Below are 57,671 nucleotides of genomic sequence, written 5' to 3'. Positions count from 1 at the left end.
TTACCATCCCCTTTTCCATGGCAGGTGAATTTGCAGAGGGATTAAAGCAAACCCACAAAGGCGGTGTTCGCTACCCGGTCCCAACCTACCTGCAGTATGAGGCAAAATATCCTGACTCATATGAGAAGCTGAATGAGATGTTTAACAGCATACCCTGAATAAGAGCCGGCTCCTCCAATGCTTGTTTTACTTTGGGAATAGAGTAAAATAAAAAGACAGCTATTAAGAGAGCAGTGATATACTTGAGTAAATTATTCCCATCTCTATATGATCTGACCATGCAGCCTCTTGAGAAAAGAAAGTTTCAGAAAATCAGAAGCGGGATGCTTACAATGGCTTCCGGCCGTGTTCTCGAGATTGGAGCCGGTACAGGCATCAACTTCCCCTTATACAAAAATGCCGACCGGGTAGATGCAGTTGAACCCAATCAGGCTATGATTGAAAAATCACTTTCACGAAAAAATGAGGCTGCCGTTCCTATTCAAATTCACCAGCAGTCTGCTGAAAGTCTCAAATTTATGGAAAATACATTTGATTCTGCCGTTGCCACCCTGGTGTTCTGCACAATCCCAAATCCTGAAAAAGCACTCGCAGAGATCAGACGGGTCTGCAAGCCGCAGGCAAAAATACTATTCTTTGAACATGTAAAGATGGAGCAGCCCGCGCTCGCTTTTGCCCAGGAAGCCCTTAATCCTATATGGAAACGGATATGCGATGGCTGCCACCTGAACCGTAATACACTACAGGCTATTCAGGATTCTGGCATAAAAATAACGAACGTGACTGCCTATTATAAAGGATTGTTTCTGGTGACGGAGTGCGAAAATCCTGATAGCAGCGCGCTATTTTGTTAAATGAGACAGGCAGTTTTCTTAGGAGATTGCAGCCTAAGATAATACCCATGGGCATGAAAAAAATCTATTAAATTTGTAAGGAGATAAGAACGTTGATCAAAAACAAACTAAAAATGGTTACCGCAATAGCTGGAAGTGTCACTATTCTAGCGATAGGCGGTTTAGGGTTTAACCAAATTTATAAAAACCATCAAGCAAATACACTTATTATAGAGAAATGCTTTGAAAACTTTGATAAAGTCGAAGAGGTTGTGATAAAGAAGGATGGCTTTTGGTCTCCTGTTAGTTGCGAGAAAAAATAGCATTTTAAGACCTTGGAATCAGGGTCTTTTTTTATGTTTCGGCTGAATAACTGCCACTTTCCTCTCCTCTGCTTGGTTTTCGGCATTAATCCTTCTGATTATCTACCATTTTTCTCTCCTCCCCCTCGTTTTCGGCGTTAATCCTCCTGATTATCTACCCTTTCCCTCTCCTCTACCTCGCTTTCGGCATTAATCAAAAATAACAAGCAAATACCCAAAAAAAGAAGGCCGATTCATATCAGCCTCCCTAAACTACACCCTCTTTAATTCATAATTCCGCTTATCCACCAACCTCTTATCATCCTTGTTAAATGAACCTGGCTCTGTTAATTCAACAAATGGCTTGACCCTGATTACATTCTGGATTTTTGAAGCAAGCTCAGAGTTTAATCCTTCTTCTGATTCTATGAAAATCTTAATCTGGTCCTGCCCCTGCTCATTAGATACAACAGCCTGGAATACAGGATATCCGGCTTCATCCAGGACCTGAGCGAGCTGTTTTTCTCTTACAAACATCCCTTTTACTTTAACACCATCACTGACACGCCCCAGCACTCCTGCAATTCTTTTCCCCTCATACCCTTTAACCCAGCGGGAAAGATCACCTGTGCCAAACCGGATAAGCGGGTAGCTTTTATCAAAAAGAGTGACTACCACTTCTCCTTCTCCATCTGTAACTTCCAATCCAGTCTGCGGGTCACAGATTTGAACAATCGCAGAATCCGTGATTCTTAATCCAGGCCCTAATTTGTCCTCATAAGCCAGACAGCCGCAATCTGCAGTCCCATATCCTTCATATACGGAAATTCCATTGTCTTCACACCTTTTACGCGTTTGTTCTGTCAGCATTTCAGCAGTAAAAAACGCTTTATTCACCACAATATCCTTTCCTGTCTCCCACCCTTTTTCTGTAATGGCATCAAGCAAAAGGATAAAGAAGCTCGGTGTTCCAACATAGCCGGTCACTCCAACATCCTTCATAAACTGGATTTGCAGCTCCCGATTCCCGGTTCCGGCAGGAATGACAGTTGCTCCTATTTCACGAAGGGCGGAATCAAACATAAAGCCTGCCGGAGAAAGATGATAGGAAAATGTATTATGTACTATATCCCCATCCCCAAAGCCTGCTGTCTTCAGAGCTTCTGAAAATCGCCAAAAATCTTTCCCTGCTGTCTGCGGATCGTAAATCGGGCCTGGCGACATAAAAATCCGCTTCATCTCATTTGGCTTTACAGCTGCAAAACCCCCAAAAGGCTTGTCTGCTGTTTGCAATTCCGGTAAGCGGTCTTTTTTTAGGACAGGGACTCTCTCCAGGTCTTTTAAGGTATGCATGTCACTTGGAGAAAGACCGGCTTCCTCAAACCGCCTTCTAAATCCGATTGCATTTTCATATGCATAGTGAATAACTTCCTTCAGCTTTTCCACTACAGCCACCTCTTTCTTCTTTTATATGATTTAATATCTTTATAGCTTTTCCGGCCCTTATCCCCCATCCCTAAGTAAAATTCACGTACATCCTGATTAGAAAGAAGCCGGTCCACCGTTCCATCCATCACAATCCGTCCGTTTTCCATGATGTATCCATAATCTGCAATCGATAAGGCAACATTGGCATTCTGCTCCACTACAAGGATCGTGGTTCCTTCTTCTTCATTGATTTTCTTTATGATGCCGAAGATTTCTTTCACTAAAAGCGGGGCCAGGCCTAATGAAGGTTCATCTAACAGCAGTACTTTTGGCTTTGCCATAATACCTCTTCCTATGGCCAGCATTTGCTGTTCGCCTCCTGACAGATAACCGGCCTGTCTGTGCTTCAGCATTTCAAGCTTAGGAAAATAATGATAGACTTTTTGGATATCACTTTTAATATTCTTCCGGTCTTTCCTGGTATGTGCCCCTGCAATCAGGTTATCTTCCACAGAAAGATGCTTGAACACGCGTCTTCCTTCCATGCATTGAAAAATACCTTTCTTTACGATCGTTTCTGCATCGTTTACATCAATGCGCTCGCCATAAAGCTCGATAAATCCATCCGTGACTTCTCCGTTTTCGCTTTTCAGGAGACCTGAAATCGCCTTGAGAGTGGTCGTTTTCCCCGCACCATTGCTTCCGAGCAAAGCAACAATTTTCCCTTTTGGCACCACCATCGACATCCCTTTTAATACAAGGATGACCTTATCGTACATCACTTCGACATTATTTATTGTCAGCATGCATCTGCCCTCCCGGTTATCTCTATATTTTCGTTCCCAGGTCAAATACTGGATTGCTCTAGGTTTGCGAAACTTCATATTTATATCCCAAATTTCGAGTTCGTTTTGCAAAGTTCGCAATTTCCAAGCCTTTAAAAGTGAATAGGAGGCGGGTATAAAACCTCGCCCCCCCACATGTTAGTAGCCGATATAATCAGTGAACACTTCAAACTGGCCGTTCTTCACTTCTGCCAATCGAACTTGGTTTGTACCAGCATGATTGTCAGGTGAAAAAGTAACTGGAGCAGCTAAACCGCCAAGATCCAGATTCGAAATCTTCTCCAGGCCGGCACGGATGCCTTCGCCTGAAGTCGGATCTTCAGCAAGCTTTAGGCCTTCAACCATGATTTTGGCGGACACCCACCCCTGGATAAACTTCTGGTTCTTGTCCTGCAGCTTTTCCCCCTTGCTTTCTACGTACTTCTTGATTTCTTCCATTCCAGGCAGATCCTCGTATGGGAAGGCATGTGTAACGACTCCGATAAATCCTTCAGCCGCATCACCGGCAATTGGAAGCAAGCCTTCACCTGTTGCCCAGTTTAAACCGATGAATTGTGTATCCAATCCAAGCTTCTTAGCATCTTTTAGAATCGTTGCTGTTGCGCCCCATGTTTGGTTGATAATCGCATAATCCGGGTTTTTCTTTTCCATGTTCAGCAATTGGGATGTTGCATCAAGTGTTTTCAGGTCAACAATTTGTTCATCCACAATTTCAATGCCATTTTCCTTGGCAAAGTTTTTGGCATCTTCAATTGGTGATTTTCCAAAAGCCGTATCATTGTAAATTAATGCTACAGTCGGTGTTCCGCCAGTGTGATTGTCTTTAATCCATTTCAGGACGGATCTTGCCTGGTCGGAGTATGAAGCCGCAGCCAGGAAGTTATATGGGCTTTCGTCCATATTCTTCAGATTCTCTGAGTATGAAGCCGAGATGAATGGAAGCTTATCGGCCGCCACCTGCTGGCGAAGAGCTTCAGTGTCCCCTGTTCCCCATCCTAAAATCGCCGCTACTTTATCTTTTGATTTTAGTTTCTGATATAGCTTTTGGGCTTCAGGGATTTTATAAGCATAGTCATCACCAATTAATTGGAGCTTATATCCGTTAATCTCCTCGTCTGCAATGGATTCAAAAAATGCTTTTTCACCCTCTGCATATGGTGTTCCAACATCACCGGTACCTCCTGTAAGGTCAAAGATACCGCCGATTTTAACAGTGCCGCCTTTCTTGTCAGCTGATGCTTCCTCGCTTCCTCCAGAACAGCCAGCCAGCATTCCAGCCATTAATGTTGCTGCCAATAAACCTTTCCAAACCTTCTTCATAATGTTCCCCCTCATTTTTTCTTTTTTATAAAAAATTGAAAGAGTTACTTTCAAAATTTTCAGATATTATTCCCCGGGAATTAATAAGAAAACGGCCAGAGCTTAAAATAGTCTTTTATGTTTTTCCATATTTTAGCAAGACCCTGAGGTTCATAGATTAGGAATAAAATAATCACAAGGCCGAATACTACCTCTTTCATTCCGATTAATACAGCTGATAAGTCGGGAAAAACCCCGCTCATCAATTCCACCCCTGATCTTAGTACAACTGGAAGCAGTGTGATAAATACAGCTCCGTAAATAGACCCGAATACGCTTCCCAGACCACCGACAAGTATAATTGCCAAATATTCGATAGATACTGTAATGCTGTAAAGCTCCGGACTGACAACCATTGTATAATGGCCCAGTAAAGCACCGGCAATGCCAACAAAGAAGGAGCTAACAATGAATGCCAATACTTTATATTTAAACAAATCAATACCCATAACCTCTGCTGCCACATCACGGTCACGGACTGCTATGAATGCCCTGCCGACCCGCGACCTGAAGAGATTAAGGGTGAAGATGGCCGTAATAACCAGCACCACAAACATTAGGTAGTAATAGCTCCGTTCACTGTAAAAGACAAAACTGCCAAGTTCAGGCCGTGATAGGACCATTCCGGCTGTTCCGCCTGTTAGTGCATCCCAGCGGGAAATAACAAACAAAATGATTACCTGTGCTGCAAGGGTGGCAATCGCCAAATATAATCCTTTTAACCTTAAGGATGGCAGTCCGAATAATCCGCCGACAATGGCTGTCACGATACCGGCTGTCGGCATGGCAATCCAGAAGCTTAATCCCAGCTTTGCTGTCAGAATAGCCGAGGTATACCCGCCTACTCCGAGAAAGGCGCCTACCCCTATGGAAATCTGACCTGTAAAGCCCGTCAGGATGTTAAGGCCAATCGCACCAATGGCAGCAATTCCGCAAAGAGTAGCCAGTCCAATGATATAATCAGATGCAAACATCGGGAAGACTGCAAATACAGCCAGAAGAATGAACACGCGCATCCTTACCCTGGTAATCTTCCAGATCGCCAAATCTTGTTTATAATTCACATGGAATTCTCCACAATCCATTACAAAAGGATTTCTCATCGGTTACACCCTCTCGATTTCTTTTTTTCCGAACAAACCATATGGCTTGAACATCAGGATAAATACGAGGATGACAAACGGCATAACCTCTTTCAGACCACCGCCAACCAATGGATCCAGATATCCGCCGGTCAGGCTCTCAAGAATGCCGATGATCAGTCCGCCGATGATGGCACCGGGAATACTGTCAAGTCCTCCAAGAATGGCAACTGGAAGCACCTTTAAGCCGATCGCTGAAAGGGATGCATTCACACCGTTGATGTTTCCGAGAAGGATTCCCCCAACTGCCGAAACAATGGCTGCAATCGCCCAGGCCACAGCGAAAATCATTTTTACGCTGATTCCCATTGACATTGCTGCCTGCTGATCATCTGCGGTTGCTCGCATCGCAATACCAAGCTTGGAATATTTGAAAAAGAGAGTGAAAATGACAAGCATCACCACAACGATTAAAAGTGACCATAAATAAACCGGCGCAATGACGATCTCACCAAGGTTGACAGGCTGTTCAGAGAAAATCTTAGGAAATACACGTGTTTCATGGCCCCAAATAATATGGACGATCCCGGCAAGAACACTCGATAAACCGATCGTCGCCATAATCATCGATATGACGGGCTCTCCAATAAACGGCCTCAGAACGATCCTTTCGATGACAAATCCTAAAACAGCACTGAAGATCAGAGCAATTAACAGGGCTGCTATAAACGGAATGTTGTAGGCTGTGATAAGCGTTAAACAGACATACGTTCCGATTAAAAGGAACTCACCCTGTGCAAAGTTGATGGCATCACTGGATTTATAGATAAGCACAAAGCCTAGTGCGACAAGCGCATAAACGCAGCCTACCACGATGCCAGTTACGAGCATTTGCAAGAAAAATGTCATTAAGCTGCCCCCTCTCCTTCATCCATAAAAATAACCTGAAGCGTTGTCTGGATGGTTTGTTCCAAGCCATCACGATACTTGATCGTGCCATTGACACGGATTTTTTTGTCCTCTGTATAAAGACCATCGATTAAAGCCTGATATTTTTTAGCAACAAACTGCCTCCGGACTTTCTTTGTTCTTGTTAGCTCTTCATCATCTGCATCCAGCTCTTTATAAAGAAGAACGAATTTTTTTACCCGGGCTTTTTCAGGCAGAGACTGGTTGATTTCCTGCACCTGTTTTTCGATCAGCTCCAGAACTTGCGGCTTGGAGGATAAATCGGTATAAGTGGTATAGCTGATTTGGTTTTTCTCCGCCCAGCGCCCTACATTTTTCATATCAATATTGATCATGGCAACCACATATGGGCGATCCTTCCCGATTGCTACCGCTTCCTGTATGAACGAGCTGAATTTCAGCTTGTTTTCAATAAACTGCGGAGAGAACATTTCACCCGTATCAAGGCGGATGACATCTTTAATCCGGTCAATGATATACAAATGACCTTCCTCATCCAGCCTCCCTGCATCGCCGGTATGAAGCCACCCATCCTGAATGGTTTCCAGTGTGCTTGTATCATTTTTGTAATACCCTTTGCAGACACTTGAGCTTTTGATCAGAATTTCCCCTTCTTCAGAAATTTTCACTTCTGTACCAGGTATGGGAATTCCAACACTGTCAAGCTTAATATCGCCGTCCCTATGTACAATTGAAATTCCTGCTACCTCTGTCTGTCCGTAAATGCTTTTTACATTTACGCCTATACTATGGAAAAATTCAAATACATCAGGTCCCAGAGGGGCACCGCCTGTATAGGCACGCTTGATCTTCAAAAGTCCAAAGTGATCGCGGATCGCACTGAACATCAGATAATCGGCCAGTTTATAAAGAACCTTCGTACCCATACTGATTGGTTCATTTTCAAAATGGGCCTGTGCTACCTTCTCGCCTATCGGTTTGCACGAGTTATAAATCTTTCGTTTCAGCCAGCCGCTGTCCTGAATTCTGACCTGAAAGCGCGATACCATATCTTCATAGATTCTCGGCGGCGAAAACATTACCTGGGGTCCAATTTCGCGGAGGTCCTCCAAAACGGTTGCCGGCTCTTCCGGGAAATTAATCGTCAACCCATTGTATAAGCCCATGGCAAGAGTCATCATTTGCTCCCCGATCCAGGCAAGAGGAAGAAATGAAACATATTCATCTTTATCTGTCAGCGGATCAATGTCTGACAGATTTTTAGCCATATCGATCAGATTTCGGTAAGTAAGCATCGTCCCTTTTGGATCGCCTGTCGTTCCTGAAGTATAGGATAATATCGCCACGTCATCTGCAGTCCCCATATTGACTTCCTCTGAAAATAAGCCTGGCTGCGCTGTGTGAAATCTCCGTCCCATTTCCAGAACTTCGTTAAATTCCAGCAGAAAATCCTCCCGGTAACTCCTCATGCCGCGTGAATCATAATATATAATCGTTCTGACTTTCGGAATAGATTCTTTAATCTCCAGCAATTTATCCACTTGCTCCTGGTCCTCCGCAACAATAATGGTTGCGTCACAATTATCGATAATGTAACTTAATTCAGCAGACAGGGATTCCTGATAAATTCCTACTGAAATGCCGCCTAAGCTTTGCGCAGCAAGCTCACTGATGACCCATTCGGGCCTGTTATCGCCGATAATGGCAAGCTTATCTTCCCTTTTCATCCCTAACGATGCCAAACCCAAGCTGAAATTCTTTACTTTGTCCAAGAACGTTTCATACGTAATTTCATTCCAGATTCCAAATTCCTTTTCTCTTAAAGCAACTTGTGCCCCATTCTTGTAAGCCCTTTCAATCAACAGCTGCGGAAACGTCTTGCTCATAGAATCGATCCCCCCTCCTAAATATCTAAAAATTACTTTAGCCGGTTTATCTTTTAAACGGCATTCTCTTCTCCCAGGTAGGCTTCTATGACTTTAGAGTTATTCTGAATTTCTTCCGGTGTCCCATAGCCAATTAGTTTCCCAAAATCAAGAACCGCTATGTGATCTGATAAGTCCATCACAACCCCCATATCGTGTTCAATTAAAATGATGGTTGTGTTCATTTCTTCATGGATGTCAATAATGTATCTGGCCATGTCCTCTTTTTCCTCACTGTTCATGCCTGCCATCGGCTCATCCAAAAGGAGTATTTCAGGTTCCAGTGCCAGAGCCCTCCCGGTTTCAACCCTCTTCTGCAGTCCATAAGAAAGAGTTCCCACTGGAGTATTGCGGATATCCTCAATTTCAAGAAAATCGATCACCTGCTCAACTTTTTTCCGATGTTCAATTTCCTCTCTTTGCGTCTTCCCCCAATAAATTCCACCTGCCAGAAGCCCGGTTTTCATTCTCACATGCCTGCCAAGCATAAGATTATCCAAAACAGATAATTGCGGAAAAAGCTCAATATTCTGGAATGCACGGGCAATGCCCCTACTGGCTCTTTTGTGAGGTTTATAACGGGTTATATCTTCCCCCTTAAAATAAATCGATCCGGATGATGGTTTGTACAACCCGCTAATGCAATTCAGCATACTAGTCTTACCTGCACCATTTGGACCAATCAGAGAAAAAATCTCCCCCTCCTGCACCCCATACGAGACATGGTCCAGAGCAGTAACGCCGCCAAACTTTAAGGTTGCATCTTTAATCTCCAAAATCCCCAATCTTTCGACCCCCTATATTTCGATTGGCAAAATATTTATCCCAAAATTATGAATAGTTTAAATATTCTTTATATATTTATTTTCTCCTTTAAGTATTTAAAATATTTTTCACTGCTGTGCTATTTTTCATTTTTATGTGAATGGAAATATTGATATGACAAATTACTTATGCGTAAGTATTTTTCACTATGATATTAGGGATAAATATAGTTCAAACTATTCATGTAAATAGAAAGCTGTTTTCGCAAAGTTTGTTGCTATTTGTATATTATTTACTGAGTTGATAGTAGCGAAAGGTGCGAGGTCCTTGAAAATGCATTCGCATTTTCTTCGTGCAGTATTTACTCAAGCGCGAGCAGCGGGACAGGTGAGACCCCGCAGACTCGCATCGTCGAGGAGCTCATCGCCTGCCTCTAGGTGAAAAAACTTCAGCCTGCAAGAAGGCTGCTGACGGCTCCGCGTATAGATTACTGGTTAAATCCACACCTAAACCCCTTTCCAGCTCAACATACTCCTTATATGTATTCTTCTCCTTCGTTTTACCATTTGGACTGCCGCATGGCAGGTTTGCAATCAAATTCATTATTATCTTTATTTTCTTAATGGATTGTGATGAAAAAATTGCCACTTTCATAATAATGCTAGTAAAACACTAAATAAAAGGGGAATCTGACTTGATCTGTTTGTGTGAAGAGCTTTTCTTATCCCGATACGGCCTAGAAGGAAGAATTGCCATTTTAGAAGATAAACATACAGTTTTAAAAAACTTTGGTCTAAACGATGTAAACTGGCTAAGCTTTTGGAATATTGATTGCAGACTCCTGACTATGCTTTATCAATCCCTGGATTCGAAATACGACTGGTTTATTATCGTCTATGACTATGAAAAGTTCTGTTCAGATTTAAAAATAAAAGAAGCCATAATTTGGCATGAAATTGGACATATTACCTTTCCGGTTGGAAAGAATATAATCTGTACAGATACTGAAGTTCAATGTGATCGGATAGCTATTGATTACGGCCACGAAGAAGGAATAAAAAAAATTCTGGAACTCACTCTTAAAATGGCACACTCGCTCAACAATAAATTACTGCTGAATATGACAATAGAAAGACAAAAACAATTACACTTCATATTGGGAGCAGATGGCCAGGCAGGATCCATTAATACTTTTAATGTGGATTACATATGAAATTTATGGTACCCTTTAATCTTAGAATAGGAAGTGATGATATTGATAAAAATTGAAATACCAGAACCTAGTCTCGTCATTACAAGAAACAGACAAGCGGGACAGGCAGGAGAAAGTGACCTTAGCAGTGTCTATGGATTCACAGATTATCATAAGATACCAAGAGACAAGGGCGGCATGATTCTATTTTTTGATGCGAAAGACGATCTGCTCTTTGTAGGAAAGGCCCGCAAATTAAGACAGCGGGTTAAAAAGCATTTTGAAGACAATGTTTCCCCTATAAAAAATCATCGTGATGATGTCCATAAAATTGCAGTCATTTACGTGGAAGACAGCATGGAGCGCGAGATTTATGAGACTTATATCATCAATGCCCTTCAGGCAAAATATAATATCGACAAAGTATTTTACAAATAAAAAAGGCCATCTCGGCCTTTTTTTTGTTTAATCAATTTCTTTTTTGTTTTTGCCTTTTATGAATCGGTATGTCAAATACGCAATGTAAAGCGGTATCGCAATATAAATCAAATCGGGAAACGGCCCGTAAGAGCCCTTGTAAATAACGTATAGAACACTTCCCAGAAAAACGGTAACAATTGTTCCGTATTTCGGAAGGGGAACTTCTTTAAAGCTGGGAATCCTGATTCTGCTTACCATAAGAAAGCAGAGTGCGGTGAATACAACCGTTGTAATGATATTGGGTATATGCTCACCAAAAAGGGTAAGTATGGCCATGATTCCGCCTGCTGCAGTTATCGGAACTCCAATAAAATAGTTTAAAGAGGATTTAGGCGGACTGACATTGAATCGGGCAAGCCGATATGCTCCAAATAAAGGAAAAAGACCTGACACAGCTAATCCAAGTATTCCAAATTGAAAAAAGTATGTATAAAAGACCAAAAATGAAGGAGCAACGCCAAATGTAACAATATCTGCCAGAGAATCAAGCTCTTTTCCAAGTGTACTATCCGCTTTCAGCATTCTGGCCAGCCTGCCGTCCATGCTGTCAAGCATCATACCGATTAAGATTAATATGGCTGCATTTTTAAATTCTCCATTGGCAGCCATGCCGATTGAAAGAAAGCCGCAATATAAATTACCCAACGTGACCATATTGGGGATTGTTTTAATAAAACGCACTAGTGACCATCACACTCCAAAAATTGAAAAAGATTATTTTAATATATATTCCCTTTCATTATACCATTTAATCCTAGCTGCATCTCCCCCTTTCGTAGATCAAAGACAAAAATCCATTTATTTAGTTACTTGTCCTATACCAATTTTGAAATTAATCATTAAATATAGTAAGGAGGTGATTTATTTGTTATCTTTTTATTCTGATGAACACTATTGCTCGGGTAAAGAAGGATTTTCAAAAGGACAAGGTAAAATTTATGTAACCAATGATTTTATTCCCCAATTTTTTGACCAGAACACATCCATGCCATCCACAGTCAGCCTCAACAGCGCTAAAGGAAAATCCCATTTTCACTTTGACCCGGTGAACAATACCATTACAGTTAAGGAAAGCGGTTTTTATTTTCTTCAATTCAGCGTACAAGTATTTGCTGCAGCAGGACAGGCGAATCTGCCGCTGAAATTTGAGCTTCAGCGGAATGGCGGAACTCTCATCAACTCCCAAACATCTTTTAATAACAATAACTTTGACGTAGATTATGTAACATCCACTTTATTGCTGGAAAAACTGGAGAAGGGAGATAAGATCCGTCTTGTACTATCCGGCCCTTCGCCTTTCCCTCAAGAAAGATTGACTCGCCTGGATTTCGCCAGTATCACCATTTTTGAGGCATAAAAAATCAAGAGTCCTGATGATAATAAGGGACTCTTGATTCATATCGGTTATATTTTTATATTTCTCTTTGCAATTCTGCTTAGAACTTCCTCATTATGTTCTCCTAATTTTGGAGGCCCCCCCATTGCTGATTCTATTCCGCTATGCATTTTTACCAAAGGGTGATTTTGAGCAGTTTCTACAATTCGGTTAAATAGCGGAAAGTCTTGCAATTCTCCGGCCTCCAATACAGGAGTCAGACAGCAATCTGCTCTTTGGCCAAATTCAGTCCACTCTTTTAATGTCCTGCTTTTAAATAATTTTGTTATCTCCAAAAAGACAGGATTATCGCCAGAGGCACTGGAACGATGATAATCAATCCAATCCTCCCTTCCTGCACTCTTACAGAAGTTTATCCAGAACTTCGGCTCCAGAGCGGCAAGCGCAGCAAACCGGCTATCCTTTGTTTCATAAATAGAATAGGAAATGACTTCACCGTTTAATATCGAAAGCCCCTTAGGATACCCAGTCTTATTCTGAATCAGCAAATGGTTTCCCATGGTGGACGCCATCACTTCCGCAATCGAAATGCAATGATACCCTCCTTTACCGGACATTTTACTGGAAAGCATGGCAGCCATTATTCTTTCACTTGCTGCCATTCCTCCCATCAAATCTGCAAGGGTATGGGACGGGTGAACAGGACGGCCTCTGTGATCCTTCAGTTGGGCAAGGACCCCGCTTACGGACATATAATTTAAATCATGGCTTCCTAAATATTGATAGTCTTCATTCTCACCGTATCCTGTAAGAGAGCAATAAACGATATTTGGTTTATGCTTTTTCACACTCTCATAATCCAGACCCAGCTTTTTCATTACACCTGGCCGAAAACTTTCTAGTACCGCATCACTTTCTGAAATCAGCATAAGGGCTGCATTTCTTCCTTCTTCGCTCTTCAGGTTAAGTGTAATGCTTTTTTTGCCGCGATTATTGGCGGCAAACACTGCACCTGTTCCCTCTATTTTGATATCCAGATGCCTTCCGGGGTCACCGGCTTCCGGTTCCACTTTTATCACTTCTGCTCCAAACTCTGCAAGCCTCTGGGAAGCAAACGGTCCAGGAAGATAGTTGGAAAAGTCGATCACTCTTATGCCTTTTAACATCTTGCATTCCTTCTTCCGGCTAGATTTTACCTTCAGCGAACAGATCCTCCAGTTGCTTTCGGAGCATGAATTTTTGAATCTTGCCGCTCGCATTTCTTGGCAGTGCTTCACAGAAAACATATTTTCTCGGACGCTTATAATTGGCAAGTTCATCACTATTCCTGCACAATTCATCCAGTTCCTCTTCAGATAGTGCCGGATCTTTTTTGACAACGAAAGCGGTGACGGTTTCACCCCAGCGGTCATCCGGCTGGCCGATCACTGCAACATCCAGTACGCCATTATGTGTATATAAAAGATCCTCCACTTCACGTGGATAAATATTTTCTCCGCCGCTAATGATCATATCGTCGACCCTGTCTTTGACGAACAAAAAGCCTTCGTCATCCAGATATCCGATGTCACCAGAATGGTACCAGCCTCCATGCATGGCATGATCGGTTGCCTCGTCCCGATTGAAGTAACCAGTCATCATGCATGGCCCTTTTACGATGATTTCACCCGTTTCTCCCGGAGGCATCACATCCTCAGGATCTGATGGATCATTATCATTCGGCCTTACAATTCTAATTTCATGGTTTAAACAAGCCTGTCCTGCAGACCCAGCTTTCCTGATTTGGTCCTCTTCCGATAAAAACGTAATCGCCGGACCCATCTCGGTCATTCCATATGCCTGTACCAGTGAGATTCCTAATTTTTCACGGCATGCATATACAAGAGCAGGAGCCATCGGTGCCGCTCCATACAATCCCAGCTTCAGGCTATCCAAATTATAATGGTCCAAGTTTTCCTGAAGCAGCATATTCCACATGGTCGGTGCCGCAAAAAACTTGGTGATTTTTTCTTCAGAAATTAACCGTAATACTTCCTTTGCATCAAAGTGATGGAGGATGGTATTAGCAGCACCCACATGGACCCTTGGCAGAAAGGCACAGTGAAGCTCTGCGCAATGGAACATAGGTGCAGTCACAAGTCCGTTGTCATTGCTTTCAAGCTTTGTCGCTCCAATAACAATCATACTCTGTTCAGCCATATCCCTGTGTCTGTGGACTACACCCTTCGGCCTTCCCGTGGTGCCGCTTGTGTACATGATGGCGTATAAATCATTTTCATGTATATCAATGTCTATTTCATCATGCGATGCTGCATCCACCTTTTCACGGTAGGATAAGGCGTATGCTGGCGCTTTTTCATCAATGTACCAGAATTCTGTATGAGGAAAACGATTTGCAATGGGGGTAATGCCGGATTCCAGCATTTGTTCGAATAACACTACTTTTGGCTCTGCATCCTGGAGGATATAAGCAATTTCTTCTGACATCAGCCTAAAGTTGATCGGATTAAACACGGCGCCGATTTTGGCACAGGCAAAGAATGCGGTAGCAAGCTCCTCGGTGTTAAAAAGGCAGGTTGAAACCCTGTCACCCTTCCTGACACCTGCATTTATTAAAGCATTGGCCAATTTATTGATCTCAATACTCCATTCCTTATAGGTAAAACGCAGATTTTTTCTGACATCATACAGAGCTTCTTTATCCGGAAACTTCCCGGCAGTAAGGTCAAAAACTCTTCCTATAGTAGTTGTCATTTTCATTCCTCCCCATTTTTTCAATCTAAACGTTCAATAATAGTCGCATTCGCCATCCCAAGACCTTCACACATCGTCTGCAGTCCATAACGCCCTCCTGTTCTTTCGAGTTCATGCATCATGGTGACCATCAGCCGTGCACCGCTTCCGCCTAAAGGGTGGCCGAGTGCAATGGCACCCCCATTTGGATTAAGCTTTGCGGGATCTGCACCAGTTTCTTTCAGCCAGGCTAGTGGTACAGGAGCGAATGCTTCGTTCACTTCGAACACATCGATGTCCTCAATAGCCAGTCCTGCTTTTTTTAATACGTTTTCTGTTGCGGGTATTGGTCCAGTCAGCATTAATGTAGGATCTGAGCCTACTGCCGTACGTGCAAGAATTTTGAACCTCGGTTTCATTCCAAGCTCCTCTGCCTTTTCACGCGACATAATTAATAGGGCTGCAGCTCCATCGCTGATTTGGCTGGAATTTCCTGCATGAATCACACCATTCTCTTTAAAAACAGTTTTTAAGCTTGCTAATGCATCCAGAGAGGTTTCCTTTCTAGGCCCGGCGTCTTCTGTTACAGTCAAAAGCTGTCCATCAGACATTGTTACATCTAACGGTGCAATTTCTCTCTCAAACCGACCTTCAGCCTGGGCTTTTAAAGCCTTCTGATGACTCTCCAATGAATAGCGGTCCAGCTCATCTCGTGTAAATCCATATTTTTCGGCAATGCGTTCAGCTGATAAGCCCTGGTGGATGATTTCATGTCTGTCTTTCAGCTTTTCACTGAAACCAACCCCCTGATAACTGGAGCCTATAGGAACACGTGACATGCTTTCGACCCCTCCTGCGATCACAATATCCATATCCCCTGCTAAAATAGCCTGTGCTGCAAAATGAACAGCCTGTTGGCTGGATCCACATTGGCGGTCTATGGTTGTACCCGGCACTTCAATCGGAAACCCTGCAATTAATGCTGCAACTCTTGCAATATCGCCTGTTTGCTCACCTATTTGTGAGACACAGCCAAGAATGACATCATCTATTAGTTCTGGATTCAGCCCTGCCCGTGTGACAAGGGACTTTAATGCTTCAGCGGCTAGATCGTCTGCCCGTATATCCTTTAACAAACCGTTTTTTCTTCCTACAGGTGATCTGACTCCTTCAACAATGACAGCTTCGCGCATACATACTCCTCCCTATAGTCCCATGTTTTTCGCAATAATCGTTTTCATGATTTCATTTGTGCCTGCATAGATGCTGGCGACTGGTATATCTCTGAATCTCCTTGCAATCTCGTATTCTTCCATATAGCCATAGCCGCCATGTAACTGCATGCATTCAGCTGCAATCTTGCGGGCATTTTCTGTCAGCTTCCATTTCGCCATGGAAACCTTTGTAACTACATCTTTTCCTGTCATATGCTCTGTAATTAATTGGTCCAGAAATGCCCTTCCCATCTCAATATCTGTTGCCATTTCAGCTATTTTAAATTGAGTGTTCTGGAACTTGCTGACCGGTTTACCAAATGCCTCGCGATTCTTTACATAATTTATTGTTAAACTAAGCATTTCTTCGGCAGCAACCTGAGCAGCAATTGCCACTACAAGCCTTTCCTGCTGCAGCTTTTCCATTAAATATAGAAAACCTTTTCCCTCATCACCGATCAGGTTTTCTTTCGGAACCCTGCAATCTTCGAAAATTAACTCTGCTGTATCCTGACAATGAAGACCGACCTTGTTTAATTTCCTCCCTCTTGAAAACCCTTCTGTTCCCCTCTCGACTGCAAGCAGGCTGACGCCCTTATGCCGGGGGACAGCATGGGGGTCTGTTTTACAGGCAATGATAATTAAATCGGAATGAATTCCGTTGGTAATAAAGGTCTTTTCGCCATTCACTATGTAATGGTCTCCTTCAAGCCTTGCAGTCGTTCTGATGCCTGCTAAATCAGAGCCGGCACCAGGTTCGGTCATGGCGATTGCTGTGATGATTTCTCCCGCAGCACACTTCGGCAGCCACCTTTCCTTTTGTTCATTAGTTCCATAAGCATTAATGTATGGGACGACGATATCATTGTGGAGCCCAATTCCCACCATCCCTGAGCCAACCCGTTCAAGTTCTTCATTGATAATGACTGAGAAGCCCCAGTCAACATTACTTCCGCCATACTTTTCTTCAATATCAGGGCATAAAAAACCCTGCTCTCCCATCTTGCGCCAAAACTCACGGGGAATGATTCTATCCGCTTCCCATTTATCATAGTTCGGATACGCTTCCTTCTCTAAGAACTTTCGCAGAGATTCTCTAAAAATTTCATGCTCTTCTTGCAGGTATGTCGCAGCCATACTATGAACCTCCGAAACTAAAATTTTTTTGGCATAACACAAAGTATTAAATTTCGCCTTTGTAAAGGCTTACAATTATATTGTACAATAATTAACTGTATTTTTAGAACATTTAAAATACACTCTCCGGAAAATCCTTTCTTTCAAGTTCAATGAGTTACTTCGGCTGCATTCGGATACCCCCATCCAGCCTGATCGTCTCTCCATTCAGCATCGGATTCACTAATATACTTTCAGCCAGCCTGGCATACTCCTCAGGATATCCGAGTCTTGAAGGAAAAGGCACCATTTTCCCCAATGAATCCCTCGCCTCCTGGGGCAGTGATTCAAACATTGGTGTGTTAAACAATCCAGGGGCAATCGTCATTACACGAATCCCATAACTTGAAAGCTCCCTGGCAATCGGCAGGGTCATACCAACCACTCCGCCTTTGGATGCACTATAGGCAGCCTGGCCAATTTGTCCTTCAAACGCTGCGACTGAAGCCGTATTAATAATCACACCTCTTTCTCCTTGATTATTCGGATCGTTCTTTGCCATTTGTTCAGCAGCCAGACGAATGACATTAAAAGTCCCGATCAGATTAATCATAATGACCTTTTGGAACATATCCAGAGAATGGACACCCTTTCGGCCCAGAAGCTTTGCGGCAATTCCGATGCCGGCGCAGTTAACTGCAGTATTAATGCTGCCAAATTGTTCAGAAGCAAATGCCACTGCCCTCTGTACGTCTTCTTCTTTTGTAACATCCGTTTTCATAAAAAGAACATTTTCACCCAGTTCCCTGATAAGATGTGCCGCCCGATCTTCCGCCAAATCTGCAATAAGGATCTTCCCGCCAAAGCCGGCTATTTTTCTCACTGTCGCCTCTCCAAGCCCCGAAGCACCACCCGTAATTATAGCTCTGCATTCTTTCAATTCCATAATGAACCTCCTTTTATTAATCAGGTTTCTATGAAGTCATTTCCATTTACAAAGGTGATTTTCCTGCTGAACGGCTGATTAATTATCAATTCTTGTCATGGCACAGAAAAACAGCTCCTTTTCAGAAGCTGTTTTTCTATGCCAAATTCCGATCCGCAAGTATTTCTCTCAGATGCTGTCTGACCCGATAGAGTTTTGTTTTAACAGTGTTTGGGTTGAGATGGAGAAGATCCGCTATTTCTCTTTCCTTCAGTCCATGCTTTGTTTTAAGCAGGAAAACCCTTTTTTGCTCATAGGAGAGGGAATCCACATAAGCGTATATCTGCTCCTGAAGCATATTGACCTCTGCCTCCTGCCCGGTATCGCTGTACCTGCTTTGCATGCAGTTTTCAAAATCAACGGAATCCTGTATCCTCTCATTAGTCCTTCTTTCTTTACGTACAAAATCTATTGCGGTTCTGGTCGCTATTGATGATAACCACGATCCCAGCTTATCCGGATCATCTATGGTGTCCATGTTTTTATAAGCCTTGATCAATGTTTCCTGTACCACATCCTGCGCCAGATAATGATCCCTGGTTATGCTATAAGCAATATGATAAAGCCGCTTATTGTAGAGTCTGTAGATTTCCCTCATATCCATTGAAGGTTTTTTCACTGTAATCCCCCTCTCCTGTAAACTTCTCCCGTTTTATTGAAGCCGTTCTTTTATAAAATCCGGCACTGTTTTTTCAGTAAAGCTCTTAATATCAATTGATCTTTGTTCATCAAAATAGAAGGCAATAATGTAGTCTCCTTCAATGTATCCGTTTGAATTCCTCAAACCGCTTTCTATTTGTTTCTTATCCGTAATTTTGATGGAGGTTTTACTGTCATTCATCACATCAAATACTTCCTCATAAGAGTACCCTTCCGCAAAGTTAATATCGATATCCTTTTCTCTAACAGCCAGTGCATAAGAAATATCATTGCTATTCACTTTTGCATCATTCAGCAAAGACTTTTCTTCCAGCCATTTCTCAAATCTTGTATAAGAACGATTCCAGGTCATATAAGCTTTTTTGCTGCCATTATAATAAATTTCAATATGCGCATAGGGTTCGTCAATTCCATCAAGCTCCTCATAAGAAGCAGCATCCACTTCCTCAGTCAATAGCTCAACAGCTTCTTTTAGTTCTTCTTTATCTGTAATGACAGCCCGCTTTGAAACCGGACCGGATGGGGTAATCGTGATTTTCGTAGTATCATCAGCTGATACCTGATAGATTTCATTTGTTGCATTTTATATTCATCCGATTCATAAATCAGCTTAAGAAATGGCTTATATTCCCTTTTGTTAATGCTGTAATTGCGGACCACTTTTTCACCATTTTTAAGTTCATACACAATAAAGACGGAACCGCGGCCAGTGGTATGCGCCTGTCTGCTTTCATCCTTTACAAGCTTTTCATGAAACCTTCTGACCAGATCAATATTCTCGTATTCTTTTAGATATAGCGGTTGCTCATTCTCATTATAAAAGTGAAAACTCTCGCTGAAATGAACCCGCTCAATTTCATTTCCCTTCGGTATGCTTTTTTCATACTGGGTCAAGTCAAATTGGAATAAGAGGAATAAAGCCGCCATTATGGCTGTATAGACCATCAATCCTTTTACATGAATAATCACTCTCCATGATTTCTGAAGAACCATTTCGGCCGCTGTATATCCAATCAATGCTCCGAACACATATCCAGCTATTATCCAACTCGTTCCGCCCCGCATTTCACCGAAATAACCGCCCCCAAGAAGCATCGTGCAAAACGTTACACCAAATTTAAAAATAGGCTTTGTTATCGGAAAAACAAGCGCGTGGGAAACTGCCTCCATTTTTCTCCTTTTATAGATCTGCAAGCCAAAAAAATACAGAGACACAATAATTATGAAGTAAACGGCAGTCTCCACAATTGACGGTGTGCGCATGTTCATTTGCGTAATTGCAATCAAGGGAGAGAACTGTTCTAATTTGCTTTCCATGTAATATTGACCAGGAAAGCCGAATAAATAGAATGGCAAATTAATAGAAACTAAAATGATCAGGCCAACAGGGAGCAGCAGAAAGATATAAGTTAAGGCACCCTGTACCGCAGATAATCCTGTCAGCATTCCCACAGAAACACCTGCAAGGTAAATCACAATATTAAATAATATCGTGATGCCCACCCAATTGAGGATCTCCCCCATTGAATAAAAATCCTGTAAATTCATGGGCTGGTAGAGAACCAGGACAATCAAAGCAATGAGTAAAACCGGCAAAATTAAGAACAGGATTCCTGTTAAAGCATATTGATGGTAAATGGATTCTCTTTTAACTGGGAGACTGTGCATTAAATCGCTATATTGTTTTACCTGTGTATACCTGAATAAAAACACAGACAAGGCCACCGGTACTGATATACTAAATATAACTTGCAGCTGGAAGCTGTATTGAAACAGATTGTCGATGTCCAGGAATTTCCGCTGTTCCTCTGAAGAATTCATTATGATATCAAGAGGAATGGCAAAGAACAGACCGAAAAAATATAAAATGGAAATCCAGCCAATACTTCTGAAGATCGTTTTTATAATTTCCTTTTTAATCAAGGATTTTTTGGACTGCATATCCAATGTCCCCCATTTCATAAATGAAAATCTCCTCTAATGTCAGGGGAAGCATATCGAATATCACTGGTTTAAACTGTTCTACATATGACGATATTTCCTTCGCATCTCCCTTGACAATGCAGATCATGATGCTGCCTCTTTTTTCTTTATAAAGGATTTTCAGCTGGTCGAAAATGGCTGGTAAAGATCCTTTAAAGGCAACCTGAATTTTATGTGTATCTGTTTTAAGGTCATCAAGATCTTTTTCCAGAATCATCCGCCCATTATGCATAATGCCAACAAAATCACATAAATCTTCCACTTCGCGAAGATTATGAGAAGAAATAAGAATGGTCATTTCTCTTTCAGCAACCTCATCGATCAGCAGCCTTTTCACTTTCTTCCTCATTACCGGATCAAGCCCGTCCATAGGCTCATCCAAAATTAACACTTCCGGCCTCGCAGACAAAGCAAGGATAAAAGCAGCCTGCCTCTGAATGCCTTTGGAGAATCTATGAATCTTTTTGTGGATATCCATTTCAAAAATAGCAGCCAGTTCTTCAAATCGTCCTTCATCCCACCTGCTGTAAATATTTTTATAGAATTGCGCCATCTGTTTAACTGTGTATTGAGGCAGAAAATAGGGATGATCCTGAATAAAAAAGATCTTATCTTTCATTTGCGGGTTTTCGAATACCGGCTGGCCGTCAATGGCTATGCTTCCTTCATCCTCTGCATAGATGCCTGCCAACAGCTTTAAAAGTGTTGTTTTTCCGGCTCCATTGGAACCAAGCAAGCCGTATATGGACCCTTTATTCACTTGGATGCAGACATTTTCGACAGCATCCATCTCCTCAAAAGATTTTCGTACATTACGGATTTTGATCATCTTCTATCCCTCCCCCTATAGCTGCTTCTATTTCCTGTATGAGCTTGTATAGTTCATTTTTTGTGATTCCAAGGTATAAAGCTTCTGATAAAAGCTTTGAAAGTTCATTTCTCACTTTATCTATTTTTTCGCTGTTCCGACTGGGTGTCGCTTCACTGACAAAACTGCCCTTCCCTTTTATGGAATAAATATAGCCCTGGGACTCAAGTTCCCTATATGCCTTCTGAATGGTATTAGGATTAATCGTCAGCTGCTGGGCCAGCGTGCGAACGGAAGGCAGCTGTTCATCTGCTGTTAAGACCTCTGTGATGATCAGCTCTTTAAGCCGCTCAACCAGCTGTTCATATATAGGTTTCCGGCTCCTTACATCCAATTCAAACATGCTTGCCCTCCCATCTGTATGAATTGTACTATGATTACTAGTACAGTTAACACAGTTAGATTATATTACAAGTAATTGGAAAAGAGAAGAGGAAAATTAAACTTTTTGTAAAAAGTAAAAACTGGTTCAGCCAAAGGGCTAAACCAGTTAAAGAATTCCTTATTTATTTAGCAGATTTCACATTCACCGACGGCGGAGGCAAAATCATGTTAGAACGTCTGTTATTTGTTGCAATTATATAAACAGCTGCAACTGCTATGGCAACTGCTATGAAGGAACCGATATTGAATATCCCTTTTTGTTGATACCAGACAATCGAGTAACCTACAGATCCTGCCAGCAAAGCATAGTAGAAGAATGGGAACAAAGTTTTACGGATGACAGCACCTTCTTTTCCGACAAGTCCCACAACAGCTGATGCAGCAACGACGTTATGCACACAAATCATGTTCCCAGCTGCGCCTCCGACTGCCTGAAGGGCTACAATCCAAGTTGCATCCACCCCGATTTGTGAGCCGACGTCATATTGGAATAATGCAAACATCATATTACTAACCGTATTACTTCCGGCAATAAAGGCTCCAAGGCCCCCTATGAAGGTGGCAAAGAACGGCCAGAATTCACCCGCAAGAGCTGCGGCACCATTCGCAAGCTCGATCGGCATCTGATCATAGCCTGCTCCTCCTCCGCCAGTGTTGATAAATACCTGTACCATCGGAACCGTGAAAATTAAGGCAGTTGAAGCAGCTATGGTTGTTTTTCCAGAATCCGCCCAGGCTTTTTTGTAGGAACTGGAATTCATTCCATGGATAAAGTAAGTGATAACTGAAACCAGTATAAAAATCGTACCTGGCAAATACAGCGGCTGGAAGCTTGAAGTGATGCCCGAATCAAAAATATTTTCAAATTTGACCGTCCATGCCTGGAGCCACTCTAAAAATGGAAGCGATTTCAGTCTGGACAATACTAAAAACAAGCCGACTAAAACATAAGGAGTCCAAGCACGCATCATGCTCATGCTACCGCTCTTGTGAGCAACAGCTTTGATTTCAAGCTTGCCTGTCCATTCAGGATCCCACTTGGATTTCTCTTCAAAATCCCAAACCTGATCTTTAGTAGGCATAAGAAAGCCTTTTTTAGCAGCAAGCACAACAATGGTTAAACCAACTAATCCCCCAATCATGGATGGGAATTCAGGTCCAAGGACATTTGCTACAATTACATAAGGAATCGTCATAGCAAAAGCCGCAAAAAGTGCGAACTTCCAGATCTTTATCCCCTCTGTAAATGATTTGTTTTTGCCGAAAAATCTTGTCATTAGTGCTACAACAAATAAAGGAATTAATGTTCCCGCAATCATGTGGAGGATAGCTACTTGTCCGGCGATTTGAGTTACTAATCCAAGCAGGTTATCTGTCAGACTGGCATTGCCCGATAACCCGGTCTGAACGCCCACAAGCATCGGCGTTCCAACAGCACCAAATGACACCGGTGTACTTTGAATAACCATTCCGGCAAGAACTGCGGCCATCGCGGGAAAGCCAAGGCCGACTAACAGCGGAACTGCTACAGCGGCTGGAGTACCAAACCCTGATGCACCTTCAATGAAAGAACCAAACAGCCAGGCTATGATAATTACTTGTATTCGGCGGTCAGGCGATATATCCGTAAATCCCTGACGGATAGTTTTTAATCCCCCGCTTTCCTGAAGGGTATTCAGAAGCAGAATAGCGCCGAAAATAATATAAAGAAGTGTTCCGGCAACAACCAGGCCATTGATGGATGCAGCGGCAACTTTGGCCCCTGAAACTTTCCATACCAATAGAGCAAGAATTACTGCTACAAGGTACGAAATTGGCATCGCCTTACTTGCCGGCCATCTCAACCCGACAAGAAATACTGCAACTGCAATAATTGGCAATAAAGATAATAAAGCTAACATTCCAGTACTCAAATTACTTCCCCCTTGTTTTGTAATAACGAACAATGATTACATTATGTTGCGGACAGCGAAACATGTTATATAACTATAATGGTTTTGTTATACAACATGTTGATAGGCTTATTTACATTATACAAACATTATTCGTAATTTCAATAATATTTTGAAAATTAAATCTATGTATTTACACAAAAAAATTTGTATGTATATACAAAAAAATTAGCCCAATATATCTTTTTATCAAGATATATCGAGCTATTTACTAATTGATTCAGCTAAAATGGCCCAGGCGTGTGGAAATATCTTTTCCTGTCTTTACCATTATGGATTTTAATGCATCAAGCCTTTCATCTGTCATCCTCATGGTTGGTCCTGAAATACTGACTGCTGCAATAACCTTGCCAAGGTGGTCAAAAATAGGAACGGCAACACACGTAATCCCGTATTCATTTTCTTCCAGATCCAGGGCATATCCTTTTTGTCTAACCTGCCCCAATTCTTTCATGAATTCGTCTTTATCCGTTATGGTTTTATCTGTATGGACCGGCATCCCTTTCCTTTCAAGAATATCAAAAACAATGCTTGAGGGCAGATGAGCAAGAATGGCTTTGCCTACTGATGTGCAATGCATGGGAGCGCGTTTCCCGACTTTCGAATGCATCCTTAATGTCTCATTGCCCTCAAGCTTCTCGATGTACACAACCTCTCCCTGATCATAAACGACTAAATGAATGACTTCATTTGTTTCATTTTCAAGCTCCTGCAGAAAAGGCCTTGCTTCTGCACGTAAATCAATTGATTCAAGCAGCTTTGAACTGATCTCAAGGAACTTATACCCTAATTTGTACTTGCCGGTTTCGTTGTCCTGCTCTATATATCCGTACTGAACAAGGGTAGATAGAATACGATAAACAGAGCTTTTGTTGATGTCTATCTGATTGGCAATTTCCGTAACGCCCAGACCGTTTTTTTTCAGGCTGATCAATGTAATTATATCCAGCGCCCTGCTGACGGACTTGACCATATTTTCTCTTTCCAAAACACTCACCTCAGGTGCAAATAACATAATTCAATCTACTTGAATTATACCGTTTTTGCGCTTTCACGTGCCACTGCAAATGTATTGCGCAGTGTTCCAATCTCTTTGATCTCACATTCGATAACATCACCAGACCTGACCATCTCAGCTCCAACAGGACTTCCTGTAAGGATTACGTCACCCGGCTTCAATGTCATGACATTAGAAAGGTATGAAATCATTTTACGCAGTGGAATAATCATGAGTTCTGTGCTGCTGTTTTGCTTTTCTGTGCCGTTTAATTTTGCTTCAACCTTTACCTCAAATGGATCCAGTTCAGTTTCGATTACGGGACCCAGCGGGGTAAAACTGTCAAAGGATTTGCCAATTGTCCAATGTCCATCATTATGAAAAAATTGCGGAGCAGTTACATCATTCCCTACTGTGTAGCCGAAAACATAATCAAGTACATCTGACTCTGCTACATTTTTGGCTTCTTTGCCAATGACTACAGCCAGTTCTGATTCAAATTTGACCTCTTCAATGCCTTCAGGGATGATAATATTTTCCTCAGGCCCGATAACAGAAGATACAGGCTTGAAGAAGAATACAGGAATATCGGGAAGTGTCTCAGGCAGATCCGATTTCACGGACACATAGTTGGCCCCAATTCCGATGATTTGATTAGGGACCAGGGGTGCAAGCAGTTTAGCTTCATTCTGTGAAAAGCTCTGGCCTGTATACTCCCAATCTCCGAAAATAGTACCTTTAATTTCTTTTAAAATACCCTCTTCCAATACTCCTTCATGCACTGCCCCATTTACTTCAAACCTTGTAAATTTCATTTGCTCTTCCTCTCCCCTCAATTACTTTAAGTGTGTAGATTTTAGAAAAACAGGGCACCTTCATGCCCTGTTCTGAAAATATTACTGTTTAACAGCATATTTGGACTTCGCCTCGAGACGGCGGCGGTGCAGGATTGGTTCTGTATAGCCGTTTGGCTGATCATAGCCTTCAAAAACAAGGTCACAGGCTGCCTGGAATGCAACCGATTGATCGAAATCAGCGGCCATTGGGCGGTATGCGATATCTCCACTATTTTGTTCATCTACTACCTTAGCCATTTTCTTAAGTGTCTCAAGCACCTGCTCCTTCGTACAGATGCCATGGTGTAGCCAATTGGCAACATGCTGGCTGGAAATCCTTAATGTAGCACGGTCCTCCATCAAACCAATATTATTGATATCTGGAACTTTGGAACAGCCAATTCCCTGCTCAACCCAGCGGACCACATATCCGAGAATACCCTGTGCATTATTTTCCAGTTCTTCCTGAATTTCTTCTTGAGTCCATTGCGGGTTTTCTGCAACAGGAATTTGCAGGATATCATCACGAAGATCCGAAATTTCTTCCAGCAGCTGATTTTGCACCTTTTGCACTTCAACCTGATGGTAGTGCAGTGCATGCAGGGTGGCAGCAGTTGGAGAAGGAACCCAGGCAGTATTGGCACCCGCGTTCAGATGGCCGATCTTCTGCTCCATCATATCTGCCATCATATCAGGCATTGCCCACATACCTTTTCCAATTTGTGCACGGCCCTGGAAGCCAGTTTCAAGGCCTGTATTGACATTGGATTTTTCATAGCCTTTTAGCCAGGCTGTTGCTTTCATATCATTCTTCCGGATCATCGGGCCAGCTTCCATAGAAGTGTGCATCTCATCCCCGGTCCGGTCAAGGAATCCGGTATTTATGAAAACAATGCGCTCCTTTACTTCACGGATGCAGGTTGCAAGATTCAAGGATGTACGGCGCTCCTCATCCATTACACCAATTTTCAGTGTGTTCCGCTTTAGTCCAAGGAGATCTTCCGTCCGGTCAAATAACTCGTTTGCAAAAGCAACCTCTTTGGAACCGTGCATTTTTGGCTTAACGATATAGATGGATCCTTCAGATGAGTTTTGGTACGGGCCGTTTTTCAGTAATGTATGCTTGCCGATCAGGGAGGTAATTACTGTATCAAGAATTCCTTCCTGCACTTCATTTCCTTCAGCATCCAAAATGGCGTTAATTGACATTAAGTGACCGACATTCCTGACAAACATCAGCGAGCGTCCCGGTAAAGAGAAATCCTTGCCTTCAGGAGACACATATGAGCGGTCAGGATTTAATGTCCGTGTCACTGGTTTGGCACCTTTTTTGAAGGTTGCGGAAAGATCACCTTTCATTAAACCGAGCCAGTTGCGGTATACAAGGACCTTGTCTTCAGCATCAACTGCTGTTACTGAATCCTCACAGTCCATAATTGTGGTAATAGCAGCTTCAAGTAAAATATCCTTAACCCCGGCAGCATCCGTTTTTCCAATTGGGTGGTTTCTATCAAACTGAATTTCAAAATAAAGGCCATTATTCTTTAAGAGTACCGCAGAAGGCTGATTCGGATCTCCTTGGTATCCGGCAAATTTTGCTTCTTCTTTAAGATTTGCAGTTTCACCATTGCTCAGAACAACTGCAAGCTGACCCTTCTCCACTTTGTACTGCACAGCTTCTTTATGAGAACCGATTGAAAGAGGAACGGTTTGATCAAGAAACTCCCTTGCAAATGCTATAACCTTTTCTCCCCTTACAGGATTATATCCGCCTTCCCTATTTGCCCCATTTTCTTCACTGATTGCATCGGTTCCATATAATGCATCATACAAGCTTCCCCATCGGGCATTTGCTGCATTGATCGCATATCTACCGTTATTAACTGGAACGACCAATTGCGGTCCGGCCTTCACTGCTACTTCTGCATCCACGTTTTCTGTAGTAATTTTAAAATCCTCGGTCTTTGGTTCAAGATAGCCAATTTCTTCTAGAAACGACTTATAGCTATTAAAATCAAACTTCTGGTTTTCCCTGTGCCATGTATTCAGCTGATGTTGAATTTCGTCACGCTTGGCAAGCAATGCTTTATTTTTTGGGGTCAGATCATTTATAAGCGCTTCCAAACCTGACCAAAATTGTTCCTGATCCACTCCGCTTCCCGGCAGAGCCTCCGAATTAATAAATTCATACAGCTCACTTGCAACCTGCAGGCTTCCTGTCTTCACATAGTTTTCCATTTATTCATTTTCCTCCTTTGATTGCTTCTTTTGATTTCAAGTGTTTCTTATTACAAAACACCGTTTCATACTTTCTCTTAAAAAAATAATAGCATGTTTTCAAAAGTAATTTCAATAATTTTCACACAATTTTAGGCTTATCTTGTTTCAAGAGCCAGCCTTTCACCAGAAAAGGCTGGCTCTTTTTTATGAAATTGCCTGGGCTTTCATCTCTTTTTTAACTTCCGCACATCTGCCCGGCGATGGGAACAGCTTGCCTGCATTCAAAAGATTATGTGGATTAAAGACTTCCCGAACATCAGTCTGGGCAGCAATTTCCTCTTCCGTGAAAACAAATCGCATTTCTTCCCGCTTTTCAATACCGACACCATGTTCTCCAGTAATGGTCCCTCCAACATCCGCGCATACCTTCAGACATTGGCTTCCTGCTTCAAGCGCTTTCTCTGATTCTCCTGGTATCCGTGCATCGAAAAGTACAAGGGGATGAAGATTTCCATCTCCTGCATGAAAAATATTCGCAATCCTCAATCCCGATTCACTGCTGATCTGGTTGATTCTGCTTAAAACCTCAGGAAGTCTGCTTCGCGGAATAACCCCATCCTGAACAAGATAATCTGGAGAGATGGCTCCCATGGCACCAAAGCCTGTCTTCCGGTTCGCCCACCATCTGGCTCTTTCCTCTTCACTTCCGGCCGCCCGGACTTCGCGTACATTTCTCTTTCGGCATACCTCGAGAATCTGGTCTATTTGTTCCTGAATTCCTGCAGCAATTCCATCCACCTCAATCAGAAGAACTGCCTCGATATCTTTTGGATGGCCTACTGGGAAAGCTGCAGCTTCCACCCCTTCAATAGCTGTTTTATCCATCATTTCAAGGGCTGCCGGCACAATGCCTGCAGATATAATGTCTGATACTGCCTGGCTTCCATCTTCAACCCGATCAAAGTAGGCAAGAACAGTCTGTTTTCCTTCAGGATTTTTTAGAACCCTGACTGTTATCTTTGTGACTATGCCAAGCGTTCCTTCAGAGCCAGTTATCAGACCAAGCAAATCATATCCCGGAGCATCCGGAATACCGTCTTTGCCAATTTCCACTATTTCTCCATTAGGCATAACCACTTCAAGTCCAAGAATGTGGTTTGTCGTAACACCGTATTTCAGACAATGAGCACCGCCGGCATTTTCTGCTACATTGCCCCCAATTGTACAGCAATATTGACTGGATGGATCTGGAGCGTAATAATATCCTTTATCAGATATGGAATTGGTGAGTTTCAGATTGACAAATCCAGGCTCTACAACAGCACGGCGATTTTCCAGATCTACACTGATAAGCTTTTTCATCCTGACCATACTGATAATGATTTCTCCATTAAGCGGTATGGCTCCCCCGCTGAGCCCTGTTCCTGCTCCCCTTGCCAGGAAGGGAAGTTCGTTTTTAGAGCAATATTTAACAATCTCCGCCACTTCTTGTGTGTTTTTAGGAAAAACGACGGCCTTCGGCAAATGTTTATGAATCGTAAATCCGTCACAGTCATAGGCAACAAGATCTTCTTTCAGATAAAGAATGGAACGGGCACCGCCAACGATATGAGCCAAATTTAAGATGTGTTTGTCCTGTGATTTAACCCGGTCTTTTGCTTTCACTCTTCTCCCTCCCTCATACCGTCTTCCTTCTGATATGCCCAGTCCAGAAGCTGGACAGTATGGACAATTTTCTGGTTTCTGCCGTATTTTTGAACTCCCATTGCCATCTGCAGCATACAGCCGGGATTCCCCATCGAGATCATTTCCACATCATCGGGAACATTCTCCATTTTGCTCTCAAGGACTGCATTAGCCATTTCCGGATTGGTAATATTATAGATTCCTGCACTTCCGCAGCAGCGGTCTGAATTGGGCATGTGAACCATATCTACACCGGGAATATCAAGAAGAATATCGCGCGGCTGCTGACGAATCCCCTGTCCATGCGCTAAATGGCAGGCATCATGGTACGTAATTCTGGTGTTCATCTCAGCCTTTGGCTTTTCATAGCCTGTTTCATGAAGAAATTTTGAAATATCCTCTACCTTTTCAGAAAACTCTTCCGCTTTTGCATGCATTTCCGGATCTTCCTTAAATAATTCTGCGTATTCCTTCATCATGCACCCGCAGCCGGCAGCATTAACAATCACTTTATCAAAGTCCTTAAATGCCTCCATATTCTGCTTTGCCAGCTTTCTGCCCATATCGCGGTCTCCCGCATGAACATGCAAGGCACCGCAGCACGTCTGGTTTTGGGGAATGACAACATCACTGCCATTCCTGGTCAGTACATTGATAGTGGATTCATTAATATCACTGAACATGACATCCATTACACAGCCGGTCAGCATGGCAACTTCCTGCTTTGTCTCTCCTATTGCTTTTATTACTTTTACGTCTTTATATTTCTTTTTAACAGGTTCTTTCACTTCAGGCATGATGGCTTCCATATCTGCTAAATGCTGCGGCATGACATTGATTAATTTAGTTTTTCGGACGGCTTTTTGCATTCCGCTTTTTTGATAGAATCTTAGAAGACTGCCGAGCGTATTTAAGCGATTCTGGTGCGGGAAAAGATCGTGAAGAAAAAACTTGCTGATGGCTCCTTTTACACCTGTCAAAGGCATTGCCTGACGGATTTGTCCCCGTGCTTCCTCTATCAGGCCACCAACATCAACATCTGCAGGGCATGCAGTTGTACAGGCACGGCAATCCAGACATTGAAAAACCGGGTCCATAAATTGCTCATTTACTTGAAGCTTACCCTCCGCCACCGATTTGATTAAGTGAACCCTGCCCCTTGGAGAATGCTGCTCCTGGCCAGTTTGTTCATATGTCGGGCATGACTCCAGACACATGCCGCAATGGACACAGTCAGCCCATTTTTTTTCATCTGGCGGATCACTCCATAGATAGTTCCCCAATCCTGACGTACATGGCGGTTCTTGCTTTAAATCCAGTTCCCGCAAACTCATTTATATCCCTCCTATGAATCTATTTGGGCTTAAGGTTTTATTTGGGTCAACCTTTGCTTTTATCCCCTGAAGCAAAAAGAAATAAGAAGGTTTATTGCCCCATACATCAAATTTTTTTCGGAGCTCGAATGGCAGATGCGTAACAACCGCATAGCCGCCGGTTTTTTCAGCAATATCCCTTACATGTGCAGTCGCATTTGCTACATCAGACTCTGCACCTCTAATGGTCACTTGGCTCAATCCATGGCCAAGACCTCCATGCGACTCGATTTTTACATTAAAACGGTCCTGGAGCAGTTCCGTATCCTTTAATACGCTCACCGCTTCAAGATTAATAGTTCCAATTTTAATGGAGCCTTCTGTTTGGATTGGCAATTCCCGATCTAACCCATTGGGGGTGTGCGTGTAAAATCGGTCCCAGAACAAATCCGCTTTATCCTTTGGATATATTAACAATTCCGCATCACCAGGCATCATATTTCTAACGAATTCTTCCTGATAGCGTACAGAGCTTTCCACATCTTCAAGACTCATTGCTATAGTGTAAGTGTTTATTCCGGCAAGCTTATCAGAAAGTGCCGGATTCAGCAGTTCAAGTGAGACAGGTTCAATCATAGAATCCAAAACCTTCACTCCAAATGCTTTAATTTTCTCCAGATTTCCTTTTGGAAACGAAACAAGAACCAGGCTCTCGCATTTAGGTACAGGGCGAAGCTTTAAGGTGATTTCAGAAATGACACCAAGTGTGCCCATCGCCCCAATGAATAGTTTATTCATATCATAGCCCGCCACATTTTTTACGACTCTTCCACCTGACCGTATTACTTTTCCATCCGGGTATACTGTCCGTAAACCAATGACTGCATCACGGGCTGAACCGTAGCCCAATCTTTTGGGTCCGCTTTCATTTGCAGCAATGATCCCGCCAATTGTGGCATTTTCAGGCCAATATGGATCGAGGGATATTTTTTGATTATGCTGTGCCAGATAATCCTGTAGGTCTTTAAAGCGACTTCCCGCTTTTACTGTTAAGGTCATATCACCGGGCGTATGCTCCACAATCCCTGTATACTTATCAAGCGATAGAAGAATATCTGCTTTTTCGGTTAAGCCCCCAAATCCCCGTTTTGTGCCGCCGCCCATAATGTTGATGGTTAAATCATTCGAATTGGCATACTTTAAGACAGCTGCAATTTCCTCTTCTGTTTCCGGAAAAACAGCCATATTTCCAGAATTGCCAAACGGGCTTGAATCCTTACTTTGAACTATCTGATCTTCTCTTAAATAAGTTTTTAATGCACTTAAAGATTCTGCTGTAATCAACCTATCCACCGCCTCTTGTTTCGTAATAACAAACAACGTTTCTGTTATTATTCAAAAAAACATCATTGCTCCTGAAGGATACTCATCTGCAAAAGCTTTTCGACCAATTCCAAATGGTCAACCATGTTTTTATATGCCTGATTGGATTGCTTATTTTTGATAGACAAATAGATTCCCAAATGCTGTTCCTCAATTTTCCTCGCAATGTCAGGCCGTGTTTCAAGGTAATGATGAAAATCAATCATGGACTTTTTCAATGTTTCAGAAATGAACTGTACAAATTGGATAAGGATATCATTACCTGCTGCACGGGCGATCGCCATATGAAACTGGTAATCCTCCTCCCATCCATGGATGGCTGCATCTGAAATCAGCTCCTTCATCAGTGCCAAATCCTCTTCCGACCGATTGGCAGCTGCCATTTCAGCAAGACCTGTCTCCACCATTTTTCTTGCTTGGAACAACTCCTGGATGTCTTTTATATCCGGATGCAAATGCAGATTGTTAAACAGCTTTGAGGAATCAAATCTGGTTATATAAGTGCCTTCCCCCTGCTTAACCTGCACAATCCCTTTGCCCTGTAAAGAGGTTAAGGCGTCTCTGACAGCTGACCGTCCGACACCAAATAATTCACACAGCTCTCTTACTGAAGGGAGCTTATCTCCAGGGCTAAAGGATCCATTTACAATCATATCTTCAATTTGCTCTGCAGCAATTTCCGAGATTTTGCGTGTTGAGATTTTTTTAACATTCATACTCACGCCCCCTTCCTTTGCAGACATCACATATCTGATAAGTTATTTGTTATTTACTATTTAAGCATGCTTAATTGTAATAATCAATAAAATATTTTGAATTTATTAAAAATTAAGTTGTTTTGTAAGGGTGGGGGTGAAATGGAGAGCTTGTGAGGAGCTGGAAATATTGTAGATTGTTTTCGTGCCAGGGTTTACTTCAAACGCAGAAAAAGCAAATTTCTATTTTGTGTCCGAACCTGAGTCTACTTCTGACACTATTCAGCAAATCTCGTATTTTGTGTCCGAACCTGAACCTTCTTCTGACACTAAATCTGTAAATCTCGTCTCTTGTGTCCGAACCTGAGCCTACTTCTGACACTAAATCTGTAAATCTCGTCTCTTGTGTCTAAACCTGAACCCTCTTCTGACACAAATAAACAAACCTCGTATTTTATGTCCGAACCTGAGTCTACTGCGTACTCGAAATAGAAACATAACAAAAAAACCTGACTAACACGTCTTCACATGTCAGTCAGGTTCATTTTACTATTCTATTATACGTACAACACGGCCGTTAAAGTTTGTTTTCCAATAACCGCTTGACATATTTGCAATCGCAACACCAGTAGAGCTTTGGGAACCGATAAATTTTCCCCCGCCAAGGTAGATGCCTACATGGCCGTCTGTCTTATAGGTGTTAAAGAATACAAGATCTCCCGCTCGCATCTCGCTTGCTGAAACCTGGCGTCCGGCAAATTTAAGAGAATCTGTGCTGGCTCCTACACTAATTCCAGCTTGGGAGAATGCCCAATGCACAAAACCTGAGCAATCGAATCTTCCATTAGCGACATCATAAGCATTTCTGCCGCCGCCAAAAACATAAACGGAATTTCCTATATATTTATTGCCTGCAGTTGTTACGATGCTAATAGCGTTTCCGCCATTGACGCTTGGCTTTGGAGCAGAGGAACCTGAGCCTTTTGATTTCTGGGCAGCAGGTTTTTTCTTACTGACAGCAGCTGAGCCTTTTGAAGAAGAGCCTGCTTCTACTGATGTTGAGCCTGATGATGATGAAACTGAAGCAACTTCTTGTACTGGTGCTGTTTGCGCTGCAATGCTTTGTTCAATTTGAGCAATCATAGAAGCATATTTAGCATCTTCACTACTCAGCTTTGCCTTTTTGTCAGCAATCGTATTTTCCTTTTCTTTTAACTGCTGGATTAATGAGCTATTTTGCTTTTTTTGCTCTTCCATCGAAGATTGCATGCCTTTTAATTCGGTCATCTTGCTGTTCAATCCTGCCAGTTCTTCTTCCACTGCAGCTTTCTTTTCCTCAAAAGCTTTTTTATCCGCTTCCTGTTCCTCCAGTAATTGTTTGTCCGCCTGAACAAACGTTGTTACTGCACCAACACGGTCAACGAAATCACTGAAACTGGTAGCTCCAAGCAGAACATCCAGGTATGCAACGGTTACGCCGCTTTCCTGGAAAGATTGTGCACGCTGCTTAAGGATCGCACTTCTCTTTTCAATTCTTTCCTGGATAATCGCCATTTCTGCCTTCAATTGATCAACTTCAGCTTTTGTGCTGGCAATATTCGTTTCCGTTTCAGCTATTAATTTATTATTATCTTCTATTGCTTTTTCGATTTTAGCAATCTTTGCATTTAGCTCTGCAGCTTCTTTAAGGACACTGATTAATTCCTTATCGGCTTCAGCGAGTTTTGCCTGCAGGCTGGAGCGTTCCTGATGGATTTGGCTTTTTTGACTTTCCAATTTATCGATCGATTCCGCATTCACACCAGGAATGGAAAAAGCAATACCAAGCCCAAGAATAATTGTCGTATTTAAAACGAGGAGCCTTTTTTTCAAAGTCATTACCCTGCTTTCTAATATGTAATCGGTATATTAATCTGCCGTATACCAAACTATTTACCTATGTATATCATTTCAGTCTTGTCTCTAGTAAATTTGTCTTTCCATGGAGGATTATACCATCCTTATTTGACAGACTTGTTAGAGTAATATTACAAAAATATTTCAAACGTGACATTAAACCCCTATTTTCGCCATTCTTATGCGACATAATTCCCTATTTTACACAACAAAGAAATCGACTGTGAGTTGTAAGAAGGATACAAAAAAATAAAAAAGACTGGAATCCAGAATATATCTTCCAGATTTCAGCCTTTTTATTCCATAAACTTGCTTTGAATGTCCTGATCGAATACAAATACTGACATTCCAAAATCCCGTTCAATATCAATATCCACAAAAAGATCGATTAGCCTTGCCTGCAAAAAATCTTCCATTTCTGCCGGCCGATTCTTTTTATACATTTCCTTAACCATCTCTGTTCTGGCAGCCCGAAGCATTTGTTTCCCTTCGTCTGCACTGGCTATAAACTTTTCTACAGGAGATAAATTCCCTTCCATTTCACAAATAGCCCAATTTTTGCAGAACGTAGTCCTGACCTTGCTTGGCCCTTTGCCCATATGTTTTTTCCTGAAGGATCTCACTAAGTTACTGAATTCAGCTTCATATTTGTTCATATTCCAGCCCTCATATACTCTTATTTCATGTATACTCTCGTTTATATATACTTTAATAAGTTAATCAATTAATACAATAATTGTCAAACCATTCAATCTTAATTTCTTGTATTACTGATATTATATGCTAATATTTTGTTATTCGAATGGTTCTAGGAGGAAGTATTATGGATATTAGCAGCAGAAAGATTGTCAGATTTGAGAATGATGTCCTGCAGGAAGCAGAAGATTCTATTGTTTATGAACATCCTCTCACAATTCATCTCAACGGAGAAGAGTTCGCCACTATGGTCTGCAGCCCTTCGAACATTCGCGAATTGACAATCGGCTTTTTGGCTTCTGAAGGCTTTATTAGAAGATATGAGGAAATAAAGAGAATTCAAATAGATGAAAACAAGGGATTTGCTTATGTGGAATTACATACTCAAACTAATACGGCAAGCCATGAGTTTCACTCAAAACGATTTATCGGTTCATGTTGCGGAAAAAGCAGGCAATTCTACTTTCATAACGATGCCAGGACAGCCAGAACATCTACATCAAAACTGCCCCTGACTCCTGATCAGTGCATTTCATTTATGCAGCAGCTTCAGAATGGCAGCAAGATTTTTCATGTAACAGGCGGAGTGCATAATGCGGCATTATTTTCAGCAGAGGAAATGATAATCAGCAGAACAGACATTGGCCGGCATAATGCTCTGGATAAAATTCTTGGGTATTGCATTGAGAACAGGATACCTGTAAGGGATAAAGTCATTGCTTTCAGCGGCAGAATCTCATCTGAAGTTCTCCTTAAGGCCGCAAAAATTGGAGTAGGCATCATTCTATCAAAATCAGCACCTACTGATTTAGCCATCAAGCTGGCGGAAGACCTGAATATTACAGCAGTTGGCTTTATTCGAGGTCAATCTTTTAACGTTTATTCTCATCCTGAAAGAATAGTTTTGGAGAAAAACGTTTAAAAGACTATTTACACTAGTACAGGAAAACAAAAGAGGCTGGGACAGAACTAAATTGTCCGTTGTTAAAGCCGAATGATTTCTATTTTAAAAAGTAATAAAAATAAAAAAAACGAACTATTACGAAACTCTAAATCAGAATTTCGAATAATAGTTCGTTTTTTTCTTTGGTCGAAATGCTTTTGTCCCAGCCCCTTATTACTAAAACATGGGATGTGGAGGATCTATCCCCAGAACCGTTTCGCCATCCACGGTTAACCAGATATAATAATGGTCAATTTCAGTTCTCAGGATTTTCTCGATCTTTGCTATTAATCTTTCCTGCAAATCAAATGACAATCTAGCTGTTTCTTCACCTAATTCATATCCCTGTAACCCCATTAAATCAGCTATATACCTAGCTTCTTCATACGATACTTCTACATATTTATCATATTCAGGTAAATATGCAGCCTCTGACGTTTTTGCGTTGAATACAAGTAAGAACATCATACTTAATAGAACAATTGCTGCTTTCTTCATTATTATTCCCCTTTCAAATTTTTACTATTTTTTCTTTTATTTTAATAAATGTATCAACGATCTCTGGATTGTACATGGTACCGCGATTTTGTAAAAGCTCATCTATTGCTTCAGGTACACTTCTGCCTTTCTGATAAACACGATCAGTAGTCATAGCATCAAATGAGTCTACAACGGAAATAATGGCAGCCTCTATTGCAATTTCATCCCCTTTAAGTCCTATGGGATACCCTGTGCCATCAAATCTTTCATGATGCTGCTCGACCACTTTTCCTGCTTCTATTAAACTCGGCAGACCTGTTTCTTGTAATATTTGGCGTCCAAAAGTTGAATGCTGTTTCATTAACTCCCATTCATCTGAGGTTAATTTACCCGGTTTTTGAAGAATCTCTAGTGGCACCTTTATTTTCCCAATATCATGCAAGAATGCAGCAAGATTAAGTTTTAAAATTTGCCGGGAATTTAAATCAAGTGCATCAGCCATGAGCATTGACATTTTAGTAATTCGATTGCAATGCTCACTTGTATATCCATCTTTTTCTTCAATTGATATGACCAAATCTCTTAATTCATTTGTCACTTTGCTATAGTAATGAAATACCGGATTAGAGGTTACATATAAAAATTCAGATCGACCTATTGATTGAAAAATATGATGTTCAGTAACAGGGCATCTTTGGAACGAATCACCAGGTCTTAGCGTTTTTTCCCCATTAGAATCCTTTAATAGCAGTTCACCGGATAGCAAATGAAGATATTCCAGTGTTTCACCGCCATCTAATGGTTCTAGTCCCCATCTTGCATCTGGCTCCAGCCTGTGATAAATAACCTCTGTCCCATCCCCCGAAGCAATCAGGGAGATTTGTAACCCTTTCATGTGGACTGTTTCAATGAAACTCCCTTCATTTATGATGCCCACTCCATTACCCTCTTTCTAATATCTTCTCAAATGATGTATATATTGGGTTCACCTATTTATCTATCCTTATTGCAATTCTAGTACATGGTTTTCCATTTTTCCACAAAATTCTTCTATATTTTTGTTTTATAAGATAATATTGTAAAAACTTGATTCTATATACCTATTATTTACATTAGATAATAAAAAGCCAGTGACCTGAATAGCGATCACTGGCTTGCTTTCATTCTCTTTTGTTTGGAGGTACATTACTTTCGTTATTTTCCATTCTGTGTAGTTTCTGATCTTCTGGAAGCTGTGTGTTTCTTTCCATGGTGCTTATATCTTCTCCCATACCTTTTAAGAAGGTGATCAGGAGGGTAACTGCCCGATTGACTTCCGGATCTTTCAGTGCCCTTACAAGATCAAAGTAGCTTGTTTTTTCGTCGGTTTCTTTATAGTCCGCTACTCTTGCAATACCTGAATTTAATTTTAACAGCAAGGGTTCAAGCTGCTGGACATTTATGGTACCGAGGGTTCCAACCATAAGGAGAAGGTTTTTAATTGTATTTGTTGCTTCTGGCTTATCTAATGCTTTAACAAGAACATTTAAAACTTTATCTCCCTGTCCAAATAATCCATTCAATAATGATAGAACTCCCCGTTCATGCATATGTCCGACCGCTGTCAAAAGCTCAAGTATGGGTTCCTTATTTTCTATGAGGGCAATCTCCACTTCTTCCAGGTCTTTTTTTCGTTTATCCTCGGGTGTCAATTCAAAACGCTTGATGTTATTAATCGCTTTAGCCATGCTGATTCCGCTCCTTTTTCACCAATTCTCCCGGGAAAATATAATCTTTCCTTTCCCATTTCTTTTGGACATTTACACCTATCTGCGGCTGCGGATTACCATAGCGGTGATTAATTCTAGGAAGCGGATTGCTGCCTTCCTCACTCAGAATTTCAAGCTTAACCTTTGTTTCCTTATATGCCGGTGTATCAGTATCCTTGTCGGCATAGCTGCTTGTTAATAAATTTATGGCCGCGTCTCCTCTATCATTCATAGGAAGGTAAACTTCCTTTCCTTTAACCCTGTTGGTTATATGGCATTTAACTTTCACATTGCCATACGGTGAAGTCAGACGAACAAGCGTGCCGTCTTTCAAGCCTCGCTCGTTGGCCAGCTCAGGCGAAACCTCAAGGAACACTTCCGGTGTTTTAGAGCTGATTCCTTTTGACTTATATGTCATATTCCCTTCATGGAAATGCTCCAGGAGACGGCCATTGTTAACATGGATATCATATTCCGCCGGAAATTCAAGAGCAGGAGTCCACTCCACCGGAAAGAGTCTTGCCTTGCCATCCGGGAATGGAAAGCCATCCATATAGAGGAGTGGAGTGTCAGTTCCATCCTCAGCGACAGGCCATTGCAGACTATTGTATCCTTCCAATCTATCATAGGTAACGCCAGCGTATAGAGGCATAAGCTTAGATGCTTCTGCCATTACTTCGCTTGGATGTGTATACGTCCAGCCTGCTCCCAGGCGATTCGCAACTTCAGTAATAATCTGCCAATCCGGCTTTGAATCTCCAAGGGGTTCAAACGCTTGATATAGACGCTGGATTCTTCTTTCTGTGTTCGTGAATGTTCCTTCCTTTTCCAGGCTTGGGCTTGCCGGGAGAACAACATCTGCAAACTCAGCTGTACGGGATAGGAAGATATCCTGAACGACAAAGAAATCAAGCTTTTCAAATGCTGCCTGCACATAATTGATGTTTGAATCCACAAGCCCCATATCTTCGCCCTTCAGATACATCGCTTTCAGATGCCCCTCATGAATTCCTTCCACCATCTCGTGGTTATTCATTCCGGCTTTTTCAGGAAGGTTTACACCCCAGGCATTTTCGAATATCTTTCTCACATCAGGATCTGAAACCTTTTGGTAACCAGGTAAATTATCAGGACTGCTCCCGAAATCTCCTGCCCCCTGTACATTATTATGCCCCCTTAAAGGATATGCCCCCGCACCAGGCTTGGCGTAATTCCCGGTTACCAGCAAGAGATTTGAAATGGCTGTACTTGTATCACTCCCTCCCAGATGCTGAGTGACACCCATCGCCCATAATGCAGAAACACTATTGGCTGCATGAATCATTTCAGCCATTTTGATTAGATTGTCTCTGGATATACCGGTTGTCTCTTCTGCAAAATCCAGCGTATATTTCTCCAGATTTTCTGCAAATTCCTCAAGTCCGTTCACTTTTTCCTGAAGGAACTTCTCATCCGCCCAGCCCTGATCGATAATGTATTTCGTAATCGCAGAAAGCCATACCATATCAGTACCGGCTCTAGGACGCACAAACAAATCCGAACGCTCGGCCATTTCGTGTTCTCTCAAGTCAGCCACGATAACTTTCTGGCCGTTAAGCTTCTGGGATCGTTTCACCCTGGTGGAAAGAACCGGGTGGGATTCTGATGTATTTGACCCGATTATCAGCACTAATTCGGAGTTTTTAATATCTTCTATAGAACCAGCATCACCGCCATATCCAACAGTTCTGAACAAACCTACAGTTGCAGGAGTCTGGCAATATCTTGAACAATTATCTATATTGTTCGTACCTATAACTGCCCTGCCAAGCTTTTGCATTAAATATGATTCTTCATTTGTGCATTTAGATGATGTTATAAAGCTCAATGCATCCGGACCATGCTGTTCTTTAATTTCCGAAAATTTTCGTGCAATCAAGTCCAGAGCTTCCTCCCATTCTGCTTCACGGAAAGAATTTCCGTCCCTAATCAGCGGTTTGGTTAATCGTTCCTCACTATTCACAAAATCCCAGCCGAACTTCCCTTTTACACAGGTAGAAATACCATTGGCAGGTGCTTCTGCCTGTGGCTCCACCTTCAATATCTCCCGGCCTTTTGTCCAAACGTCAAAGCTGCAGCCGACCCCGCAATATGTGCAGACCGTTTTGGTCTTTTTAATGTTCTCTTCCCGCATAGCAGCTTCCATATCCGATATCGCCAGGATGGAACCGTATCCTGTTTCTACATTTTTAGTGATTTCAATCATTGGACGAAGGGTGTTTTTAGCTATGCCAGTCAGGAAGCCAGCTTCCCCTTCCATTCCCTTTTCCATCATGGCATTACACGGACAAACAGTGGAACAGTGTCCGCAGGAAACACAGGAGGACTCGTTAATGGGTACATCATTATCCCAGATAACTCTTGGTCTCTGTCTCTCCCAATCAATTGTTAGAGTTTCAGTAACCTGGACATCCTGACAGGCTTCCACACATCTGCCGCAGAGAATGCACTGATCAGGGTCATATCTGTAAAATGGATGAGATTCATCCTTTTCATATGGCTTGTGATCGAAAGGGATGCTTTGATGATTGATTTTCATCGCTTTAACCGTATTATGTACTTCACATCCCCCGTTGTTATAATCACAAACCGTACAATACAGCTCATGATTAAAGAGGATCTTATCCATAGCAATAGTCTGTGCCTCTTTTACATCAGGTTCCACCGTATCAATTACGTCTCCTTCTTTAATTTTTGTGGAGCATGACCGTACAAGTTCTCCATTCACGGAAACAATACAGGTATCACAGGTTTCTATTGCTCCCAGGCTGGGATGGAAGCAGACCTGAGGGATCTCGATCGAGCTGTCATTTAATAATTGCAAAACGGTTTGATCTTGTTCTGTCTTCATTTCTATACCATTTATCTTTATATTGAGTGATGGCGGCAAATCTATCATCCTTTCAATGTATCAGTTTCTTTGGTTTTCAGTACCCTTGCAGGAAAAAATTAAACGCTTAGTTAATGATATTGGATGAGTTGTCCAGCCATACTTAAAAAAGACAATAATAAAAACAACTGAATGATCAGCTGTTTTCATTTGCGCACAATGATGACAAGTGTCCTCTAAGGATTCCTTTCATTTTACTTTCTGTAAAAAGGTCAGGCTTCATAACACCATGGAGAGCGAGTCCGTCAACCAGGGCATGAAGACGTTCAACCTCTTCTTCAATATTTAAATCAGATTTGGATATACCCATTAACTTCATCCCCTCAATTACCCTTCGGATGCCATCCTTCATTTCCTGGTATACCCTGCTGCTAAGTTCACCAAGATTCGGGTCAACAAGAGCTTTTATATTAAATGCAATCCATACTTCCATTTCCAATCTCCGCTCTTCATCTAATGGAAGCAGCTCCCCAAGCATCAGTATCATATTTTCAAAATGATCATCTGTATACGATGCATTCTGAATTCTTATTTTCACCCTTTCTGATACTAAATTCATGGAATACGCCAATAACTCATTTTGATTCGAAAAATAGTGGCGCAGTGAGCCTGCTGATAAACCAGCTTCTTCTGCTATCTTCCGTACAGAAGCTCCTTCTATACCATTTTTTTGAATCACCCGCCATGCAGCTTGTGCTAATATGTGTTTTTGATTTTCGTGGTCAACTTTTTTAGGCATGTATATATTATAGCACCAATTGTTTTTTTAATACAGATGTGTTATATTATTTTATAGTACAACTGTATTAAATAAAAAAGGGATGTGGAAGAATGATCGGATGGCTGATTATTGCATGCGAGATTGGGTTTTGGATTTTCGTAATTGCAGGTTTATCTGCAAGATATATTTTGAGAAAAAAGACATTAAGCAGTCTGCTTTTACTTTGCACACCTTTGATTGATTTGATTTTATTGGCAGCAACCACCATTGATTTGCACAAAGGGGCCGAGGCAGGCATTTTCCATGGCATTGCGGCAATATATATCGGTGCAACCATTGCGTTCGGAAAATCTATGATTCATTGGGCAGATGAAAGGTTTGCCTATAAGTTTGGGAATGGACCTAGACCGCCAAAGCCTCCAAAATTCGGAAGTGAACATGCAAGAAGAGAAAGAAACGGCTGGTATAGACATCTGCTCGCTTGGAGTATTGGACTGGCATTGTTATTTGCAATGATTTTCTTTATAGGAGATTCAGAGCAAACAAAAAACCTCTGGGGTATTATTAGAACGTGGACCTTTGTTCTGGCTATTGATTTTGTCATCAGCTTCAGCTATACGGTTTGGCCGCGGAAAATTAAACCAGAAAACCACAATAACTCTGTTACTTAAAAAGCTGCCCTTTTAAAGGCAGCTTTTTGTAGCAAATGAATAGATTTGTTCAATTCTGTTTAAAGGATTTTGATTAGGCATTCCAAATATATCTCAGATAAGTGCCTTTCCTTTAAGGATTTTGAAAAGAAGAACACCTTGCATAGCAGATGTCTTTATCTCCTGTTTTTTAGCTTTCTTTTTATAGCCGGTACAACATACTTTCTCACTAAAGTTGCACCTTTCTTTACGATAAGGGCTTTTATTATTCTCTTCACACCCATAAACGAATCCCTCATTTCGGTTTGAACATTATTATACTTAACCTTACCTTTTCATTATTCCCGCTAAACTTCAAATTAAAAAAGGGGCTGGGACAAAAGCATTTCGACCAAAGAAAAAAACGAACTATTATTCGAAATTCTGATTTAGAGTTTCGTAATAGTTCGTTTTTTTTATTTTTATTACTTTTTAAAATAGAAATCATTCGGCTTTAACAACGGACAATTTAGTTCTGTCCCAGCCTCTTTCTGTCAAATTATATTCGCTTATCCTTAAAAGGATTCTTCCATTCCATTAAGGCGCCGTAATTTAGCGACTCTTCATCTTCTAAATAGTTCTCCACAACACAAAGTGGTGTCCGGCCGCACTTCAGCAAAAATGTAATGACTGGATCCTGCTTTTTTCCCTCGATTAATTGCTGAAGATAGTCTTCAGGTGACATATCAGATGCACATTTATGGTAGCCGGGCATCCTGCCTCCGCCGAGCAGCCGGTCAAGCTCTAAGTTAATAACAGTCTGATACATAGACTGCATCAGAATTTTCCCAAGCCCAAGCTTACGGAAACCAGGCCGGACGCTTATATCGACAATATATAATGTATTCCCTTGGGGGTTATGATTACGAATATAACCGCTGTCGGTTATTTCTTCCCATGTATGTCCCGGGTGGGCTGGATCAAAATTAATAATCAGCCCGGTTATGGACCCGGCTAGTGCTCCATCTGCCTCTATGCATAGTGCCCCCTCAGGAAAAAATTCCACATGATTTGCTAATTGCTTCTTACTCCACCATAAATCTGAAGGAAATGGCGGCGGAAAGCATTCCGCCTGAATGTCAATTAACTGATCGAAATCCGCTTTCGTATAATTCCTAATTACAGCCGGCACCGGCTTATCCCCGTCAAACACAAAAAATTCGCTTCGATATGCCATTTGTTAACCTTCGATATTTTCTTTTTCCCAATCTACATACAGATCGGTTCTGCGGTCGCGCCAGGTCGTAACCGAACCGCGCTCACGGACTTCATATAAAAGGCTGAGATCAAGGTCAGCTGTCACAATCATATCATCATTCAGCTCGCCTTCCACCATAATCCCCTTTGGCGGAAATGGGATATCATTTGGGGTAATGACAGCTGCCTGCCCGAAATTGGCCCGCATAAAGTCTACAGTAGGAAGTGAACCAATTGTTCCTGTAACCACAACATACACTTGATTCTCAATCGCCCTTGCATGGCTTGTATAGCGTACACGGTGGAATCCATGACGGTCGTCTGTACAGGAAGGGCAGAAAATAACATCTGCTCCTTTAGCTTTTGCCATACGGACAATTTCTGGAAACTCAATATCATAGCATGTCAGAATGGCTATTCTGCCTTTCTCCGTATCAAATACTCGCAGGCCTTCTCCAGGTGACATATTCCACTCATGGACTTCAGTAGGCGTAATATGCAGTTTAGCCTGCTCTTCAATTCGCCCATCCGGATAAAATAAATGTGCCGCATTATAAAGGCGTCCATCTCTGTTAATAACGTGGGTACCGCCGATTATATGCATATTTGTCTGTTTAGCAAAATTGGAAAATAGTTTTTTATATTGTTCAGTAAAACCAGGCAGTTCGTTAATGGTCAAACTTGTTCCCTGCTCGCTTCCTATCGACAAAAGCTGTGTAGTGAAAAATTCAGGAAATAATACAAACTCAGATCGAAATTCCTGGGCAGTTTTAATATAATGCTCACATTGGCTTGCAAACTCTTCAAATGAACGAATGGTGTGCAAATGGTACTGCACAGCGGATACACGAATTTTCAATGTACTCCCCCTCATCAAAAAAATGTATAGATGAGTAACACTCTATCTTTTAAAGATTATCAATGATTTTTCAGCCTTGCACAATACTTTTTTATCGGATTTCGAAATTTTTTATTTGACAGTATTTTGTTTAATAAAAAAGGCATCTTTTCGGTTTGGTTTGGAGTTTATTATATTGTTGTTTTCCTTATTAATGTTGTCCGTTGATTGCAGCTAGAGGATGCTCAGCGAACCACGGGGCGGGCGGCGATCATCCTCTAGCTGCGTGTCTGTGGGGCCTCACCTGTCACGCAACTCCCGTATGACTTTGTATAAGCTATCTTGAGTACACACCGCACAAGGAAAATGTGAATGCATTCCGGGGATCTCGCACCTTCCACTACAATCAACTCAATAATATAAATAGCAACAAACTATTCGAAACAACCTAAAAAAAGCATCACTTATTTAAAGCAATGCTTTTTGACCCTTATTTTAATAGCTTGCTTAATCCTGAAATGAGCCCTATCCCTTTTTGGAAGTCTTGGTTTGCTGCTTTAACTAGTCTCGTATAAATGCCAATCAGGGATTCATTTTGCCTTTTTAATTCACTGACCTCTTTTTTTAATGCTGCCAGCTCGACTCTTAAAGATTCCATTTGTTTCTGTAGGTATTCGGTGTCTCCATTTTCCCCGGTTTCATCCACTGCGGCTATTTCCTCACTTACCTTTAGACCTTCTGAAAGATTCAATATAGAATCATCATTAATAATTTTACCGGCCAAACTCAATAATGAATTAAAATCTAAATTCCGTCCGTCTTTCAACAGTTCACCTGCCAACTTTTCCAGATTGTCCGAATTCTCAAGAGAATCATTATTTTTAGTAGGTTGATCCATAATAATCCTGCCTTTCATAGTTTCTACCCTATATTATGTAAATGCTTAATTAATGGAATGGACAAACATACAGAGAATTGAAGAACTTATGGAAGTGACATTGAAAAACCCTGGACAATTACCAGGGTTTAACTTGATATATCTGATTAGACATATTAAGAAGCAGGCGTACATTCCAATAGGCTGCAAATTCTATCCCTGATTTTGTCAGCTAAACACGGTGAAATGAGTCTTACTACAATCCATAAAAGTACTAGTCCAAGAACTAGTAACGGTGTTAATGCTCCATTTATCATACGATGTCCCCCCTTTTATTCAATACTATGGGTACCCTTACGTTTACATCGTATGTTCCGAACTTGGACATGCATAAACAAATATCCCGGCATTGAAAAAATTGGCACTTGTCCATCTCTTTTAAAAAAATCTGACCCCTCCACGGGGCCAGATTAGTGATTTTATCGTAATTTTTTCATTTCATTTGAAAGGAATTCTACATCCGTTCCCACAATGACCTGCAGACTCGTTTTGCTGAGCTTTATGACTCCTTTTGCTCCCAGCTGTTTTAATTGCCCCTCATCAACAAGCGACATATCTTTCACTCTTAAACGAAGTCGGGTTACACAATTATCGAGTTCTACCAGGTTCTCTTTCCCGCCTAAAGCCTGCATATAAGCGTCTGCTGCTTCAGTATATTTGCCCTTTATAGATGAATTCATTTCAAATTCAACTTCATTTTCGTCTTCCCTTCCAGGTGTTTTCAAATTCAGTTTCCTGATCAAGTAATAGAAAATCACAAAATACAGCAAAGCATACAAGAGACCTATTCCGGCCAGCAGAACCGGCTTTTGGGCAATGCCAAAGTTTAGAATATAATCAAGGGCGCCTGCTGAGAATCCGAATCCATGATGGATATCCAGTAAATAAGTAATGGACATAGCCAGACCTGTCAAAGCAGCATGAATGAAATATAAAACCGGTGACAGGAACATAAACAGGAATTCAATCGGCTCTGTAATTCCTGTCAGGAAGGAAGTAAATGCAAGTCCGGCCATCGCCCCTGCCACGGTTTTCCTTCTTTCCTTCTTTGCAGCCGCAACCATGGCCAGAGCAGCGCCTGGCAGCCCAAACATCATAATTGGGAAAAATCCTGTCATAAAGATCCCAGCAGAAGGATCCTTTGCAAGGAAGCGCCATAAGTCTCCTTTGATAACATCTCCTGCTGCATTGGTAAACTCGCCGAACTCAAACCAGACGAGTGTGTTCAGTATATGATGAAGACCAACCGGAATTAAAAGACGGTTCAGGAATCCGAATACCCCAACCCCTGCTGCCCCTGCCCCGATAATCCAATCACCAACACTGTTTATGCCTGCCTGGACCGGTGGCCATACATACCCGAACAAAAATGCGATGACAATCATAGCAAGTGAGGTGATTATCGGCACAAACCGTTTTCCCCCAAAGAATCCAAGCCATTCCGGCAGCTTAATATCATGATATTTATTGTATAATAGCCCTGCAATAATACCGGAAATGATCCCGCCAAAAACACCCATATTAACCGTTTCGTTTATAGCCGCGGCACCTTCAGTCAGTACAAAATAACCCACTGCACCAGCAAGAGCAGCTGCCCCGCTTCCATCCTTAGAAAAACCGATGGCAATTCCAATGGCAAACAAAAGAGCCAAATGTCCAAATACAGCATCACCAGCTGCCGAGATAAATGGAATTCCTAAAAGGTCATCCTGTCCAAGCCTCAACAAAAGTGCAGCAGCAGGCATAACTGCAATCGGCAGCATTAAAGATTTGCCAATCTTCTGTAAAAACCCCAACATTATTACACACCTCTTTCCCTTTGGATTATTACATAATATGAACAGGCTTTAAAATTCAGTACCAGGCTACAACAGTATTATGCTGGCCCGCCATGAAATAAAAAGAACCTGGCGCCAAATGCTCCCAGGTTCTTCCTGCATATTTAATAAAGTAAATATTCTTTACGTGTTTTATTGAATTGTTTTAATTCTTTTTGCCATTTGGAAGAGATTTCATCAACGTTCTTTCCTTCTTCTATGGCTTCACGGACCCAGCCATTACCCATCAGGTTATCAAAAAATGAAATTCCATCACTGTTTTCTGCACGGAATTCAAAGTCTTCAGGATACATATCATGGATCGCCTTGACGATGTGAATTCCCGTCTCGACAGGCTTGAATGCTTCGCGATCTGTCACATGAATCTGAATCCCATGAGAAAGCTGTCCTGCATGCTTAGAGAAGCTTGGTGTAAACGAAGCTGCTCTGAAGATTACCCCAGGAAGATTAAGACTGTTCAGATGTCCAGCCAATTCATCGGCGTTAATAAATGGAGCACCAATTAATTCAAACGGCTTAGTTGTTCCGCGTCCCTCAGAAACATTCGTTCCTTCAATTAATGCCGCACCGGGATATACTAATGCCGTTTCAAGGGTTGGCATGTTAGGAGACGGCATGACAAACGGAAGCCGGGTATCATCGTAATACATATTGCGCTTCCATCCATTCATTTTGACAACCGTTAAATCTGCACCTATTTCAAACTCTTCATTAAACAATTCGGCCAGTTCACCTACCGTCATCCCATGGCGAAGCGGAATCTGGTAATTCCCCACAAAGGAGGAATATTTCATATCAAGCACCGGTCCTTCAACCTTTGTTCCGCCTTGAGGATTGGGCCTGTCAAGCACGATGAAAGGGATATCGTTTTCTTTTGCTGCTTCCATCGCGTAAGCCATTGTGTAAATATACGTGTAAAAACGTGTTCCGACATCCTGAATATCAAACAGAAGCACGTCAATATTATCAAGCATTTCTGGTGTGGGCTTTTTGGTTTGCCCATATAAGCTATAAACAGGAAGCCCCGTCTTTTCATCGATATAGTACTCAACATATTCTCCCGCTTGTGCACTGCCGCGGACTCCATGCTCCGGTCCATATAATGCTGTTAACTCCACATCCGGATCATTGTGCAGAATATCAACAATGCTGTTTAAATCCTGGTCGACCCCTGTCGGGTTTGTAATCAGGCCAACCCGTTTTCCTTCAATAAGTTCTTTTTTATCATCCAAAAGAACTTCAACACCAAGCTCGAACTTCTTTTTCTTGCCTTTTCCTTTTCCATTGCCGTTATCTGCAAGCACAACAGTTAAAGAAGAGAGTACGAGAATCATTGTCAAAAAAGCCATAAACCATTTCTTCATTAGTTTTCTCCTCCCAGGTTAGGATAGTACATGCCAGGAACAAATGGGCATGTACCCATCCTTTTTTTGCCTCTTCCTAATAACTCAATCCATGCCCAAATTCATATAGGACATTGCCATCTGTACCCGGAATAGTTACAGGCAATTTGCCTGAAGGGTTAATTTGACCAAATATAACGCCTGCTGCTGAATCAAAGCTAGCCGTTCTGAAGCCGTATTGTGCAATATAGGCATCAATTTCCGGATAGGCCATGATGTCATATGGGTTACGGATGCCAACCGCAATGACCGGAACCTCTGATTCAGCAATAATAGAATTTACCATCTGCATCTGTGCGCTGTCAGGCGAACGGCCTGACACATTAGAGGTATGTGAGCCTACAAGAACCGCACTGGCATTCCTGATTTGCTGCTTCTGCTCTTCCGTTAATGCATAGCTTGAGGTCTGGATGACCGTTGAGTTTGCATGAAACTTGCCTACTGAGTTACTTAAATCTGTTATATACGTATTTCCGACAACGACAATATTATCTTCAGGAGATAATTTTAATGGCAAGGCATTTCCTTCATTTTTAACAACGGTTATTGAACGTTCTGCCGCTTCTTTTTCTATTTGTTTATGTTCTTCTGACCCAACTACTTCCAGTGCATTTGTGATTTTTTCATCAATCGGTTGAGGTGTCTCTTCTTTTATTATCCCCCGCTTTATTTTTAGTGTTAAAATGCGTTCCACTGAGGATTCAATGCGTTTTTCTGGGATTTCTCCATTCTTAACAGCATTCAATAGACCTTCTGCAACTTCTTTTAGACCAACGGGCATTAACACAATATCAGTTCCAGCTTTGACGGCACGAATGGCAGCATCAACTGGTCCAAAATGTTCAGCAATGGCATTCATATTCATTGCATCCGTTGTAATAACACCTTCATATCCCATTTCTTCACGCATAAGTTCTGTCAGCACTTTATGGGAAAGAGTGGCCGGTATTGCGATTTCTTCACCTGTTTTTTGCGAGATGGCTTTCGTATCATCAATCTTAGGGAAAGTAACATGTGCAGTCATGATAGCATCCACGCCTGCTTCCATCCCTTTTTGAAAAGGATACAATTCAACTTCCTTTAGACGTTCTTTATCATGGGGAACTTCAGGCAATCCAAGATGTGAGTCTACTGCTGTATCTCCATGCCCGGGAAAATGCTTTGCAGTAGCGGCAACACCTGCTGATTGCAGTCCTTCAGTATAAGCAACGCCCATGTCAGCGACTAGCTGCGGGTCCTCGCCAAATGAACGAACACCTATGACCGGATTGTCAGGATTATTATTTACATCCATGACAGGCGCAAAGTTCATATTAATGCCGAGTGAAGAGAGTTCCTCACCAATTGCCTTGCCAACCTTTCGCGAAATTTCTTCAGAGCGGGCAGCACCTAATGCCATATTTCCAGGCATGTCAGTTCCTGATTGAAGACGGGTAACAATTCCGCCTTCCTGGTCAATGGTCATTAATAGGCCAAATTTTTCAGCAGCTTTCTGATAATCTGAAACCAGTGTGGCAGTCTGCTCGGTTGTCACCACATTTTCACGGAATAATATTACCCCGCCTAGATGATAATCTTTTACCAGCTTCTCTATTTCAGGCAGCATTTCAGTGACATTTTGTCCCTCCCAGGTGCGGAAATCCGGCATCAGCATCTGGCCCACCTTCTCTTCAATGGACATATGTTTCACTGCCCGGCTAATAAGGTCATACCGTTTCCCATGCTCTTTAATCATTTTCACTTTAAAACCAGGCTTGCCATTGCTGCCCTGTTTATGGTCAGGTTTTATTTGAAGTGCAATTCGGTCCTTATTTACGCCGTCTGTTACACTGATGAAGGTTTTTCCGGGCTTCCCACTTAAAGTGATAGTCCCTGACTGATCAACTGCTGCAACAGTTTTATTGCTGGAATTCCATTTTAGCCCTTCAGATACTCCCATGAAATGCCCTTCTTTATATACATGAAGCGCTTTTAATTGGAATTTATTTCCACTAAATTCCATGCTGACCTGGGGGATGTTCTCCAGGAGTATTAAATCTTTTACTGTACTTTCTGCCGATGCGTTTTTCACGGTTATTCCCATCCATAATTGCGAAACGGCAAGTGTAATTGTGAGAAGGGAAATAAACATTACTTTGCTGACTTTACCCATTTCTTCCACCGTCCTTACTCCTTTTTCATATGAGCTTACTTTTCACTAATAAATCGAATACTAGTAATTTCTTTTTTCCCACCCGTTTCCTGAAAGGACAGGCGTCACTTTTTGTCCATCTGAAAGTTGAAGTTTTACATTATCAACATACCAGCCTCTTCCATTTACTGTACTGTCTGTCACGTACCTGAATCGGATGTGCGATGTTCCTGCCGGAATTGTCAGCTTTTCCTTTTTCCAGTCGATGCTGCTGCCTGTATATGGCTGTGCTGCCTGTGTCCAATTGACGCCATCTTCCGAGACCTCAACCATGCCCATGTCTGCATTAGTTTCAGTTCTGTACCAGGTATCAAACGACAGGGCCGCCTCTTCTTTGAGATTCACCTTAGCGGTTAACTCATGCTGAATTTTATCGCCATATCCTGAAAACCACGCCGAACCTTTTCCAGGAATGGCTACAGGAATGGAATCCCCCACCTGTCTTGCAAATGCACGCCTTGCAATATTCGTTGTAACAGTATCTCTTGAAGGATGCACACGATTTGTTAAGAGAATCGCAATTGTGGCATTATTTCGGTTTATCACGATGGATGTTCCAGTGTACCCTGTATGCCCAAGGGAATTTCCCTCTGATAAGGCATCCATGAACCATCCCTGGCCGAGCTCCCAGCCCAGGCCGTGATCATCGCCTGGGAATTCAGGGATTTGGTTTTGAATAAGCATTTGAACTGTCTTTTCTTTTAATATCCGCTTGCCGCCATAACGCCCGTCATTCACATACATATGGGCAAGCTTGGCAAGATCGGATGCAGTTGAAAAAACACCTGCATGTCCGGCAACGCCATCAAGGGACCAGGCATTTTCATCATGAACTTCGCCCCATACAAGTCCCCTGCCAATAGCAGGCTGGAATTCGGTGGCTGCAATCCGATGCTTCAAAGATTCAGGAGGATTATACATAGTATCCTTCATTCCTAGCGGTTGAGTTATGCGTTTCTTTACAAACTCATCCAGGCTTTGTCCAGAAAGGCGTTCGATTAGCTCACCGAGCGTAATCATATTCAAATCGCTGTATGTATACGCTTCACCCGGCTCATTGTCCAATGGATAGTTAAATACGATTTGCATGCGTTCCTCTCTGCTGCTTCCTTGTGAATATAATGGAATCCATGCAGTAAAGCCTGAAGTATGTGTCATCAGCTGGCGTATCGTTACATTTTCCTTTCCGTTTTGGGCGAACTCGGGAATATATTCCGCAACTGGATCATCCAGCTCAAATCGGCCTTCATCATACAATATCATCGCGGCAGTTGTGGTAAAGATTTTACTGATTGAAGCCAGATCAAAGATAGTATCTTCGGTCATTTCAATCGGGTTCTGGGCTTCAGTAAATTTATCATCTGTGTAGCGGTAGGAATATCCGTATGCATCATGCTTAACGATATGGCCTCGCCTTGCCACAAAAGTGACAGCACCCGGCATGACGCCTTCTGAAATCATCTCCTCCATTAAGGGATCGATTTCATCGAGCGGCTGCTGAACCATGCCGGCTCCCGCTGCTGAACCAGGATGAAGGATAGGAGAGCTCGGCCCGGGACGATCCCACGAAAAAACAGGATGAATCTTGTGTTTCACATCTTTATTGTTTTTCATTTCCATCGTTGGCTTAACTCCTTCAGCGCTTTGCGCAGACGCAGGATATGCTGCCGGAATAAAGAGTGATGTGCCAAGTGCTGCAGATAGCGCAACAAGCATGGTTTTATTTTTCATAGTGCCTCCTTTATTTTTATGAAACTTCATCAGCATTTAACCTCCTCTAATTAATGAAAGGGTTTACATAATGTAAGATTAATAGACATAGAGTATAGTTGTCTATACCACATAAGTCCTGTTCTAGTTAAAAACTTCCATATAAAACAGCAAAACGATAGTGCTTTTTGACTGTTCTGAAAATTTTTTGGCTTATTTTGAAGAGATACAAAGAAAGCAGAATCCATAATGGATCCTGCTTATCTTTGAAACTGTACATTATGAAGACCTGCAAAGATTCCGTTCTTTTCTATCAGTTCATCATGTGTACCTTCTTCAGCAATGCCGTCTTCTGTGACTACAACTACCCTGTCCGCATTGCGGATGGTTGCAAGCCTATGGGCAATAACCAGTGTGGTGCGGTTTACGGCAAGCTCGTTCAATGCCGTTTGAATTATCTGTTCGGTTTCTGTATCTAATGCCGAGGTTGCTTCATCCAGGATTAAAATCGGCGGGTTTTTCAGGAACATTCTCGCAATGGCGATCCTTTGTTTTTGTCCGCCTGACAGCTTTAATCCCCGTTCCCCAATTTGTGTTTCCCAGCCATCCGGAAGCGATGCAATGAAGTCCTGCAAGTGCGCTTTTTTAGCTGCGTCTGCAACCTGCTCATCTGTTGCTCCCAGCATTCCGTAAGCTATATTCTCCTTAAGGGTACCGGTAAACAGGAAGACATCCTGCTGGACAATGCCAATTTGTGATCTCAGAGATTTCTTCGTCATGTCCCTGATATCCATGCCATCAATCTTAATACTTCCGCTATTCACCTCATAAAAGCGTGGAATCAAAGAACAAATCGTTGTCTTTCCGGCTCCTGAAGGTCCGACAAAAGCTACTGTTTCACCTGCTTGTATTTGAAGGTCAATTCCCTCAAGCACCGATTTATGCTCGTCATAACGGAACGATACATCCTGAAAACGAATATCACCCATTAAAGACGCAACCTCAATGGCATCTTTTGGATCTTCAATTTCCGGTTCAGTATCAATGATTTCTAAAAACCGTTTAAAACCAGCCATTCCCTTTGGATATAATTCCATCAGAGCACTGATCTTATCAATCGGCTTTAATAGCACATTCACATAGAGCACAAATCCGACCAATTCACCGTATGAAAGCTGTCCGCTGAAACTCAGCCAGGAACCGTATACAAGAACAAGCAGCGTAACTAATCTGGTCAGCATATAGACTCCGGATGCACTGAAGCTCATAATCTTGTAAGCTGCAAGCTTGGCAAGACGGAATCTGCCATTGTTTTCTTTAAATCTTTTAATTTCATAGCTTTCATTTGTAAAAGACTGAACTACACGCACACCCGATACACTATCCTCAACCTGTGCGTTGACATCGGCAATTTCACCGTACATTCTTTTCCATGCTTTGTTCATTTTGATATTGCAGAACGTAATCAGCCATACAAGGAACGGAAGAACAAATATGGTTACAAGAGCAAGCTTCACATTGATGGTCAGCATAATCCAGAATGCACCGACAAATGTCATGACTGCTATAAATAAATCCTCCGGGCCATGATGGGCAAGCTCTCCGATATCCATAAGATCGTTTGTCACCCGGCTCATGATATGCCCTGTTTTAGTATTATCGAAGAAGCGGAAAGACTGCCTTTGCACATGCTGAAAAAGCTGCTGCCGCATATCTGTTTCGATGTTAATGCCCAGCTTGTGGCCCCAATAGTTAACCACAAACTGAAGCAGTGTACTTGCTGCATAAAGAGCAAGCAGGCCAGCACTGACAGAAACAATCATTGACCAATTTCCGCTTGGAAGCAGGCTGTCGATAAACCACTGAACCGCAAGTGGAAAGCCCAACTCAAGAATCGCCACGAATACTGCCGAACTAAAGTCAATAATGAACAGGCGCTTATGCGGCTTATAGTAGTTTAAAAACCGTCGGATCATCTTATTCTCCTTTTTCTCTTAGGCTCTTTTCGTATAAATTGTTGTTTTTCGTTTATCAATGTTGTCCGTTGTTTGCAGTGAGAGGATGCTCAGCGAACCATGGGGCGGGCGGTGAGCCTCCTCGACGCTACGCGTCTGTGGGGTCTCACCTGTCCCGCTACTCCCGTAGGACGTTGAATATGCTACCTTGAGTAAACTCAGCACGAAAAGAATGCGAATGCATTTTCGAGGATCTCGCACCTTCCACTACAATCAACTCCGTAAATATAATATAAATAGCAACAAACTTTGCGAAAACAGCCTTCTCTTAAAATCAAATATATTTGATTATAAATTCACCAGCAATATATTACAAGAAAAACTCGTCCCTAGTTATCTGGAACGAGTCTGTTGTTGCTGCTTTATTAGGCTGATAGTACGTCCTCTTATGAAGTTCAAATTCTTGATTTGAACTGGAAATTGCGGATCATTTGATTGATTACCTCTGAAATGACAAGACCGACTGCAATGGCTCCGGATATCATGAATGCTTTCGCTGCGAGCTGAATGGCAGTATTGTAATCATTTTCAACAAAATTCCGCATCGCATCATATGCAATCCCTCCTGGGACCAGCGGAATGATGCCGGCAACACTGAAAATAATTATAGGTGTTTTATACATTCTGGCAAAAATCTGGCTGATCACAGCGATGGTAAAAGCAGCAATTAAGGAAGAAATAACAGCATCATACTGCCAATTAACAAGCCAAATATAAACGAACCATCCGACCATGCCAACAAATCCGCATTTCAGCAGCGATTTTTTCGGAGCATTGAAAAGCACCCCGAATCCTGCTGATGCGATAAAGCTTGTAATCATATGTGTCAATATAAACATAGACAACTTCCTCCGCTATTGCATTTAAAAAGTGAAGACAAGAGCAATCCCGGCTCCAATGGCAAAAGCCGTCAAAAAGGCTTCAGCTCCTTTTGACAGTCCGGAAACAAGATGCCCGGCCATTAAATCCCTGACTGCATTTGTTATCAATAGTCCCGGAACGAGCGGCATGACCGACCCGATGATGATCTTATCGAGCTCTGTCCCGACTCCCGAGTACACAAAGAAAAAGGCTATAAGACCAATTAATAATGAAGCAATAAATTCAGAGAAAAACTTGATCTGGACAACTCTATGGACATATAAAAATGAGACAAATCCCAGACCGCCTGTAATCATGGCTGGAATAAAATCAGTCCAGCTTCCAAGGAACATAATTAAAAAACAGCCGCTTGCAATCGAAGCTGCAAAAATCTGCTGGTAAACAGGGAATGTATAGTCGGCACTTTCAATCTCCTTCAGCCTTGCCAATGCTTCCTTTCCATTCAATTCACCGCTGCTGATCCTGCGTGAAACACCGTTCACCAATGTCACTTTGTACAGATCTGTTGACCGTTCTGAAATCCGAATCAGCTTTGCCGGTTCAGTTCCATCCGTAGAGAATATTATCCCGGTTGGCGTCACATAGCTATGTGAATTTGGAATACCCAGGGAGGCTGCAATCCTGGTCATTGTGTCCTCTACCCGATATGTTTCTGCGCCACCCTGGAGCATGATTTTCCCTGCAAGCAAGCATATCTCAATTACTTCTATTGTTGGAGGGAATTTTTTCTCCATTCTTTCACCTGCTTTATTTTTCAAAAATTAAAAACCTCTTATTATAGGGTTACATCTTAACGGAAATGATAAACGAAAGAAAGACCTTTTGTCTAAAATTTTGTATAAAAATGTTTAGAACTCTGCTTCAGCGCAATTTAAATGGACGAAATAGTGTCCAATAAAATAAGTGGTTATTCCTTACAGAATAACCACTTCAGTTTGTAGACAAAAGGGGTTCGGAATAGTCTCATTCCGGACCTCTTTTTTGAATTTTATTGGCTTTGAAGCATTTTCAGATGATGATAGACCTCTCCGAGGTCATCTTCTAGGCCATTTCTGG

At 42.0% G+C, this 57,671-nt stretch carries 53 protein-coding genes (1 of these 53 running past the window's edge); 8 read left to right on the top strand and 45 right to left on the bottom strand.

Features of this window, described 5'->3' with window-relative positions:
• From M3205_RS09340 to M3205_RS09330, 3 genes are all read left to right on the top strand, one after another.
• Nucleotides 1-158, top strand: partial view of a DUF169 domain-containing protein gene (locus tag M3205_RS09340; protein ID WP_251169645.1) — the 3' end only. 640 nt of this gene lie to the left of the window's left edge; only the last 158 of its 798 coding nucleotides appear in the window; its start codon lies off the left edge, out of view; the stop codon is at nucleotides 156-158.
• Nucleotides 159-242: 84 nt separating this feature from the next.
• The gene (locus M3205_RS09335) at nucleotides 243-854 is read left to right on the top strand and encodes a class I SAM-dependent methyltransferase (RefSeq protein ID WP_251169644.1); all 612 of its coding nucleotides are present in this window, start codon (nucleotides 243-245) and stop codon (nucleotides 852-854) included.
• A gap of 92 nt (nucleotides 855-946) precedes the next feature.
• Nucleotides 947-1,156 (top strand): hypothetical protein, encoded by a 210-nt coding sequence (locus tag M3205_RS09330; protein ID WP_251169643.1) that lies wholly within the window; start codon nucleotides 947-949, stop codon nucleotides 1,154-1,156.
• A gap of 252 nt (nucleotides 1,157-1,408) precedes the next feature.
• Here the strand turns inward: M3205_RS09330 and M3205_RS09325 are convergent, their stop codons facing one another.
• From M3205_RS09325 to M3205_RS09290, 8 genes are all read right to left on the bottom strand, one after another.
• Complete coding sequence (locus M3205_RS09325; RefSeq protein WP_251169642.1) at nucleotides 1,409-2,581, bottom strand: phenylacetate--CoA ligase family protein; 1,173 nt, start codon at nucleotides 2,579-2,581, stop codon at nucleotides 1,409-1,411.
• Nucleotides 2,581-3,369, bottom strand: coding sequence for an ABC transporter ATP-binding protein (locus tag M3205_RS09320; RefSeq protein WP_061792213.1), 789 nt, complete (start codon nucleotides 3,367-3,369; stop codon nucleotides 2,581-2,583). The genes M3205_RS09325 and M3205_RS09320 overlap by 1 nt, the downstream gene beginning before the upstream one ends.
• A 177-nt stretch (nucleotides 3,370-3,546) precedes the next feature.
• Nucleotides 3,547-4,728 (bottom strand): ABC transporter substrate-binding protein, encoded by a 1,182-nt coding sequence (locus M3205_RS09315; protein ID WP_251169641.1) that lies wholly within the window; start codon nucleotides 4,726-4,728, stop codon nucleotides 3,547-3,549.
• A gap of 80 nt (nucleotides 4,729-4,808) precedes the next feature.
• Nucleotides 4,809-5,870 (bottom strand): branched-chain amino acid ABC transporter permease, encoded by a 1,062-nt coding sequence (locus M3205_RS09310; protein WP_251169640.1) that lies wholly within the window; start codon nucleotides 5,868-5,870, stop codon nucleotides 4,809-4,811.
• A 3-nt stretch (nucleotides 5,871-5,873) separates the two neighbouring features.
• On the bottom strand, nucleotides 5,874-6,758 hold the full coding sequence (locus M3205_RS09305) for a branched-chain amino acid ABC transporter permease (RefSeq protein ID WP_251169639.1): 885 nt from the start codon (nucleotides 6,756-6,758) through the stop codon (nucleotides 5,874-5,876).
• Entirely contained in the window at nucleotides 6,758-8,665 is a 1,908-nt protein-coding gene (locus tag M3205_RS09300) for an AMP-binding protein (protein WP_251169638.1), read from the bottom strand. Before M3205_RS09300 ends, M3205_RS09305 begins: the two co-directional genes overlap by 1 nt.
• 53 nt (nucleotides 8,666-8,718) lie before the next feature.
• Nucleotides 8,719-9,489 carry an ABC transporter ATP-binding protein gene (locus tag M3205_RS09295; protein ID WP_251169637.1) on the bottom strand — a complete coding sequence of 257 codons (771 nt, stop codon included), beginning with the start codon at nucleotides 9,487-9,489 and terminating at the stop codon, nucleotides 8,719-8,721.
• 400 nt (nucleotides 9,490-9,889) lie between these two features.
• Nucleotides 9,890-10,123 carry a hypothetical protein gene (locus M3205_RS09290; RefSeq protein ID WP_251169636.1) on the bottom strand — a complete coding sequence of 78 codons (234 nt, stop codon included), beginning with the start codon at nucleotides 10,121-10,123 and terminating at the stop codon, nucleotides 9,890-9,892.
• Nucleotides 10,124-10,163: 40 nt separating this feature from the next.
• On the opposite strand from M3205_RS09290, the gene M3205_RS09285 reads away from it, so the two are divergent.
• Both M3205_RS09285 and M3205_RS09280 read left to right on the top strand, forming a co-directional pair.
• Entirely contained in the window at nucleotides 10,164-10,682 is a 519-nt protein-coding gene (locus tag M3205_RS09285; protein ID WP_251169635.1) for a hypothetical protein, read from the top strand.
• Nucleotides 10,683-10,724: 42 nt separating this feature from the next.
• A complete protein-coding gene (locus M3205_RS09280; protein ID WP_251169634.1) occupies nucleotides 10,725-11,099 on the top strand; it encodes a nucleotide excision repair endonuclease in 375 nt (124 codons plus the stop codon).
• 27 nt (nucleotides 11,100-11,126) lie between these two features.
• On the opposite strand, the gene pssA is transcribed toward M3205_RS09280, so the two are convergent.
• Nucleotides 11,127-11,822 (bottom strand): CDP-diacylglycerol--serine O-phosphatidyltransferase, encoded by a 696-nt coding sequence (gene pssA, locus M3205_RS09275; RefSeq protein WP_251169633.1) that lies wholly within the window; start codon nucleotides 11,820-11,822, stop codon nucleotides 11,127-11,129.
• Nucleotides 11,823-12,006: 184 nt separating this feature from the next.
• On the opposite strand from pssA, the gene M3205_RS09270 reads away from it, so the two are divergent.
• Nucleotides 12,007-12,498, top strand: a complete 492-nt coding sequence (locus tag M3205_RS09270) for a hypothetical protein (RefSeq protein WP_251169632.1) — start codon at nucleotides 12,007-12,009, stop codon at nucleotides 12,496-12,498.
• Nucleotides 12,499-12,545: 47 nt separating this feature from the next.
• On the opposite strand, the gene M3205_RS09265 is transcribed toward M3205_RS09270, so the two are convergent.
• The 20 genes from M3205_RS09265 to M3205_RS09170 form a co-directional block, all read right to left on the bottom strand.
• Nucleotides 12,546-13,643 carry a CaiB/BaiF CoA transferase family protein gene (locus M3205_RS09265; RefSeq protein WP_251169631.1) on the bottom strand — a complete coding sequence of 366 codons (1,098 nt, stop codon included), beginning with the start codon at nucleotides 13,641-13,643 and terminating at the stop codon, nucleotides 12,546-12,548.
• 19 nt (nucleotides 13,644-13,662) lie between these two features.
• Complete coding sequence (locus tag M3205_RS09260; protein WP_251169630.1) at nucleotides 13,663-15,231, bottom strand: fatty acid--CoA ligase; 1,569 nt, start codon at nucleotides 15,229-15,231, stop codon at nucleotides 13,663-13,665.
• A gap of 20 nt (nucleotides 15,232-15,251) precedes the next feature.
• On the bottom strand, nucleotides 15,252-16,403 hold the full coding sequence (locus M3205_RS09255; protein WP_251169629.1) for a thiolase family protein: 1,152 nt from the start codon (nucleotides 16,401-16,403) through the stop codon (nucleotides 15,252-15,254).
• A 12-nt stretch (nucleotides 16,404-16,415) separates the two neighbouring features.
• Complete coding sequence (locus M3205_RS09250; protein WP_251169628.1) at nucleotides 16,416-17,561, bottom strand: acyl-CoA dehydrogenase family protein; 1,146 nt, start codon at nucleotides 17,559-17,561, stop codon at nucleotides 16,416-16,418.
• A gap of 157 nt (nucleotides 17,562-17,718) precedes the next feature.
• The gene (locus M3205_RS09245) at nucleotides 17,719-18,486 is read right to left on the bottom strand and encodes a 3-hydroxyacyl-CoA dehydrogenase (RefSeq protein ID WP_251169627.1); all 768 of its coding nucleotides are present in this window, start codon (nucleotides 18,484-18,486) and stop codon (nucleotides 17,719-17,721) included.
• Between the two features lie 136 nt (nucleotides 18,487-18,622).
• Nucleotides 18,623-19,144 (bottom strand): RNA polymerase sigma factor, encoded by a 522-nt coding sequence (locus tag M3205_RS09240; protein WP_251169626.1) that lies wholly within the window; start codon nucleotides 19,142-19,144, stop codon nucleotides 18,623-18,625.
• Between the two features lie 33 nt (nucleotides 19,145-19,177).
• Nucleotides 19,178-19,639 carry a hypothetical protein gene (locus tag M3205_RS09235; RefSeq protein WP_251169625.1) on the bottom strand — a complete coding sequence of 154 codons (462 nt, stop codon included), beginning with the start codon at nucleotides 19,637-19,639 and terminating at the stop codon, nucleotides 19,178-19,180.
• A 17-nt stretch (nucleotides 19,640-19,656) separates the two neighbouring features.
• Entirely contained in the window at nucleotides 19,657-21,147 is a 1,491-nt protein-coding gene (locus M3205_RS09230; protein ID WP_251169624.1) for a DUF6449 domain-containing protein, read from the bottom strand.
• Nucleotides 21,101-21,997, bottom strand: coding sequence for an ABC transporter ATP-binding protein (locus M3205_RS09225; RefSeq protein WP_251169623.1), 897 nt, complete (start codon nucleotides 21,995-21,997; stop codon nucleotides 21,101-21,103). Before M3205_RS09225 ends, M3205_RS09230 begins: the two co-directional genes overlap by 47 nt.
• Nucleotides 21,981-22,379, bottom strand: a complete 399-nt coding sequence (locus M3205_RS09220; RefSeq protein WP_251169622.1) for a GntR family transcriptional regulator — start codon at nucleotides 22,377-22,379, stop codon at nucleotides 21,981-21,983. The genes M3205_RS09225 and M3205_RS09220 overlap by 17 nt, the downstream gene beginning before the upstream one ends.
• Before the next feature lie 163 nt (nucleotides 22,380-22,542).
• Nucleotides 22,543-24,333, bottom strand: a complete 1,791-nt coding sequence (locus M3205_RS09215; RefSeq protein ID WP_251169621.1) for an L-lactate permease — start codon at nucleotides 24,331-24,333, stop codon at nucleotides 22,543-22,545.
• Nucleotides 24,334-24,592: 259 nt separating this feature from the next.
• On the bottom strand, nucleotides 24,593-25,360 hold the full coding sequence (locus tag M3205_RS09210; protein WP_251169620.1) for an IclR family transcriptional regulator: 768 nt from the start codon (nucleotides 25,358-25,360) through the stop codon (nucleotides 24,593-24,595).
• 44 nt (nucleotides 25,361-25,404) lie between these two features.
• Complete coding sequence (locus M3205_RS09205; RefSeq protein WP_251169619.1) at nucleotides 25,405-26,184, bottom strand: fumarylacetoacetate hydrolase family protein; 780 nt, start codon at nucleotides 26,182-26,184, stop codon at nucleotides 25,405-25,407.
• Between the two features lie 81 nt (nucleotides 26,185-26,265).
• Nucleotides 26,266-28,443, bottom strand: coding sequence for a malate synthase G (locus M3205_RS09200; RefSeq protein WP_251169618.1), 2,178 nt, complete (start codon nucleotides 28,441-28,443; stop codon nucleotides 26,266-26,268).
• 186 nt (nucleotides 28,444-28,629) lie between these two features.
• Nucleotides 28,630-30,090, bottom strand: coding sequence for an FAD-linked oxidase C-terminal domain-containing protein (locus M3205_RS09195; protein ID WP_251169617.1), 1,461 nt, complete (start codon nucleotides 30,088-30,090; stop codon nucleotides 28,630-28,632).
• Entirely contained in the window at nucleotides 30,087-31,445 is a 1,359-nt protein-coding gene (locus tag M3205_RS09190; protein WP_251169616.1) for a (Fe-S)-binding protein, read from the bottom strand. The genes M3205_RS09195 and M3205_RS09190 overlap by 4 nt, the downstream gene beginning before the upstream one ends.
• Complete coding sequence (locus tag M3205_RS09185; protein WP_251169615.1) at nucleotides 31,446-32,768, bottom strand: FAD-binding oxidoreductase; 1,323 nt, start codon at nucleotides 32,766-32,768, stop codon at nucleotides 31,446-31,448.
• A 62-nt stretch (nucleotides 32,769-32,830) separates the two neighbouring features.
• Nucleotides 32,831-33,523 (bottom strand): FadR/GntR family transcriptional regulator, encoded by a 693-nt coding sequence (locus M3205_RS09180; RefSeq protein WP_251169614.1) that lies wholly within the window; start codon nucleotides 33,521-33,523, stop codon nucleotides 32,831-32,833.
• Between the two features lie 528 nt (nucleotides 33,524-34,051).
• Complete coding sequence (locus tag M3205_RS09175; protein WP_251169613.1) at nucleotides 34,052-35,380, bottom strand: C40 family peptidase; 1,329 nt, start codon at nucleotides 35,378-35,380, stop codon at nucleotides 34,052-34,054.
• A gap of 314 nt (nucleotides 35,381-35,694) precedes the next feature.
• On the bottom strand, nucleotides 35,695-36,054 hold the full coding sequence (locus M3205_RS09170) for a Na-translocating system protein MpsC family protein (protein ID WP_035329572.1): 360 nt from the start codon (nucleotides 36,052-36,054) through the stop codon (nucleotides 35,695-35,697).
• 167 nt (nucleotides 36,055-36,221) lie between these two features.
• Here M3205_RS09170 and fdhD point away from each other — a divergent pair, with 167 nt between their 5' ends.
• Nucleotides 36,222-37,016 (top strand): formate dehydrogenase accessory sulfurtransferase FdhD, encoded by a 795-nt coding sequence (gene fdhD / locus M3205_RS09165; protein WP_251169612.1) that lies wholly within the window; start codon nucleotides 36,222-36,224, stop codon nucleotides 37,014-37,016.
• 198 nt (nucleotides 37,017-37,214) lie between these two features.
• On the opposite strand, the gene M3205_RS09160 is transcribed toward fdhD, so the two are convergent.
• The 5 genes from M3205_RS09160 to M3205_RS09140 all read right to left on the bottom strand — a co-directional run bounded on the left by M3205_RS09160 (nucleotide 37,215) and on the right by M3205_RS09140 (nucleotide 42,933).
• Nucleotides 37,215-37,535 (bottom strand): 8-amino-7-oxononanoate synthase, encoded by a 321-nt coding sequence (locus M3205_RS09160; RefSeq protein WP_251169611.1) that lies wholly within the window; start codon nucleotides 37,533-37,535, stop codon nucleotides 37,215-37,217.
• A gap of 13 nt (nucleotides 37,536-37,548) precedes the next feature.
• A complete protein-coding gene (locus M3205_RS09155) occupies nucleotides 37,549-38,454 on the bottom strand; it encodes an HD-GYP domain-containing protein (RefSeq protein ID WP_251169610.1) in 906 nt (301 codons plus the stop codon).
• Between the two features lie 223 nt (nucleotides 38,455-38,677).
• Entirely contained in the window at nucleotides 38,678-39,244 is a 567-nt protein-coding gene (locus tag M3205_RS09150) for a helical membrane plugin domain-containing protein (protein ID WP_251169609.1), read from the bottom strand.
• Nucleotides 39,237-42,203: a formate dehydrogenase subunit alpha gene (gene fdhF / locus M3205_RS09145; protein ID WP_251169608.1), complete on the bottom strand. Its 2,967-nt coding sequence runs from the start codon at nucleotides 42,201-42,203 to the stop codon at nucleotides 39,237-39,239. Before fdhF ends, M3205_RS09150 begins: the two co-directional genes overlap by 8 nt.
• Nucleotides 42,204-42,330: 127 nt before the next feature.
• On the bottom strand, nucleotides 42,331-42,933 hold the full coding sequence (locus M3205_RS09140; protein WP_251169607.1) for a TetR/AcrR family transcriptional regulator: 603 nt from the start codon (nucleotides 42,931-42,933) through the stop codon (nucleotides 42,331-42,333).
• A gap of 92 nt (nucleotides 42,934-43,025) precedes the next feature.
• On the opposite strand from M3205_RS09140, the gene M3205_RS09135 reads away from it, so the two are divergent.
• Complete coding sequence (locus M3205_RS09135; protein ID WP_251169606.1) at nucleotides 43,026-43,586, top strand: hypothetical protein; 561 nt, start codon at nucleotides 43,026-43,028, stop codon at nucleotides 43,584-43,586.
• A gap of 517 nt (nucleotides 43,587-44,103) precedes the next feature.
• Here the strand turns inward: M3205_RS09135 and M3205_RS09130 are convergent.
• The 11 genes from M3205_RS09130 to M3205_RS09080 all read right to left on the bottom strand — a co-directional run bounded on the left by M3205_RS09130 (nucleotide 44,104) and on the right by M3205_RS09080 (nucleotide 57,349).
• Nucleotides 44,104-44,781 (bottom strand): GNAT family N-acetyltransferase, encoded by a 678-nt coding sequence (locus M3205_RS09130; protein ID WP_251169605.1) that lies wholly within the window; start codon nucleotides 44,779-44,781, stop codon nucleotides 44,104-44,106.
• A 3-nt stretch (nucleotides 44,782-44,784) separates the two neighbouring features.
• The gene (locus tag M3205_RS09125) at nucleotides 44,785-45,660 is read right to left on the bottom strand and encodes a carbon-nitrogen hydrolase family protein (protein ID WP_251169604.1); all 876 of its coding nucleotides are present in this window, start codon (nucleotides 45,658-45,660) and stop codon (nucleotides 44,785-44,787) included.
• Between the two features lie 469 nt (nucleotides 45,661-46,129).
• Entirely contained in the window at nucleotides 46,130-46,537 is a 408-nt protein-coding gene (locus tag M3205_RS09120) for a hypothetical protein (RefSeq protein ID WP_251169603.1), read from the bottom strand.
• A gap of 155 nt (nucleotides 46,538-46,692) precedes the next feature.
• Nucleotides 46,693-46,833 carry a hypothetical protein gene (locus M3205_RS09115; RefSeq protein ID WP_251169602.1) on the bottom strand — a complete coding sequence of 47 codons (141 nt, stop codon included), beginning with the start codon at nucleotides 46,831-46,833 and terminating at the stop codon, nucleotides 46,693-46,695.
• Between the two features lie 162 nt (nucleotides 46,834-46,995).
• Complete coding sequence (nagE, locus tag M3205_RS09110) at nucleotides 46,996-48,375, bottom strand: N-acetylglucosamine-specific PTS transporter subunit IIBC (RefSeq protein ID WP_251169601.1); 1,380 nt, start codon at nucleotides 48,373-48,375, stop codon at nucleotides 46,996-46,998.
• 143 nt (nucleotides 48,376-48,518) lie between these two features.
• Complete coding sequence (locus tag M3205_RS09105) at nucleotides 48,519-49,778, bottom strand: exo-beta-N-acetylmuramidase NamZ family protein (RefSeq protein ID WP_251169600.1); 1,260 nt, start codon at nucleotides 49,776-49,778, stop codon at nucleotides 48,519-48,521.
• A gap of 76 nt (nucleotides 49,779-49,854) precedes the next feature.
• The gene (locus M3205_RS09100; protein ID WP_251169669.1) at nucleotides 49,855-51,969 is read right to left on the bottom strand and encodes a glycoside hydrolase family 3 protein; all 2,115 of its coding nucleotides are present in this window, start codon (nucleotides 51,967-51,969) and stop codon (nucleotides 49,855-49,857) included.
• A gap of 60 nt (nucleotides 51,970-52,029) precedes the next feature.
• Complete coding sequence (locus tag M3205_RS09095) at nucleotides 52,030-53,769, bottom strand: serine hydrolase (protein ID WP_251169599.1); 1,740 nt, start codon at nucleotides 53,767-53,769, stop codon at nucleotides 52,030-52,032.
• 209 nt (nucleotides 53,770-53,978) lie between these two features.
• Nucleotides 53,979-55,694, bottom strand: coding sequence for an ABC transporter ATP-binding protein (locus M3205_RS09090; RefSeq protein WP_251169598.1), 1,716 nt, complete (start codon nucleotides 55,692-55,694; stop codon nucleotides 53,979-53,981).
• A gap of 434 nt (nucleotides 55,695-56,128) precedes the next feature.
• Nucleotides 56,129-56,572 carry a threonine/serine exporter family protein gene (locus M3205_RS09085; RefSeq protein WP_251169597.1) on the bottom strand — a complete coding sequence of 148 codons (444 nt, stop codon included), beginning with the start codon at nucleotides 56,570-56,572 and terminating at the stop codon, nucleotides 56,129-56,131.
• Nucleotides 56,573-56,596: 24 nt separating this feature from the next.
• The gene (locus M3205_RS09080) at nucleotides 56,597-57,349 is read right to left on the bottom strand and encodes a threonine/serine exporter family protein (RefSeq protein WP_251169596.1); all 753 of its coding nucleotides are present in this window, start codon (nucleotides 57,347-57,349) and stop codon (nucleotides 56,597-56,599) included.
• Between the last annotated feature and the right edge of the window lie 322 nt (nucleotides 57,350-57,671).

The organism is Cytobacillus firmus (assembly GCF_023715565.1).
GTDB lineage: Bacteria > Bacillota > Bacilli > Bacillales > Cytobacillaceae > Cytobacillus > Cytobacillus firmus_C.
The sequence above is the reverse complement of the archived record's forward strand: the minus strand, read 5'-3'. Positions and strand labels throughout refer to the sequence as shown.

Coding starts and splice junctions, on each gene's coding strand:
- M3205_RS09250 (WP_251169628.1), bottom strand. CDS start 17,561: ATGGCTGCGACATACCTGCAAGAAGAGCATGAAATTTTTAGAGAATCT.
- fdhD (WP_251169612.1), top strand. CDS start 36,222: ATGGATATTAGCAGCAGAAAGATTGTCAGATTTGAGAATGATGTCCTG.
- M3205_RS09115 (WP_251169602.1), bottom strand. CDS start 46,833: ATGATAAATGGAGCATTAACACCGTTACTAGTTCTTGGACTAGTACTT.
- M3205_RS09100 (WP_251169669.1), bottom strand. CDS start 51,969: ATGGGTAAAGTCAGCAAAGTAATGTTTATTTCCCTTCTCACAATTACA.
- M3205_RS09080 (WP_251169596.1), bottom strand. CDS start 57,349: ATGGAGAAAAAATTCCCTCCAACAATAGAAGTAATTGAGATATGCTTG.
- M3205_RS09130 (WP_251169605.1), bottom strand. CDS start 44,781: ATGGCATATCGAAGCGAATTTTTTGTGTTTGACGGGGATAAGCCGGTG.
- M3205_RS09305 (WP_251169639.1), bottom strand. CDS start 6,758: ATGACATTTTTCTTGCAAATGCTCGTAACTGGCATCGTGGTAGGCTGC.
- M3205_RS09225 (WP_251169623.1), bottom strand. CDS start 21,997: ATGATCAAAATCCGTAATGTACGAAAATCTTTTGAGGAGATGGATGCT.
- M3205_RS09230 (WP_251169624.1), bottom strand. CDS start 21,147: ATGAAATGGGGGACATTGGATATGCAGTCCAAAAAATCCTTGATTAAA.
- M3205_RS09180 (WP_251169614.1), bottom strand. CDS start 33,523: ATGAATGTTAAAAAAATCTCAACACGCAAAATCTCGGAAATTGCTGCA.
- M3205_RS09265 (WP_251169631.1), bottom strand. CDS start 13,643: ATGTTAAAAGGCATAAGAGTGATCGACTTTTCCAACTATCTTCCTGGA.
- nagE (WP_251169601.1), bottom strand. CDS start 48,375: ATGTTGGGGTTTTTACAGAAGATTGGCAAATCTTTAATGCTGCCGATT.
- M3205_RS09120 (WP_251169603.1), bottom strand. CDS start 46,537: ATGGATCAACCTACTAAAAATAATGATTCTCTTGAGAATTCGGACAAT.
- M3205_RS09150 (WP_251169609.1), bottom strand. CDS start 39,244: ATGGCTAAAGCGATTAATAACATCAAGCGTTTTGAATTGACACCCGAG.
- M3205_RS09095 (WP_251169599.1), bottom strand. CDS start 53,769: ATGAAGTTTCATAAAAATAAAGGAGGCACTATGAAAAATAAAACCATG.
- M3205_RS09245 (WP_251169627.1), bottom strand. CDS start 18,486: ATGGAATTGAAAGAATGCAGAGCTATAATTACGGGTGGTGCTTCGGGG.
- M3205_RS09175 (WP_251169613.1), bottom strand. CDS start 35,380: ATGACTTTGAAAAAAAGGCTCCTCGTTTTAAATACGACAATTATTCTT.
- M3205_RS09320 (WP_061792213.1), bottom strand. CDS start 3,369: ATGCTGACAATAAATAATGTCGAAGTGATGTACGATAAGGTCATCCTT.
- M3205_RS09090 (WP_251169598.1), bottom strand. CDS start 55,694: ATGATCCGACGGTTTTTAAACTACTATAAGCCGCATAAGCGCCTGTTC.
- M3205_RS09190 (WP_251169616.1), bottom strand. CDS start 31,445: ATGAGTTTGCGGGAACTGGATTTAAAGCAAGAACCGCCATGTACGTCA.
- M3205_RS09290 (WP_251169636.1), bottom strand. CDS start 10,123: ATGAAAGTGGCAATTTTTTCATCACAATCCATTAAGAAAATAAAGATA.
- M3205_RS09255 (WP_251169629.1), bottom strand. CDS start 16,403: ATGCGCGAAGCTGTCATTGTTGAAGGAGTCAGATCACCTGTAGGAAGA.
- fdhF (WP_251169608.1), bottom strand. CDS start 42,203: ATGATAGATTTGCCGCCATCACTCAATATAAAGATAAATGGTATAGAA.
- M3205_RS09140 (WP_251169607.1), bottom strand. CDS start 42,933: ATGCCTAAAAAAGTTGACCACGAAAATCAAAAACACATATTAGCACAA.
- M3205_RS09105 (WP_251169600.1), bottom strand. CDS start 49,778: ATGAAGAAATGGTTTATGGCTTTTTTGACAATGATTCTCGTACTCTCT.
- M3205_RS09220 (WP_251169622.1), bottom strand. CDS start 22,379: ATGTTTGAATTGGATGTAAGGAGCCGGAAACCTATATATGAACAGCTG.
- M3205_RS09160 (WP_251169611.1), bottom strand. CDS start 37,535: ATGAAGAAAGCAGCAATTGTTCTATTAAGTATGATGTTCTTACTTGTA.
- M3205_RS09310 (WP_251169640.1), bottom strand. CDS start 5,870: ATGAGAAATCCTTTTGTAATGGATTGTGGAGAATTCCATGTGAATTAT.
- M3205_RS09170 (WP_035329572.1), bottom strand. CDS start 36,054: ATGAACAAATATGAAGCTGAATTCAGTAACTTAGTGAGATCCTTCAGG.
- M3205_RS09260 (WP_251169630.1), bottom strand. CDS start 15,231: ATGACAACTACTATAGGAAGAGTTTTTGACCTTACTGCCGGGAAGTTT.
- M3205_RS09135 (WP_251169606.1), top strand. CDS start 43,026: ATGATCGGATGGCTGATTATTGCATGCGAGATTGGGTTTTGGATTTTC.
- M3205_RS09205 (WP_251169619.1), bottom strand. CDS start 26,184: ATGAAATTTACAAGGTTTGAAGTAAATGGGGCAGTGCATGAAGGAGTA.
- M3205_RS09200 (WP_251169618.1), bottom strand. CDS start 28,443: ATGGAAAACTATGTGAAGACAGGAAGCCTGCAGGTTGCAAGTGAGCTG.
- M3205_RS09085 (WP_251169597.1), bottom strand. CDS start 56,572: ATGTTTATATTGACACATATGATTACAAGCTTTATCGCATCAGCAGGA.
- M3205_RS09300 (WP_251169638.1), bottom strand. CDS start 8,665: ATGAGCAAGACGTTTCCGCAGCTGTTGATTGAAAGGGCTTACAAGAAT.
- M3205_RS09315 (WP_251169641.1), bottom strand. CDS start 4,728: ATGAAGAAGGTTTGGAAAGGTTTATTGGCAGCAACATTAATGGCTGGA.